The following is a 55,589-nucleotide window of genomic DNA, read 5'->3' on the forward strand; positions in this document are numbered from 1 at the left end:
CAGCTCGTCGGCAGCAGCACCTTCAGCACCCTTCTTCTTCACCGGCTGGGCGATGTCGAAGGCGTACTTCTCCTGGCCGAAGTCGGTGGTGATGATGCGGAACGGGCCGGCGGCTTCAAGGCCATTGGCCTCCATCACGCGCTTGATCCACTCCTGGTTGTCCTTGATGGACTTGGTGATGGTGTCCTGACCGCGGTCCACGTTGCCGGCGTTGACCACCAGCAGGTTCTCGGCCGGCACTTCAACGATGGCCAGGTCGGTCAGCGGGGCTTCCGGCGTGCGGTAGTCCACGTTCGGCACGGTTGCGAGCATGTTGGCGATGCGCGACAGGCCCAGCTTGATGTCGTCGCCGATCTGGCGGCTGACATACAGGCCGGCGTAGCGGCCGAACAGGTCGAAGCCGTACTTCACCGAGTAGTCCTGGGTGATCTTGACGTTGCGACCGCCCTTGCCGGTCGGCTCCAGGTTGAAGGTGGTGACCTTGTCGTGACCCTTGGTGGCGTCTTCGATGGCGATCACAACACGCTTGTTCTCTTCGGCTTCGGTGATCTTCCAGGAACCGGTGCCCAGGTCCTTGGAGGTGAAGTCGAGGGTGGCACCGGTACCGGAGGCCGGGCCGGACAGCTTCAGTTCAACGGCGGGATCGCGCAGTACCAGCGGGTTCCAGTCCTTGAAGCGGCGCAGGCTGCTGACCGTGTCGTACACGATCGTCATCTTGCGGTTGGTCTCGATGCTTTCGGTGATGTGACGCTCGCCCGGCAGACATACGCCAATGATGACGAACAGGCCAGCCACGATCCCCAAGGCGATCAGGAACTCGATAATACGGGTCATTCAGAGAGTCTCCGGGGCCGATCCCACGGCCGGGTTGATTGAAGCGAAGCGCCAATCCTAGCAGGCTTCGCGGGCATTGTTTATCGGGATTGGCGCACCGGTTTCCCTGCCGGCTGCGTATTTGTATGGACAAAGAATTCGAAGGGTAACGCATACCGCTACCCGGCAAGTAGGGGGCAACCTTGGCAGGAACCCGTAACTACGACCCAAGTCTTTGTACTTGAACGATTTTCTTCAGACCAGCTGGAGTTCGAACGCCTTCAGTACGGCACGCGTACGGTCGCGCACGCCCAGCTTGGACAGGATGTTGGACACGTGGTTCTTGATGGTGCCTTCGGCCACGCCCAGCGAATTGGCGATCTCCTTGTTGGAGAAGCCGCTGGCCATCAGCCGCAGGATCTCGGTCTCGCGGTCGGTCAGCGGGTCCGGGCGGTCCAGGCTGACGAACTCGTTGCGCATGTGCTCCAGGCCGGACAGCAGGCGCTGGGTCACCGCCGGCTGCACCAGCGAACCGCCGTCGGCCACGGTACGGATGGCACCGACCAGCTGCGCCAGGGTGACATCCTTGAGCAGGTAGCCCTTGGCACCGGCCTTGAGCCCGGCCAGCACCAGCTGGTCATCGTCGAACGTGGTGAGGATGATGGTCGGCGGCAGCTGTTCCTGCCGCGACAGCACCTGCAGTGCCTCCAGACCGGACATCACCGGCATGCGCATGTCCATCAGCACCACGTCGGGGCGCACCTGCGGTATCAGCTCGACCGCCTGCCGGCCGTCGCCGGCCTCGGCCACCACCTCGATGCCGTCGTCGAGCGCCAGCAGGGAGCGGATTCCCTGCCGCACCAGGGTTTGGTCGTCGACCAGGCAGACGCGAATCATCAACGCACTCCTTCAGGAACCTTGGTAAGGGCCGCCACCAGCACCGTTGCCGGCACCGTCGCCCGCAGCCGGAAGCCTTCTCCGGGACGGGTTTCGATCTGCAGCTGGCCACCACATTGTTGCAGGCGCTCGCGCATGCCGCGCAAGCCATTGCCTACATTGACCATATCCGCGCCGACGCCGTCGTCGCGGGCCTCCACCACCACCCGGTCGGGGGCTTCACGGTACACCTTGATCCACAGGTGGCGGGCGCCGGCGTGGCGCACCGCGTTGGTAATGATCTCCTGGGTACAGCGCAGCAGCACGTGGGCCCGCTGCGGGTCTTCCACGTTCAACGGATCCTCGATCTCCAGCTGGATGTCCAGCGAGGGCACGTTCTCGGTCAGCGGGCGCAGCGCCGCGGCCAGATCGATCGCGCCGGTCTCGCGCAGCTGGCTGACCACCTCGCGCACATTGCCCAGCAGCAGCTTGGCCAGCGCGTGCGAGCGCTTCACGTGGTCCAGCGCCTGGCCCTCGGCCAGGTGGCCGGCGACCTCCAGGTTCAGGGTCAGCGCGGTCAGCTGGTGGCCCAGCAGGTCGTGCAGCTCGCGCGAAATGCGGGTGCGCTCGTTGACCCGCGCGCTCTCGGCCAGCAGGGCGCGGGTGGCACGCAGCTCCGAATTGAGCCGGCGCTGCTCGTCGCGGGCCTCGGTCTGCTGCCGTGCAACCAGGCTGGTCACGAAGATGAACATGGAGAAGCCGCCATACAGCAGCGACTGCATCACCGCTTCGAACAGCGGGAAGCGCAGCAGCAGGTAATAGACCGGCGCCACCGCCAGCTGGCTGACCAGCAGCCACAGCACCCCCAGCCGAACCGACAGCATCCACGGAATGACCCCGGCGGCGACCATCATCAGGATGCTGCCCAGGCCCGAACCGCTGAGGAAACTGACCCCCAGCGCCGAGACCGTCAGCAACAGCAGCAGGCCGCGGTCCAGCCAGCTGGTGTGGCTGTCGCTGCGCAGGATGCGGGTCAACCAGTAGTAGGCCGTGCCGAAGGACAGGTAGGCGACGAACAACAGGATCGCCCAGCCGCCCATGTCACCGCGGCTGTGCAGGTTCTCGAACTGCGAGTACGCCAGGGGCAGGCCGACCATGACCCAGGTGAACAGGCCGGCCAGGCGGAGGACGCGGGTATGGCTGAGGACTCCCAACATGCCAGCACTCTACGGGCCGCGCCTGCGCACCGCACCCCACGGAAGTCATGCCTGCCCGGTCGCCTGTTCATGCCGCAGCCCACCCCGGGCATGCAATAATCGTGCGCAGGGTCCCTTGATGGACCAACCGCGTTACCCCACGGAGTCACAATGTCGATTGTCATCCGCGACGTGCGCGAGCACGAGCTCGATTCCGTCCTGGCTTTGAACAACAACGCTGGCCTGGCCATCCTTCCCCTGGATGCGGCCCGCCTGCGCCTGTTCTATGAAACCGCTGAGTATTTCCGCGTCGCCGAGCGCGACGGCAACCTGGCCGGCTTCCTGATCGGCTTCGGCAGCGACAGCCAGCACGACAGCAGCAATTTCGCCTGGTTCAAGCAGCAGCTGGACACCCCGTTCTTCTATATCGACCGCATCGTGGTCGCCAGCCGCCGTCGTGGCGGTGGCGTCGGGCGTGCGTTCTACGCCGACGCGCAGAGCTTCGCCGAGCTGCGCTACCCGCAGATGACCTGCGAGGTCTTCCTCGACCATGGCGCCGATGCCGCCCTGCTCTTCCACGGCAGCTTCGGCTTCCGCGAGCTGGGCCAGAACACCATGCCGCAGGTCGATGTGCGCGCCAGCATGCTGGCCAAGGAACTGTGCAGCTACCCGTGGGTCCAGGAGACCTACGGCGACAAGCTGCCGGATGTGGCATGGACACGCGCCCGGCAGCTGCCGGCGCAGGCACAGCGGCCGACGGGGACCTGAGCGTGGCGGTGAATTTCGATTACGAACAGGCCGGTGAACTGAAGATCGGCCAGGTGGGCATCGCCAACCTGCGCATCCGTACCCTTGATGTCGAACGTCTCGTGCAGGAAATGCGCGAGCGCGTGACCCGCGCCCCGAAGCTGTTCGGCCGCGCCGCGGTGATCCTCGACTTCGGCGGCCTGAGCCAGGTGCCGGACGTGGCCACCGCGCAGGCGCTGGTCGACGGCCTGCGCAGCGCCGGGGTGCTGCCGGTGGCGCTGGCCTACGGCACCAGCGCGGTCGACCTGCTCTCCCAGCAGCTCGGCCTGCCGCTGCTGGCCAAGTTCCGCGCGCAGTACGAGCGTGCCGAGGGCGAACCGGCCCCGCCGCCGCCCGCACCGGAACCGCGCCGGACAGCCCGTGCCGAACCGAAGCCAGCCCCAGCGACGCCGGTGGCCAAGGTGGCCGACGCCGCTGCACCGCAGCCGGGCCGCATGCAGCTGGGCAACGTGCGTTCGGGCCAGCAGCTGTACGCGGAAAACTGCGACCTGACCGTGATGGCCACTGTCGGCGCCGGCGCCGAGGTCATCGCCGATGGCAGCATCCATATCTACGGCACCCTGCGCGGCCGCGCGCTGGCAGGGGCCCAGGGCAACACCGCGGCACGCATCTTCTGCCGTGATTTCCATGCGGAACTGGTGGCCATTGCCGGCCACTACAAGGTACTGGACGATGTTCCGGACAACCTGCGCGGCAAGGCCGTCCAGGTGTGGCTGGAACAGGACCAGATCAAGATCGCTGCGCTGGACTGACGCAGCACCAAACTCATGCAGAACCAGGAGAAGTCCTTTGGCTGAAATCATCGTAGTCACCTCCGGCAAGGGCGGCGTCGGCAAGACCACTTCCAGCGCGAGCCTGGCCTGCGGCCTGGCGCGGCGCGGCAAGAAGGTGGCGGTGATCGACTTCGACGTCGGCCTGCGCAACCTCGACCTGATCATGGGCTGCGAACGCCGCGTGGTGTACGACTTCGTCAACGTCGTGCACGGCGAAGCCACCCTCAAGCAGGCCCTGATCAAGGACAAGCGCTTCGACAACCTGTACGTGCTGGCGGCCTCGCAGACCCGCGACAAGGACGCACTGACCCAGGAAGGCGTGGGCAAGGTCCTGAAGGACCTGGCCGCCGACGGCTTCGACTACATCATCTGCGACTCCCCGGCCGGCATCGAGAAGGGCGCCTTCCTGGCGATGTACTTCGCCGACCGCGCGGTGGTGGTGGTGAACCCGGAAGTGTCGTCGGTGCGCGACTCCGACCGCATCATCGGCCTGCTCGATTCGAAGACCCACAAGGCCGAATCCGGCCAGGACGTGCCGGCCTTCCTGCTGCTGACCCGCTACACCCCGCTGCGCGTGGAAAGCGGCGAGATGCTGAGCATCGCCGACGTCGAGGAAGTCCTCGGCCTGAAGGCGATCGGCGTGATTCCGGAATCGGGCGACGTGCTCAACGCCTCCAACAAGGGCGAGCCGGTCATCCTGGATGTCGAATCCGCTGCCGGCCAGGCCTATGAAGACGCCGTCGCGCGCATCCTCGGCGAAGAACGCCCGATGCGCTTCACCAACGTCGAGAAGAAGGGCTTCTTCAGCAAGCTGTTCGGAGGGTAAGCATGGGCCTGTTTGATTTCCTCAAAGCGAAGAAGACCACCGCCGAAACCGCCAAGAACCGCCTGCAGATCATCATCGCGCAGGAACGCAGCCACCGTGGTGGCCCGGACTACCTGCCGCTGCTGCAGCGCGAGCTGCTGGAAGTGATCAGGAAGTACGTGAACATCGACGTCGATGCGGTGAAGGTCGACCTGGTGAAGGATGGCCAGCACGATGTGCTGGACATCTCCGTGGCGCTGCCGGAAGGCCCGGACAAACCCTGATCCCCTGCCCCGCCCGTGCCTGCATGGGCGGGGCTGCCTGACCCGCATGACCGATACGACAACCGCCGTGGACATCACCTGCGTGGGCGACATCGCCTTCGCCGATGCGCAGTGCCTGCTCGCCGCGCATGGCCTGCGGCTGCACCACGTGGCCGCCGGCGAGCCGATTCCCGGCAGCTACTGGGGCGAGCCCGAGGCGGGCATCATCGCCAGCAACGTCTACGTGCGCGATGACACGCCCGTGCACTCGATGCTGCATGAGGCCTGCCACCTGATCGTACTGCCGCCGGAGCGGCGGGCGCAGGTGCATACCGATGCCACCGACTCGGTGGCCGAGGAAGACGCGACCTGCTACCTGCAGATCGTGCTGGCCGGGCAGCTGCCCGGCGTCGGCAGCCAGCGGCTGATGGCCGACATGGATGCCTGGGGGTATACGTATCGGCTGGGATCTACGAAAGCGTGGTTCGAGCAGGACGCCGAAGACGCGAAGGCATGGTTGATCGAACGCGGGTTGCCAGTGGCGTGATTCACCGGGAACCGGGGTCAGATCCCTTTTGCGTCGCAAAAGGGATCTGACCCCATCACCCCGTCGCCGTATCAGCCCTGCCCGGCCAGTGCGCGCAGGGTGATGCCGACGATGTAGGCCAGGTAGGTGCCGGTGGCATAGCCCATCGTGCCCAGCAGCACGCCCACCGGCGCCAGGGCCGGATGGAACGCGGCCGCCACCACCGGCGCCGAGGCCGGGCCACCGATGTTCGACTGCGAACCGACGGCGAAATAGAAGAACGGCACCTTCAGCAGCTTGCCCAGGCACCACAGCAGCACGATGTGCACGGCAATCCAGATCAGGCCAAGCAGGAACAGCCACGGGCGATCCAGCAGCGCCAGCAGATCCATCTGCATGCCGATGCAGGCGATCAGGAAGTACAGCAGCAACGAACCCAGCCGCGATGCACCCGCCCCTTCCAGGTTGCGTGCGCGGGTGAAACTCAGGCTCAGGCCCAGCGTGGTCGACAGCACCACCACCCACACGAACGGCGCGTCCAGGCTGAACTGCGACGCCCAGCTGACGTTGGCCTTGAACCAGGCCGCCAGCGGCGCACCGATCGCATGCGACAGGCCGACGCCGCCGAAGGCCACCGCCACGATCAGCATCAGATCGGTCAGGCTGGGAATGCGTTCGTGCTCGGCCTGGAAGCGCGCGATGCGTTCCTTCAGTTCATCGATGGCCGAGGTATCAGCGCCACTGCGTGCATCGATCTTCGCTGCACGTCCTGCCAGGAAGATCAGCGCGGCCATCCACACGTAACCGACACCGACATCGACCACCGCGAACTGGCCAAAGGTGGTCGCGTTGACGTCGAACACTTCGCGCATCGCCAGCATGTTGGCACCACCACCGATCCAGCTGCCGGCCAGTGCCGCCATGCCGGCCCAGGTATCGCCGGCCACGGTGTCGGGATGGATCGCGCGCATCACCAGGAACGCCACCACCGCACCGAGCATGATGCTGGCCGAGGCGCCCAGGTACATCAGTACCAGCTTCGGGCCGAGCCGCAGGATGCCCTTGATATCCACTGCCAGGGTCAGCAGGATCAGCGCCGCCGGCAACAGGATGTCGCGCGCGATCGGGTTGTAGAGCTTGGTGTTCTGGCCGTCGATCAGGCCGACGGTGTTGTAGATGCCGGGAATCAGGTAGCACAGCAGCAGCGCTGGCACGAACGTATAGAAGCGCTTCCACAGCCCCTGCTCGCGCGAGGCGGTCCAGAACACGGCGCCAAGAGTGGCGGCGATCAAACCGAAGACGACGATGTCGTTCTGGATCAGGGCAGTCGAAGGCATGCAGGCGCTCTGGTAGAGCCGGCCGCTGGCCGGCTGCTGGTGGCGGCAGATCAGGAAGGTGTGCCGACCAACGGTCGGCACCCACCGGTAAAGCAGATGGTGAAACAGAAGCGCCGCCCCGGAGGGCGGCGCCGCAACCATCAGTTGCCGATGTGCTGCTTCAGCCAGGCATTGACGGTGTCATGCCACAGGATGCTGTTGTTCGGCTTCAGCACCCAGTGGTTTTCATCCGGGAAGTACAGGAACTTCGATTCGATGCCCTGGCGCTGGGCAGCGGTGAACGCGGCCAGGCCCTGCTCGACCGGGATGCGGAAGTCCTGCTGGCCGTGGATGACCAGGATCGGCTTCTTCCAGTCCGCCACGTGGTTGACCGGGTTGAACTTCTCGTAGTTCGCCGCCTTCTGGTACGGCGTACCGCCCTGCTCCCACTCGGTGAACCACAGTTCTTCGGTGGCGTAGCCCATCATGCGCTGGTCGAACACGCCGTCATGGTTGACCAGGCACTTGAACGGGCTGTTCCAGTTGCCGGCAATCCAGTTGACCATGAAGCCGCCGTAGCTGGCGCCCAGCGCACAGGCCTTGTCACCATTGAGGAAGGAATACTTCTTCAGCGCCGCATCCCAGCCCTTCTGCAGGTCTTCCAGCGGGCGGTCGCCCCAGTGCTGGCTGATCGCATCGGTGAACGCCTGGCCGTAGCCGGTGGAGCCGTGGAAGTCGATCATCACCACCGCATAGCCCTGGCCCGCGTAGGTCTGCGGATTCCAGCGGTAGCTCCAGCCATTGCCGAAGCTGCCCTGCGGGCCGCCGTGGATCAGGAACGCGACCGGGTACGACTTGCCTTCCTGGTAGTTGTGCGGCTTGACCACGTAGCCATGCACGGTGTCGTTGTTCCAGCCCTTGAACTCGAACTGCTCGTAGTCGCCGAAGCTGACATCCTTGAGCACCTCACCAGCGGCCGGGGTCAGCGCGCGCAGCTCGCCGATCGGCTCACCGTCAGCCGGCAGCAGGCCGACCAGCACCTGGTCGTTGCTCTTCAGGCTGTTGCGGGTGATCGCCACGCTGTTGCCGGCCACATCGACCGAGGTCACGCTGCCGTCGCCGATCAGCTTGGTGGCCTTGCCGCTGGCCACGTCGATCTGGAACAGCGGGTGTTCGCCGAGGTCATCGGCCGTGGTGTAGATGCTGGCGCCGTCGGCGGACAGGGTGATGCCGCCAGCCGAACGATCCCACTGCGGGGCGATCTCTCGGGTCTTGCCACTGGCCAGGTCCATCGCCATCAGGCCGAAGCGGTCAGCCTCGAAGCCCGGGCGCTTCATCGCGCGGTAGAACAGGGTCTTGCCGTCGGCACTGAACACCGGGCCGGCATCCCAGGCCGGGTTGGAGGCGGTCAGGTTGACCGGCGCCTGCTTGCCCGCCGCGTCGAAGCGGTACAGGTCGAAGTTGGTCGACCACGGCTCCTGCTTGCCGGCCACGCGGATGCTGGCGACCACGCTGGCGCCATCCGGCGACCACGCGAAATCATCATTGCCGCCGAACGGCTTGGACGGGGCATCACCGTCGATGGTGGCGCTCAGCGCGGAAGCGCCCTTGACCGGACCGGCCTTGGCTGCCGGCAGCGGCGCGACGAACAGGGTGTTGCGGCGGCCGTCGTTCCAGGTATCCCAGTGGCGCACGAACAGCGAATCGAAGACCTTGCCACTGGCCTTGGCGCCGGCGACGTCCTTGAGCTTCTTCTCGGTGCAGGTCAGGTCCGAGGCACAGGCCTGGAACACGCCGGCGCTGAACAGCACGCGGTCGTCCTGCGGCGACACGTGGTAGCTGTCCACGTCGACCGGGAAGTCGGTCAGCTGGCGCGGGGCGCCGCCGCTGACCGGCTGCGCGTACAACTGCTGGCTGCCGTTCCTGGCGCTGAGGAAATACACGGTCTGGCCATCGGCCGACAGCGAAGCGGAATTGACGTTCCAGCCGGCCGGGGTGATCTGCTTCGGCGGCGCTGCGTCGCGGGTACGCAGGTTGCGCGCGTACAGCGCGGTGGAGGCCTTCAGGTTGGCATCCACGCTGCGCTTGGCGAACACCACGGTGCCGCCGTCAGCGGTCAGTACCGGTGCGGAGACGCGGTCCATGGCCACCATGTCGCGGACTTCCAGGCCACGGGCAGCGGCGACGCTGGGCAGGGCGGCCAGCAGGCTCAGTGGCAGCAGGGCATGACGCAGTTTCATCGGGGTCTCCGCAGGACGGCAAAAAACCGATGGTAGGCCCGTGCGGCCGGGGCTGCCAAGGCCATCGGTCATGGCTGCCGGTGGGGCGCGGCCCCGCCGCCAGAAAAAGCAAACCGCGCCGTGGCGCGGTTTGTGGGGACACCGGGGTCGGATCCGATTCCGACGGAATCGGCTCTGACCCCAGACGCTGTCAACCCGGGGTCAGAGCCCTTCCCTGCGGGAAGGGATCCGACCCCAACCCTTACGCCATGGCGCGCTTGCCGGTGCGGTAGATCAGCCAGCCGACCAGGAACAGCACGGCCAGGCCGATCCACTGTGCGCCCGGCAGGTGGAACGGCACGGCCAGCACGTCGGCGCGACTGCTCACCACGATCGGAATCGCGATGGCGATGCCCATCAGTGCCTCACCGGTGATCAGGCCGGCGGCGAACAGCACGCCCGGCTTGTGCACGCGGTCGCGACCTTCTTCGTCATCGGCACGCACCTTGTGGAAGCGCTCGACGAGGTAGGCGATCAGGCCGCCGAGGAAGATCGGCACCATCAGTTCCAGCGGCAGGTAGATGCCGATGGCGGCGGCCAGCACAGGCACGCGGAAGCGGGCGTTGCGCGACTTCAGCCAGCTGTCGAACGCGATGATGGCGGCACCGACCACGGCACCGATGCCGATGAAGGTCCACGGCAGTTCACCACCGAACAGGCCCTTGGCCACCGAGGCCATCAGGTTGGCCTGCGGCGCGGCCAGCGCGTTCGGGTGCAGCTCCGACTTCACGCCGATGCCGTAGGCGGTGGCCAGCAGGTTCAGCACCGGGGCCATGATCAGCGCGCAGGAGAACGCACCGATGCCCAGCATCAGCTGCTGCTTCCACGGGGTGGCACCGACGATGTAACCGGCCTTGAGGTCCTGCAGGTTGTCACCGCCGACCGCTGCAGCACAGCACACCACCGCACCGATCATGATCGCGGCCACCGCGCCCAGCGGCGCGCCGAAGGCGCCGACCGGCTGCAGGCCATCCTTGCCCAGCAGCACGACCAGCACGGCCGATGCGAACAGGATGGTGGAGATGGTGATGCCCGAGACCGGGTTGTTGGACGAACCGATCAGGCCGGCCAGGTAGGCCGAGACCGAGACGAACAGGAAGCCGGCGACGATCATGATGAGGGTCATCGGGATGGACACGTGCCACTGGCCGACGATGGCCTGGTACAGGGCCAGCAGCGGCAGCACGAACACCACCAGGGCGACCAGCATCCACTTCATCGGCAGGTCGCGCTCGGTGTGCGCCAGCACCGGGCCACCGCTCTTGCGGGCGGCGGCAAAGCCGCTCTTGACGCCGTTGAGCAGCGACTTGCGCAGCGAGATCAGGGTCCAGATGCCACCGATCAGCATCGCACCGACGCCCAGGTAGCGCATCTTCGCGCCCCAGATAGCGAACGCGGCCTCGGTGGACGAGGCAGCGGCAACCGACGCGGCCAGCGCCGGGTCGGTGTTCATGAAGAACGCCTGGTAGATCGGGATGGCAATGTGCCAGGTCAGGATCGAGCCGGACACCACCACGATGCCGACGTTGAGGCCGACGATGTAGCCCACGCCCAGCAGTGCCGGCGACAGGTTGGTGCCGATGAAGGCGGTGACCTTGGAACTGCCGACGTAGGCCGAGGTGGCCCAGGCATCGGGAATCAGGCGCATGCCGCTTTCCGCGGCCAGCTTGACGAAGGCACCGATCACCGCCGACAGGCCGAGGATCTTCAGGCCCGGGCCCGGGTTCTCACCGGCCTTGAGCACTTCGGCCGCAGCCTTGCCTTCCGGGAACGGCAGCGGGTCTTCGACAATCATCGAACGGCGCAGCGGCACCGAGAACAGCACGCCCAACAGGCCACCGAGGCCGGCGATGCCCAGCACCCACCAGTACTTGAAGTCCGGCCAGTAGCCCATGATCACCAGCGCCGGGATGGTGAAGATCACACCGGCGGCGATCGATGAACCGGCCGAGGCGCCGGTCTGCACGATGTTGTTCTCGAGGATGGAGCCACCGCCCAGCAGGCGCAGCACGCCCATTGAAATCACCGCGGCGGGAATGGCGGTGGCGATGGTCAGGCCTGCGAACAGACCGAGGTAGGCGTTTGCGGCCGACAGCACCACCGCCAGCACGATGGCCAGGGCCACTGCGCGGAAGGTGAGCTGCTTGGGCGCAGCGTCGTGGTTCATGGGAGCCCCTGCTGGCAAAAAATCCCCTGCACGCTAGCGTTCAGGAGGCGGCAAGTCCAGTGCGGTTCGGGAGGGTTGCGGCCAGGTCGGCAGTGAGATAGTCGTTTCTGGCCAAACTCGGCCAACGCATCAAGCGCGTGAGGCACATCCCGGAGGGCTGCCGGGCCTCGCGGTCTCTTTGTCCTGCAGGGGCCAGGCCAACCAGTACTGCAGCATTCCAGCCATCATCGTTTGAAGTGCCTCAACGCCCCGTGCATCGTGTTCATGATCTGAACCGATGACGCTGAGCCGCCCGATGAACAACCCACTGCGGATCCGCCCGATCAAATCACCGGTCGTAGCTGTCGTGACCCTGACCTGCCTGATGCCGCTTTGCGATTACGCATCTGCCTGGAGCCGCATTGGCGCAGTCGAGATCACCGACCACGCCGGCAAACCTTGTTTCGGACTACCCAAGAAGGAGCGCAAGCGTATCGGTAAAACTCCAGAGGTGTTTGGTGTGGAGGTGCATGACGCAATTACTCCACCGCTGCGGCGGCAATGGTCTTTCTACTTTGCCCATCCCGCATCAATCCCACTTCCCCCCGGAGCCTGCGTGGTCTACGGAGAAGTGCCAGCCAACGCCATTACAAGGCAGACGGCGATGCCGCTGCAGCCCGGACGCCTGTACGACGTATCGCTGTCGGCCACCAGGACCGGCGCCACGCAACACCACAGCGCCCGATTCTGCTTGAAGGCCAACCCCGACGGGAGCCTGCGAGCGATCCAGGTCCACTACGACGAGGCGCTGGGCTGGAGCCCCTCGGTTTGCCTGCCCTGAGCCGACGCGCGCGCTCGTCGGAACAGCTCAGCACGCGCTGGAAAGACGCAATTGTTATGTTATATCCTGCCACGCCGACCGAACTTCGTACGTGGCCCCTTCCCCCACTACCCGCCTGGCCTCCATCGACCAGCTGCGCGGCACCGTGATGCTGTTGATGCTGCTGGACCACGTGCGCGAGACCTTCTTCCTGCAGCACCAGGTGAGCGACCCGATGGACGCAGCGACGGTCTCCCCTGCGCTGTTCGCCTGCCGTCTGCTGGCCCACCTGTGCGCCCCCGTGTTCGTGCTGCTGACCGGGCTGTCGGCCTGGCTGTACGGCCAGCGCCAGGCGGATCCGCGCGGGGCCACAGCTGCGTTCCTGCTCAAGCGCGGGCTGTTCCTGGTGGTGCTGGAACTGACCCTGGTGAATTTCGCCTGGACCTTCCAGCTGCCGCCGGAAACGCTGTACCTGCAGGTGATCTGGGCCATCGGGCTGAGCATGATCGCGCTGGCCGGGCTGCTATGGCTGCCACGCCCCGTCCTGCTGGCGGTCGCGGTCGCGGTGGTGGCCGGGCACAACCTGCTGGATGGTGTGCGGGTGGAAGGAAGCGGCCTGCTGGCGGTCGCGGTCGCGGTGGTGGCCGGGCACAACCTGCTGGATGGTGTGCGGGTGGAAGGAAGCGGCCTGCTGGCGGTGCCGTGGAAAGTGCTGCACCAGCGCGACTGGATCGAGGCCGGCGCGCTGCGCCTGCGCACCTCCTACCCGGTACTGCCGTGGATCGGGGTGATTGCGCTGGGTTATCTGATGGGGCTCTGGTTCGGCCGCGCGCGCGCGCCGGAGCAGCGCCAGCGCTGGCTGCTGTGGGCAGGCGTCAGCGCGCTGGCCCTGTTCGCGCTGCTGCGGTTCGCCAACCAGTATGGGGATGCTCCCTGGTCGTACCAGACCACTACGCTGCGCACGTGGTTGAGCATCTTCAACGTCACCAAGTACCCGCCGTCATTGCAGTTCCTGTTGCTGACCCTGGGCGTGGGGCTGTTGCTGCTGCGCTTGTACGAATGGCCGCCCCTCGCGCTTGCGCTGCGCCCGCTGTCCGATATCGGCGCCGCGCCGATGTTCTTCTACCTGCTGCACCTGTACGTACTGAAGGGGCTGTACCTGGCCGCGTTGGCGGCCTGGGGGCCGACCCATGGCGAACTGTATGCCCTGGATTCGGTCAGCGGCCTGCTGCTGGTGGCCTGTGCGCTGGCGGTGGTGCTGTACCCCCCGACGCGGGCCTTCGCGCGGTTCAAAGCGCGAAGGCGCGATCTGCCTTGGTTGCGATACCTGTGAGCGGTGGCCGCCGGGGGAGCGCCATCCCTGCATGGCGTGGATCCACCGGCGGCTGCCTGCCCAGGCCCAGAGGCCTATAATCGCGCCCTTTCCGCTGTCCCCGCCGTCGATGACCGTTGCCGCCTCTGCTTCCGACGACTTCCTGGGCCACCCCAAGGGCGTCTACGTCTGCTTCTTCACTGAAATGTGGGAGCGCTTCTCCTTCTACGGCATGAAGGCGCTGTTGCTGCTGTACCTGACCAAATACCACCTGTTCGGCGACAAGGCCGGCCTGGACCTGCTCGGTGCCTACGGTGGCCTGGTGTACTGCATCCCGGTGTTCGGCGGCATGCTGGCCGACCGCTGGCTGGGCATGCGCCGGGCAGTGCTGTTCGGCGGCATCCTGCTGGTACTCGGCCACCTCGGCATGGCCTTCGAGGGCCACGCCGCGTACCGGGTGAACGGCGAAGTGGTGCGCGACACCTCGGCGCTGGCGGTGACCTACCTGTCGCTGGCGCTGATCATCATGGGCGTCGGCTTCCTGAAGCCGAACATCTCCACCATTGTCGGCAAGCTGTACGCCAAGGACGACCCGCGTCGCGACTCGGGCTTTTCGCTGTTCTACGCCGGCATCAACCTCGGCGCGCTGTTCTCGTCCCTGGTGTGTGGCTTCCTCGGTGAGGCCTACGGCTGGAAGTACGGTTTCGGTGCGGCCGGCATCGGCATGCTGGCCGGCCTGGCGATGTTCCTGTGGGGTCAGAAGTACCTGCAGGGCCATGCCGAACCGCCGCAACCGGCGGCGCTGAAGCAGAAGGTGCTGGGCCTGCCACGCGAATGGCTCATCTATCTGTGCGCGGTGCTCGGCGTGCTGCCGGTGGCATGGCTGATGTGGGCCGCCGGCAACGGCGCATTCGCGCTGGGCGGTGAAATCAGCCTGGCGCTGATGCTGATGCTGGTGGTGTTGGGCGGCGTGCTGGTCTGGTTCGCCTGGTTCACCGGCACGAAATGCACGCCGGTGCAGCGCCAGCAGATGATCGCGCTGATGGTGCTGATCTTCATGGCGCTGGTGTTCTTCACGATGTACGAGCAGTCCTACGGCTCGTGGGTGACCTTCACCGACCGCCTGCTGACCAAGGACATCGTGCCCTCGCTGGTGATCACCGGCGGCACGCCGCTGCCGTGGTCGATCCTCTCGCTGCTGCTGGCACCGCTCGGCTTCGTGGTCAGCGCGCGCCTGTCGGAACGGCGCCCGGGCTCGGCCGCGCCGCGCACGTTCTTCGCCGCCATCGTCGTACTGATGCTGGTGCTGCTGGTGCGCGACTGCCTGGTGATTCCGCAGACCGCCGGCTCGCTGACCTACCTCGGCGGCCTGTTCCTGGTGCTGCTCGCTCCGGCCTTCGCCGCGCTGTGGACGTGGATGGACCGCCGCGGCTGGGAACCGGGCAAGCCGGTGAAGTCGGCCTGGGGCCTGGTGATCGGCGCGCTGTCGTTCGTGCCGCTGGCGCTGGCCGCACAGCAGGTGGGCGCCACCGGCGAGATGGCCAGCGTGTGGTGGCTGGTGCTGGCCTACTTCCTGCTGGCCAGCGGCGAGATGTGCCTCTCGCCGGTCGGCCTGTCGGCGGTGACCCAGCTGGCCGTGCCGCGGGTGATGAGCCTGATGATGGGCACCTGGTTCCTGGCCACCGCATTCTCGGAAACGCTGGCCGCGCTGTTCGGCAAGCTGGCCGCGATCGAGGTGCCGGAAGGCGAATCGCTGGACATGGTGGCTGCCGCCGGTGCCTACGCGCACCTGTTCTGGCTGCTGATGTGGATCGGCCTGGGTTGCGCGTTGGTGGCCTTCATCGCCGCGCCGCTGCTGAAGAAGATGATGCACGGGGTGAAGTAAGTCCCGCGTGCCGAAGACCAGGGCGGCGGAAAATTCATCCGCCGCCCTGTCAGCTCAGGGCGCCTTGTCCTTGCCGGCCACGGGCGCGGTCGTCGCGGTCTTGCCCCCCAGGCTGCGCGCCAGGAACGCCAGCAGCTTGTCGTAGTACTCGCTGCGATGCGCCTCGGTGTAGAAGCCGTGGCCTTCGGTCTTGTAGTACAGGCTTTCCACCGGTGTGCCGGTGCGCTTGAGCGCCGCTTCCATGCGCTCGGTATGCTGGATCGGCGCACGCTTGTCTTCGCCACCGGCGGCGAGGAACACCGGCACCTTGATCCGTTCGGCCAGGTTCACCGGCGACACCGCGCCCAGCTTGGCCGGATCACCCAGCCATTCGCGCAGGTAGGTCACGCCTGAGCCGCGGTCCTGGATATCGCCACGGGTGTACATCATCGGCAGGTCGTAGACCCCCACATAGCCGGCCGCGCACTGATACAGCCCGGGTTCGCGGGCGGCCCCCATCATCGCCGCGTAGGCCCCGTAGCTGGCGCCATAGATGCAGATGCGACGAGCATCGGCGATGCCTTCGCTGATTGCCCAGCGGGTGGCATCGGTGACATCGTCCTGCATCGCCGCGCCCCACTGCTGCGCACCGGCCTGGGTGTGGGCCCGGCCGTAATTGCCCGACCCACGGAAGTTGACCTGCAGCACGGCATACCCGGCGGCGGCCAGCATCTGGGTTTCGCGGTCGTACTGGCCGGAATCGAAGATGTCGAACGGACCGCCATGCGGCATCACCACCATCGGCAGGTTGCGGCCGTTGCTGCCGGCCGGCAGGGTCAGGAAGCCATGCAACGGCAGCCCGTCCCGCGCCTTCAGTGCAATCGGCTTCACGCTGGCACTGCGGTCCACGTCAATCCAGTCGCTGCGGCTGATCAGGTGGTCAGCCTTGCGCGCCACCGTGTCGTAGACGTAGAAATCGCCCGGGTTCGAGCCCGACCAGGTTTCCACCAGCACGACACGGCCATCGCGGGTGCTGGAGGTGATGTAGACCGGCCCTCCGAAGGCGGCTTCCAGGCTGCGGTACAGGCGCGCCTCCGGCGACTTCTCGTCGAAGAACCGGGTACGCGGCGTATCGCCCAGATAGAGCGCGCCCACCGGCACGTGGGTGCCGGGCCGATGGATGATGCGATACGGATTGACCACCTCGTCGCGCAGCAGCGTGGCACGCTCGCCGGTCTGCGGGTTCCAGCTGACGATCGCGTCCGGGCCCTGGGTCTGCTCGACGTTGAGGTAGGCCAGGCTGTCATCGGCCGAGAAGCCGAGGGCGGTTTCGATGCGCTTGCTGACGGCCTCGTCGTTGATCAGCTTCCAGCTGTCGCCACTGCGTTCGCGGAAGTACAGCTTGTTGATGTTGTCGCTGCCCGAGCCATGCACGAAGCGCACTTCGCCGGCGCCGTCGGTGGTGAACTCGCCGCGCCGTACCGGCGAGGACGCCACCCGCGAGCGACGACCCGTAGTCACATCCATGCGATCTACGCGGGTGTACGGATCCTCGGCCAGCGGCCATACGGTCACCAGCACGTTGCGCTCGTCGCCCGGCAGGTCGTCGGCCAGGAAGGCGGCCACTGCTTCGACCTTCTTCGGCTGGATGCGGGTCCCCGGGCCCTTGCTTTCGACGCGATAGCCGACCAGCAGCTCGCCACGGTTGCCGTTGGCGTCGATGGCATAGAGTTCGCCGGTGGGATTGGGTTGGTCGAGCGAGCCCCACTTCTGGGCCAGGCCGATCAACAGGCGCTCGTTGCTGACCCAATCGAATTCCTGCGCGTGGTTGCGGCTGGGCGGCCAGAAACTGCCGACCACCTCCTTGTCCTTCAGGCGCAGGATCGCGATCGCGGTGCTGTCCTCCCTCGGCACCGTTGCCGCTACGTACTCGCCCCCCGGCGAGATCTTGATGTCGGTGAAGGTCTCCCGCCGCAGGTACTGCGTCAGATCCAACGCCCCCGCGCTGCCTGCGGCAACGCCCCCGATGACGGCCAGTGCGGCCGCCAGAATCGTCCTGTGCATCCTTCCCCTGCTCCTGTGGACACCTTGTCCTGGTCTCCGATTCTAGGCAGGGCAATGGGTTTCCCGCCAGAGCCGGAAAAGACGACGGCACCGTTGCCGGTGCCGTCGTTGCCACTACCTTGGAGAGAGAGTCAGGACGTGGGTTCGGGGGGCGTGCGCCGGGTCAGTGGACCCCGCGCACCGCCAACATGAGGGCCAGGATGCTGAGGATCACGGCGATGGTGCCGTCGAGCACGCGCCAGGTGCTGGGCTTGGTGAACAGCGGCGCCAGCAGGCGTGCGCCAAGGCCCTGCGCGGTCAGCCACAGGCAGCTGGCCGTGACCACGCCCGCAGCGAAGGCCATGCGGGCATTGCCGAAGTTCTCGGCGATGGAGCCGATCACCATCATGTCCAGCCAGAAGTGCGGGTTGATCAGCGAGAAGCCGACCGCGGCCATCAGCACCGCGCGGCGGCTGCCGTCGTCGCTGTCGGCCTCGCCCATGCCACCGCCGCCGGCGATCGCACGGCGTGCCGACTTCATCGCATACCAGGCCAGGAACGCGACACCGGTCCACAGCACGGCGGTGGTCAGCCACGGCAGCGCTGAAGTGAGCGTGCGCAGGCCGGCCACGCTGGCAAAGATGAAGATGGCATCGATGGCCGCGCAGGTGGCGACCACCGGCACGATGTGCTTGCGCAGGATGCCCTGGCGCAGAATGAAGGCGCTCTGGGCCCCGACCACGGCGAACAGGCCGATGCCGGTGGCTGCACCAGAGAACCAGGCACCGAGGCCGGTGCTGGCGGAGATGACCGAGAACATGGGATTCACTGCCTTGTATTGCTTGGGGGACGGTGCCTCGCGAAGGCGGACAGCACCGGAACGGGCGCCATTGTCGCGCCGCAACATGGAAAAGACGAGCTAAACTTCCTAAACCAACATTAGCGGAGCTTAATTCGATGCGCATCGATCACGCCCAGCTGCGCGCCCTGGCCGCGGTGATCCGCGAAGGCAGCTTCGACCGCGCCGCGCAATCGCTGAATGTCACGCCCTCGGCCATCTCGCAGCGGGTCAAGGCACTGGAGGACCGGATCGGCCGCCTGCTGGTCAAGCGTGGCACCCCGGCCACCGCGACCGCCGAGGGCCAGTTGCTGGTGCAGCTGGCCGAGCAGACCGCCCTGCTGGAACACGATGCGCTGCACCGCATGGGCCTGGCGGATGAGGACCTGCCCCAGGCCAGCATCCCGGTGGCGGTGAACCACGACAGCCTGGAAACCTGGTTTCCGCAGGCCGCGGCGCAGTTCGCGCAGGGTACCGGGACCACTCTGGACCTGCGCGTGGAGGACCAGGACCACACCGTCGAACTGCTGCGCCAGGGCACGGTGCTGGGTGCGGTGACCACGCTGGACGAGCCGGTGCAGGGCTGCCAGATCCACGCGCTGGGCAGCATCCGCTATGCAGCGACCTGCACCCCCGAATTCCGCGAACGCCACTTCGCCAAGGGCGTGACCGCGCAGGCGCTGGCACAGGCGCCGGTACTGGTGTTCAACCGCAAGGACGACATGCAGTCGCGCTTCGCCCGGCGCATGGCCGGCGATGACCTGCCCAGCACCGCACCGACCTGGTGGATTCCGTCCACGCGCGCCTTTGTGCAGGCCAACCTGGGCGGCATGGGCTGGACGATGAACCCATTGCCGCTGGTCAAGCGGCACCTGGATGCCGGCCGCCTGGTCTACGTACGCCAGCGCGCGTGGGAAGACGTGCCGCTGTACTGGCAGCACTGGAAGGGCGACGTGCAGACCATGGCCCTGCTGACCCGCGCCGTGCTGGATGCATCCTCGGCATTGATCCGGCGCAAGCGCTGACGCACAGCGCAAAAAGGGGACGGAGGGGATTAAGTCGCTTAAGGCCAATACGACATCCAAGGCAAATACGGCTTAATCCCCTCCGTCCCCTTTTTCGGGGCTCCATCGGATCTCCATCAAGCCTACACACCGGGTCCATGCGCGATGCGGATACTGGCGGGCCGACCATTACAAGGATGTCCGGCATGCCCGTGTACCTGCGCGATGCCCGCCCCGAGGATGCCGCTGCCTGCATCGATCTGCGTGGGCGCACCCGCGAGAACGCCTTCAGCGCCGAGCAGCTGGCCCAGCTGGGCATCACTGTGGACAGCTGGGCGGCCGGCATCGCCCAGGGCGATTCGATCGGCCGCGTCGCCTGGGAGGGCGAGCGCATGGCCGGCTACTGCTTCGCCGACCGCGACAGCGGCGAGGTGCTGGTGCTGGCCCTGCTGCCGGACTACGAGGGCCGCGGCATCGGCCGCCAGCTGCTGCAGGAAGTGGTCAGCCTGACCCGCGATGCCGGCCACCGGCGGCTGTTCCTGGCCTGCTCGGCCGACCCGCGTTCGCGCTCGCACGGCCTCTACCGCCGCCTGGGCTGGCGCCCGACCGGCGGGGTCGATGAGGCTGGCGACGAGATCCTTGAGCTGGTCTGATCCCACCGTCGCCGGGCATCGCCTGCCGCCCATGTGGCAGCGCCGCGAAACGTCGGATGCTGCGTTGCATCAAAAAAGGACCGGATCCGGTTAGAATCACCGGTGGATGATGCAAGGCGTTGTTTCTTCACGCCCTTTCCCTGCCCCACGCGCATCCTGACCCCTTCCCCTCCGCCAACGATCCCGCCCCCATGAAGAAATTTGGCAAGGCTCTTCTCGCCCTGCTCGTGCTGCTGTTGCTGGCCGCCGCGCTGTTCCTGTACTGGCCGCTGACCCAGCGCTCGGTGCCTGCCGCCAGCAACGACAAGCCCGTCGATGTTGTGCTGGTCGGCGCCGGCATCATGAGCATCACCCTGGCCACCTACCTGCAGGAGCTGCAGCCGGACTGGAACATCCAGGTCTACGAACGCCTCGACGGCGTCGCCGGTGAAAGCTCCGATGGCTGGAACAACGCCGGCACCGGCCACTCGGCGTTCGCCGAACTGAACTACACCCCGGAACTGCCCGACGGCAGCATCGAGACCAAGCGCGCGGTCGGCATCGCCGAATCGTTCGAGGTCTCGCGCCAGTTCTGGTCGCACCAGGTGAAGGAGGGCCGGCTGAGCCAGCCCAGCGACTTCATCAATCCGACCCCGCACATGAGCTTCGTCTGGGGCGATGACAACATCGCCTACCTGCACAAGCGCCAGCAGGCCCTGGTCAAGAATCCGCTGTTCTACGGCATGCAGTACTCCGAGGATCCGGCCCAGATCAAGCAGTGGGCCCCGCTGCTGATGGAAGGCCGTGACCCGAAGCAGAAGGTTGCCGCGACCTGGATGCCGCTGGGCACCGACGTCAACTTCGGCGTGATCACCCGCCAGCTGACCGCCGGCCTGCAGCGCAGCCCGAACTTCAGCCTGCACCTGAACCATGAAGTGAGCGCGCTGCGGCAGAACGCCGACAAGAGCTGGAACGTGACGGTGAAGGACCTCAAGGCCGGCACCGAATCCACCACCCACGCCCGCTTCGTGTTCATCGGTGCCGGTGGCGCCGCACTGAAGCTGCTGCAGATGTCGGGCATTCCGGAATCGAAGGACTACGCCGGCTTCCCGGTCGGCGGCCAGTTCCTCGCCTTCCAGGGCCAGGACGTGACCTCGCGCCATGGGGTGAAGGCCTACGGCATGGCCGAAACCGGTTCGCCGCCGATGTCGGTGCCGCACCTGGATGCACGCAAGCTGGACGGCAAGCCGGTGGTCCTGTTCGGGCCGTTCGCGCTGTACAGCACCAAGTTCCTCAAGCACGGCTCGTGGTGGGACCTGTATTCCTCGGTCACCCACAACAACGTTGGCCCGATGCTGGAAGTGGGCAAGGACAACCTGGACCTGGTGCAGTACCTGATGGGACAGGCGCGCCTGAACGATGCCGACCGCCAGGCCGAACTGGTCAAGTACTTCCCCAATGCCAAGCCGGGTGACTGGAAGCTGGTCACCGCCGGCCAGCGCGTGCAGATCATCAAGCGCGATCCGCTGAAGGGCCCGGTGCTGCAGTTCGGTACCGAGATCGTGACCGACAAGGACCACACCCTCGCCGCCCTGCTCGGCGCGTCGCCGGGCGCGTCGACCTCGCCGCCGATCATGCTTGACCTGATGGCCAAGGCCTTCCCGGAGCAGATGAAGGCCGGCTGGGAAACCCGCCTGCGCGAGATCGTGCCGTCGTACGGGCGCAAGCTCAACGACAGCGCCGCGCTGGTCAACGAGATCCGCACGCTGACCAGCCAGACCCTGCAGCTGCCCTACCTGGAGGTGCCGGTGGACGCGAACGCGGCATCGCCCGCTCCGGCGGCGGTTCCGGCGCCGGCCAAGGAAAAGCGCAACGCCAACGAGGAACTGCAGGCGCTGTAAGCCCGCAGGTTCCCTTCGATGCAGACGGACGGCCACCTTCGGGTGGCCGTTTGCGTTTGTGCAGGTTACGCCTGTAGAGCCGAGCCCATGCTCGGCTCCGGCAAAAAGCAGCCGAGCATGGCTCGGCTCTACAGAAAGCGATGCCCCGTGCCGGGAACCCTGCGCACAATGACGCGAATTGTAATGTTGTTAAGAATTATTTACATTTGCGTCCTGCGCAGTGACCGCGCCTCGCCCCAGACGGACCTGACCGTGCCCGAAGCCGCCGCCCCGGGTGCTGGACGACTGTTGCCGCCCCTCCCCGCCTCCACGCTTCGAGCCCACCATGTGCCTGACCTTCGATAACCGCCTGCCCCGCCGCGCGCTGCTGCCGGCTGCCCTGCTTTCGTCTTTGACCCTGCTGGCCGCGCCCAGCGCGTTCGCCGCCACTGATGGCGCTGCCGACGCCAAGACCCTGGACCGGGTGAGCGTGCGTGCCGAACAGTCGGCGCCGCCGGCCAGTACCACGCGCCTGCCGATCACCCTGCAGGAAACCCCGCAGTCGGCCACCGCGATCAGCCTGCAGCGCCTGCAGGACGAATCGCTGTTCAGCATCAACGATGTGATGCGCAACGTGACCGGCGTCAGCGTGTCCTTCTATGACACGCAACGCCCGCTGTACTACGCGCGCGGCTTCGCCATCACCGACTTCCAGGTCGACGGCATTCCCACCTACAGCGGCTCGACCAACCAGGAGTACGACACCGCCTTCTACGACCGCATCGAAGTGATCCGCGGTGCCAACGGCCTGCTCAGTGGCGCCGGCGTGCCGTCGGCCACGGTCAACCTGCTGCGCAAGCGCCCCGGCAAGGAATTCGACGCGTCGTTCGCGGTCAGCGCCGGTAGCTGGGACTACCGCCGCATGGAAGCCGACGTAACCGCGCCGCTGACCGCCGACGGCCGCTTCCGCAGCCGCGTGGTCGCCGCCTACACCGATCGTGGCCTGTATTACGACCGCTACAAGGAAAACAAGATGGCCGGCATGGCGGTGCTGGAAGGCGATGTCACCGACAGCACCACGGTTACCGTCGGCTACCAGACCCAGGACAACAACCCGACCGGTTCGACCTGGGGCACCGTGGCGTTCTTCGACAACCAGGGCAACTTCGCCCATCTGGCGCGCTCGACCAACCTGTCGCCGAAGTGGAGCTACTGGAAGCGCGAAAGCAATACCGCCTTCGCCAACCTGGAACAGCGTTTCGGCGACCACTGGCTGCTGAAGATCAACACCGCCTACACCCGCGGCAACGTGCAGAACGTGCGCCTGTACGGCACCGGCAACCCGGACCCGGTGACCGGCGCGGGCATCTACCTGCGCGCGGCCGCCGGTGATTCGAAGGACACCCGCCGCAATGTCGATGCCTACCTGACCGGCAGCTTCCCGCTGTTCGGCCGCGACCACGACCTCACCGTCGGCGCGCAGTGGTCGGACCTGGAAGGCACCACCAATACCGTGGCGCTGAACTTCCCGGGCGACTGGGCGACCTGCGGGCGTGAGCGCTGCTACTACATCCCCAACGTGTTCAACTGGAACGGCGACATCTCCGAAGTGACCTACACCCGCACCGGCGCACGCCGCGTGGCCAAGACCACGCAGAGCGGCGTCTACCTGGCCACCCGCCTGCGCCTGGCCGAGCCGCTGTCGCTGATTGCCGGTGCGCGCCTGAGCCGCTGGGAAACGCTCAGCCGCTCGTACAACGCTGCCGGCGCCTATACCGGCACCAGCGGTGCATACAAGGTGAGCGATGAGGTCACTCCGTACGTGGGCCTGGTCTACGAGATCACCCCGAACGTGTCGGCCTATGCCAGCTACACCGAGATCTTCAATCCGCAGAACTACAAGGACCGCAACGAGAACCTGCTGGCACCGGTGCAGGGCTCGAACCTGGAAGCGGGCATCAAGACGCAGTGGTTCGATGGCCGCCTGACCGCCAATGCGGCGGTGTTCGAGGCCAAGCAGGACAACTACGCGGTGCGTGACATGAGCGTGCCGGAAGGTACGCTGAGCGACGGCAGCTCGGCCTATATCGGCATCAACGGCACCAAGGCGCGCGGTTGGGAGATGGACGTCAACGGCGAGATCCTGCCGGGCTGGACGGTCAATGCCGGCTACACCCGCGTCAAGGTGACCCGCGCCGCCACCGACCTGCTGTACGCCAATCCGCCCAAGGACCTGCTGCAGCTCAACACCCAGCTGCAGCTGCGCGGCGCGCTGGAGCGACTGAGCATCGGCGGTGGCCTGCAGTGGCAGAGCCGGGTGCAGGGCTACAACATCGCCTACCCGCTCGGCGGCACGGTGACGGTGAACCAGCCGGCGTATTCGCTGGTGCAGTTCAACGCCAACTACCGCATCAGCGACAACTGGACCGCGACGCTGAGCGTGCGCAACGCGCTGGACAAGACCTACTGGGCCAACCTGGACTACAACAACTTCGGCGAGCCGCGCTTCGTGTCGGCCAGCCTGCGCTGGAAGTTCTGAGCAAACGACGGGTGCAAGGTGGGTGCCGACCGTTGGTCGGCACGCCCTCCGCCACGACCACGGTCGTGGGCTACCTGAATGGGCCCGTCTCCGTGCGGGCCTTTCCTTTTGCTGCACTGCAGGTTGCACCCTACGCCGTAATTATGCCGTAATTATTCCAACACCCGTCGGAAGCCGGTCAATGAACCCGAGCTGGGATACGTTGGAACGCAGTCGCCAGGCCCGCCTGGAACGTGCCGCGCCGTGGGCCCGGGAACGCGAGGTCGCCGCCGGCGACGTAGGCGAGCTGCTGCATGCACTGCTGGAGCCCGGCGACAAGGTCTGCCTGGAGGGCAACAACCAGAAGCAGGCCGATTTCCTCGCCCAGGCCCTGGCCGATCTTGATCCGGCCCGCGTGCACGACCTGCACATGGTGCAGTCGGTGCTGTCGCTGCCCTCGCATCTGGATGTATTCGAGCGTGGTATCGCTTCGAAACTGGACTTCTCGTTCTCCGGCCCGCAGTCGGTGCGCCTGGCCAACCTGGTGGCTGAAGGGCGCATCCAGATCGGTGCCATCCACACCTACCTGGAACTGTTCGGCCGCTACTTCATCGACCTGACCCCGCGCGTGGCCCTGGTCGCCGCGCAGGCCGCAGACCGGCACGGCAACCTGTACACCGGCCCGAACACCGAAGACACGCCGGTGATCGTCGAAGCCACTGCCTTCGGTGGCGGCATCGTCATCGCCCAGGTCAACGAGATCGTCGACACCCTCCCCCGCGTCGACATTCCCGCTGACTGGGTCAACTTCGTGGTGCAGGCGCCGAAGCCGAACCACATCGAGCCGCTGTTCACCCGCGACCCGGCGCAGATCTCCGAGATCCAGGTGTTGATGGCGATGATGGCGATCAAGGGCATCTACGCCGAGTACGGCGTGAACCGCCTCAACCATGGCATCGGCTTCGATACGGCGGCCATCGAACTGCTGCTCCCCACCTACGCCGAATCGCTCGGGCTGAAGGGAAAGATCTGCCAGCACTGGGCGTTGAACCCCCACCCGGCACTGATTCCGGCGATCGAATCGGGCTTCGTCAGATCGGTGCATTCGTTCGGTTCGGAACTGGGCATGGAGAAATACATCGCCGCGCGAGGTGATGTGTTCTTCACCGGCGCCGATGGCTCGATGCGTTCCAACCGCGCGTTCTCGCAGACCGCCGGCCTGTATGCCTGTGACATGTTCATCGGCTCCACCCTGCAGATCGACCTACAGGGCAACAGTTCCACTGCCACCCGTGACCGCATCGCCGGCTTCGGCGGTGCACCGAACATGGGCTCGGACGCACGCGGCCGCCGCCATGCCAGCGAGGCCTGGATCAAGGCCGGGCAACAGGCTGCGCGCCCGGGCGAAATGCCACGCGGGCGCAAGCTGGTGGTGCAGGTGGTGGAAACCTTCCGCGAGCACATGGCACCGGCCTTCGTCGAACGGCTCGATGCCTGGGAACTGGCCGAGCGCGCGCAGATGCCGCTGCCGCCGGTGATGATCTATGGCGACGACGTCAGCCATGTGCTGACCGAAGAAGGCATCGCCAACCTGCTTTTGTGCCGCACCCCTGAGGAACGCGAACAGGCGATCCGCGGCGTGGCCGGCTATACCGCCGTGGGCATGGGGCGCGACCGCGCGATGGTGGAGAACCTGCGCGACCGCGGCGTGATCCGCCGTCCCGATGACCTCGGCATCTCCGTGCGCGATGCCAGCCGTGACCTGCTGGCGGCGCGTTCGGTGAAGGACCTGGTGCGCTGGTCCGGCGGCCTGTACGACCCGCCCAAGCGCTTCCGCAACTGGTAAGGGGCTGAGCATGGAAACCCTCGACTATCGATTCGAAGGGCACACTGCGGTGCAGTTTCCGCGCGACGCGGTGCTGGTCGGCGTGCTGGCCTCGGGCAACCTGGAAATCCTGCTGGAGCCGGCCGCACTGGACGGCGCGATGACGGTGCGCATCATCACCGCCGCGAAGGGTTTCGGCAGCGTGTGGCAAGCGGTGATCAGCGACTTCGCACAGCGTCATCCGCTGCGCGATGTACGCATCTCGATCAACGATGCCGGTGCGACCCCGGCGGTAGTCAGCCTGCGCCTGGACCAGGCCGTGGAAACCCTGCGTGCTGGAGATCCACGATGAACCGGAGGCAGCGCTACAGCTACTACGAAGCCGATGCGCGCGAGCGTATCGCCAGCCTGGTCGATGCCGGTTCCTTCAGGGAATTCCTCGGCCCGGCGCGGCGGATGATGAGCCCGCACCTGGCACAGCTCGACCAGCCCGCGGCGTTCGACGACGGCATCGTTGTCGGCGAAGCCACGCTGCGTGGCCGACGCGTGCTGCTGGCCGCGCAGCAGGGTGAATTCATGGGCGGCGGCGTGGGCGAAGTGCACGGTGCCAAACTGACCGGGCTGCTGCGCCGCGCAGCCGAAACACATCCCGAAGGCGTGCTTCTGCTGCTGGACACCGGTGGTGTGCGCCTGCACGAAGCCAATGCAGGGCTCATCGCCATTTCCGAGATCATGCGCGCCACCCTGGACGCGCGTGCAGCGGGTGTGCCGGTGATCGCGCTGATCGGCAGCGGCAACGGCGCCTTCGGCGGCATGGGCATCGTCGCCCGCTGCTGCAGCACGGTCATCATGTCCGAAGAGGGGCGCCTGTCGCTGTCCGGCCCGGAAGTGATCGAAACCGTGCGCGGCGTGGAAGAGTTCGATTCCCGCGATCGCGCGCTGGTCTGGCGCGTAACGGGAGGCAAGCACCGCTACCTGATCGACCAGGCACAGGTGCTGGTGCCCGATGCCATCGAGGCCTTCGCGCAGGCGGCCAGCAACGCGCTGCAGCCTGATACCAGTAGCACCGATCCGGATACTGCACTGGCTGCGCTGCAGGAACGCCATGCGGCATTGAAGGCGCGCGTGCAGGCCTGGGGCGATTGCCGCGATGGCCTGGAGATCTGGGCCCGCCAAGGCATCGCAGCCCCCGAGCGACTACCGCTGCTCGACACCGATGAGTTCCTCATCGCCACCGCCGACCGGAGCCTGCCATGAGCATGCCGTTGCAGAACCTGCTCGATGCCCTGTTCCCGCATGGGCATGCCATTGCGGTGAACGATTCGGTGCTGACCGGCAGCGCCACCACCGAGGATGGCGAGGTGACCGTGATCGGTACCGCCGACAAACTTGAAGTCGGCGTGGACCACGCACTGGCACTGGCCGAAACCGTGCTTGCCAGCACCGGCGCACATCCACAGCGACCGATCGTGATGCTGGTGGATACCGCCGGACAGCGCCTGGCGCGGCGCGACGAACTGTTGGGCATCAATGGTTACTTTGCGCATCTCGCGCAGACGCTCGATCTGGCACGCCGCCGTGGTGCGCGCCTGGTCACCCTGGTCTACGGCGAATCGGTCAGCGGTGGCTTCCTGTCATTCGGCCTGATGGCCGACCACATCCACGCCCTGCCCGACGCACAGGTGCGGGTGATGGACCTGCGCGCGATGGCACGGGTTACCAAGCAACCGCTGGAGAAGCTGCAGGCGCTCAGCCAGAGCTCGCCGGTATTCGCGCCGGGCGTGGCCAACTACGTGGCGATGGGTGCGGTGGACTCGTTGTGGGAAGGCGATCTTTCCCAGCACCTGCTGCAGGCCCTGCGCACACCCGCCGAAGGCGACCGACGTGCCGCACGCGGCGCACAGCGCGGCGGTCGCGCCCTGGCGGCAGCGGTTTCGACTGCGGTGGCCCACGGCGATGCCTGAGCGGCCCGCCCGCCACACGCTGGCCTGGCTGTCGGCCGATGCCGACTGGCGGGCTGACGTGACTGGACACGAACCGCGCCTGGCAGCATGGTTCGCACAGGGCCTGCCAGCCATGGTGGCACGCAGTGCGGCGGGTGATCCCGACCCGCGGCTTCGCCTGGGGGTGCCGCTGCCGCCAGGCGAAGGCAAGCAACGGCTGGCGCTGCGCGTGGCCCTGCAGGACATCCAGCACCTGCAGCCTCCCCCTGCCCTGGATCAGATTCTCGCCGGCGGCGTTCCGGCTGATTGGCAGGCGGCACTGCAGGCAATGCTGCGGCTTGCACCGGCCCGCGTGTTCGGCGCCTTCGCCTGGCAGCACCTCAGCGGTCTGCCCTATGTGCACGCACGCTCGGACATCGACCTGCTGTGGCAGGTGGGCGACGCGCGCCAAGCCGACCTGCTGGTCGAGCGCCTGCAGCACTGGGAAAGCGCCTTCGGGCATCGGGTCGATGGCGAACTGTGCCTGGTGGATGGTGGCGCGGTGAACTGGCGCGAATACGCCGGGCGCAGCCGCGAGGTACTGGTCAAGCGCCTCGATGGTGCCGCACTGGAACTACGTGATGCGTTGTTCGCCTCCACCGGGGTGAGCGCGTGAACGCCCTCGTGCAACCGGCGGTCAGGCCAGCTGCCGTGGACAGCGCGCGTCTGGGGCGCCTCGCCATCGCCAGCCTGCACGCCGAACTGGCCCTTGCACCCAAGCCAGGGTTGGTCACCCCCTTCGACAGCGGCAGCCACCACGACATGGACGCCGGCACGTTCCTGCGCAGCCTGTTCACGCTGCGCCACTACTTCATCGCCGTGGCCTGCCTCGGTGCAGCCGAGGCGGACTTCAATGCCTTGCGCCGGTGTGGCATCTCCGCCGAAATCGCGATGCTGCGCGCGACCGCCGGCATCAACACTCATCGCGGCGCGGTCTTCAGCCTTGGCCTGCTGGTCGCGGCTTCCGCTGCCTGTCGGGGCCGCGCGGGCGGTGCCATCGCAGCCGAGCAGGTCTGCCAGGAAGTGCGCCGCTGGGCTGCCGAGCTCGCCGGCGCACCACTTGATGCGAACAGCCCTGGCCAGCGCGCGCGCGCACGGCACGGCGTGCAGGGTGTGCGCGAACAAGCGGCCGCCGGCTACCCGCTGCTGCGCGAGGTGGCACTGCCTACACTGCGCCACGCGCTGGCCAGCGACCTGCCACGCGAGGCCGCGATGTGCCAGACCCTGGTGCAGCTGATCGCGTGCGTGGATGACCTCAACCTGCTGCACCGTGGCGGCGCCAACGGCCTGCGCTGGGCCCAGCAACAGGCGCGAGGCTTCCTCGATGCCGGTGGCGCCTTCGTACCCGGCTGGCAGGCACGCCTGCACAGCATCGGTGATGGATTCGTCGCACGCCGGCTGAGCCCCGGCGGCAGTGCCGACCTGCTGGCCTGTGCCTGGTTCCTGCTGCAGCAGGAGGTCGCATGAGCCTTGCCCTGCTCTGCCCCGGCCAAGGCGTCCAGCACGCGGAGATGTTCGAACGCGTGCGCGATCTTCCGGCCGCACGCCACATCCTTGATCTGGCCAGCACGGTGCTCGGACGCGATGTATTTTCCGCCGCTGGGGCCGAAGACCGCTTCGACAATGCGCAGGCGCAACCGCTGCTGTGCGCGGCCAGCCTGGCGCAGTGGCAAGGACTGCGCGACTGCGTGCCAGCGCCGACGCTGATCGCTGGCTACAGCATCGGCGAGCTCGCCGCGCACGCCATTGCCGGCAGCTTCGATGCGGCCACCTGCCTTGCCCTTGCGGCGCAGCGCGCGCGATTGATGGACAGCGCCAGCCCCGCCGATGCATGCCTGCAGGCGGTGCTTGGCCTGGAACGCCATGTACTGCAGCCGCTGTGCGATCTGCACGGTGCGCACGTGGCCATCGCCAACGGGCAGGACCATTTCATCGTGGGCGGCACGCACGCCTCGTTGCAGCGGCTGGCCGATGCAGCGCGGGCGCAGGGCGCGGACATCCGTCTGCTGCCGGTGCGCGTGCCCGCACACACACCATTGCTGGCGGCGGCGGTCGCACCGTTCGCTGCCGCACTCGATGCATCGCCACTGCAGGCCCCACGCCTGCCGCTGCTGGCCGGCATCGATGCGCGACCGGTGCGGGACCGCGCAACGGCAGTCAACACGCTTTCGTTGCAACTGGCGCAGACCATCGAATGGGCGCAGGTGATGCGCCAGGCCTTCGAGCGCGGCGCGCGGGTATTCCTGCAGTTGGGCCCGGGCAACGCGCTGGCGCGCATGGTCGCGCCGGCCTATCCGTGCTGCGAGGTGCGCGCGGTGGAAGAGTTCCAGAGCCTTGAAGGCGCGGCGGCATGGGTCCGCAGCGCGCTGGAACGGCTGCAGTAACGGGTTCGAGCAGTACGTATCACGCAACACGCCGTACGTCGCCTTACCCCGGGATGGCGGGTCTCCATCCGCGCTGTACGTGAGTCACGTGTCTGGGAGGGCGCATGAGTCCACAAATCGCAACGATCATCGGTCTGGTGATCATGTTCATCGTCGCCACCGCGATGCCAATCAACATGGGTGCCGTCGCTTTCGCGCTGGCCTTCATCATCGGCGGGCTGTGGGTCGACATGGGCGGCAAGGAGGTCCTGGCCGGCTTTCCCGGCGATCTGTTCCTGACCCTGGTCGGCATCACCTACCTGTTCGCCATCGCGCAGAAGAACGGCACCATCGACCTGCTGGTGCACTGGGCAGTGAAAGCGGTGCGCGGCCATATCGTGGCCATTCCGTGGGTGATGTTCGTGATCACCGCGGTCCTCACCGCGTTCGGCGCGCTGGGCCCGGCCGCGGTCGCGATCATCGGCCCGGTCGCCCTGCGCTTTGCCAAGCAGTACAACATCAATCCACTGATGATGGGCCTGCTGGTCATCCATGGTGCGCAGGCCGGCGGCTTCTCGCCCATCAGCGTGTACGGCAGCATCACCAATGGCGTGGTGCAGAAAGCCGGGCTGGAAGTGACCGAGATGGCGGTGTTCCTGACCAGCCTGGGCTTCAACTTCATGATGGCGACGATCTGCTTCTTCGCCTTCGGTGGCATCGCCCTGCTGCGTCGCGGTTCGATCACGGCAGCGGGAACGATCGGCAATGCCGAGCTGGCGATGGCCGGTGGCCCGCAGGCATCCTCGCGCCAGTTCGCGATCGAAGGCCATGGCGCGCTGGTCGCGGCGGGCGGCGGCACCCTGTCCAACGATCCGGCGGCACTGGATGAGGTCAGCCTGACCCGCGAGCGGTTGTTCACCCTGATCGGCCTGCTCGGCCTGGGCGTGGCCGCGCTGATCTACAACCTCAACGTCGGCCTGGTCTCGATCACCGTGGCTGTCGCGCTGGCACTGCTGTCGCCACAAAGCCAGAAGGGCGCGGTCGATGGCATCAGCTGGTCCACCGTGCTGCTGATCTGCGGTGTGGTGACCTACATCGGCGTGCTGGAACATGCCGGCGCGGTGGACTTCATCGGCAATGGCGTGTCCGACATCGGCATCCCGCTGCTCGGCGCGCTTTTGGTCTGCTACGTCGGCGGCATCGTCTCCGCATTCGCCTCGTCGGCCGCGGTGCTCGGCGCAACGATTCCATTGGCCGTGCCGTTCCTGATGCAGGGTCACCTCAGCGCCGCTGGCGTGATCTGCGCGCTGGCGGTGTCGTCCACCATCGTCGATGTCAGCCCGTTCTCCACCAATGGCGCACTGGTGGTGGCTTCGGCAGCCAAGGAAGAGCGCGAGAGCCTGTTCCGTCGCTTCCTGGTGTACAGCGGTCTGGTGGTGGCGCTGGGGCCGTTGCTGGCCTGGCTGGTGTTCGTGGTGCCGGGCTGGATGTAACCGCCGTCGGGTCGTGCCGGCCGCTGGCCGGCGCGACCTGGCGTTACACTCTGCGCATGGCCATTGCCCCTGCCCCGCGGTCACCGAAGAAGCGCGCGCCTCTGTACGAAGAGGTGGCCGAACACGTGCGCGAGCGCATCTATGACTACCGGTTGCCGCCGGGCGAGTGGATCGACGAGCCCGCGCTGTGCGAGGAACTGGGTATCAGCCGTACGCCCCTGCGCGAGGCGTTGAAGCTGCTGGCAGCCGAAGGCCTGGTGCAGATCGATGCCGGTCGTGGCAGCCGGGTCACCCGGCTGACGCTGGAAGACCTCAACCAGCTGTTCCCGGTGATGGCCATGCTGGAAGGCCGTTGCGCACACGAGGCAGTGAGGCACATCGACGATGCCGGCGTGCAACAGCTGGAGGCCCTGCATGCGGCGATGGAAGCGGCGGCGGCCGAGGGCAACATCGCCGAGTACTACCGCAACAACTACCTGATCCACGAAACCGTGCAGCATTACGCCGGCAACCCGTGGCTGATCCGCATCACCCACGACCTGCACCGCATCCTGAAGATGCATCGCGGCCGCCAGCTGCTGACCCCAGGGCGCACCGCGCAATCGCTGGCCGAGCACCGCGAGCTGATGGAGTGCTTCCGCCGCCGCGACGCGCAGGCCGCCGAACGCACCATGGAACGCCATCTGCTCAGCCAGGGCCAGGCCCTGGCCGCCTATGTGGCGGCAGGCGGGCTGTTGAACGTGCCGGCGCCCTTGCCGACCGAAGGCGGCGGCTGAGCGGATGTGGTTGCCGGCCAGCGGCCGGCACTACCGGGACGTGCCCTTGGTTGGACTGTTGAACGTGCCGTGGGCGCTTGCCCGCCGAAGGCGGCGGCTGAGCGGATTTGGTTGCCGGCCAGCGGCCGGCACTACCGGGACGTGACCTTGGTTGGGCTGCTGAACGTGCCGTGGCCGCTTGCCCGCCGAAGGCGGCGGCTGAGGGGAAGAGGTTGCCGGCCAGTGGCCGGCACTACCGGGACGTGACCTCGGCGGGTTAGTGCCGGCCGCTGGCCGGCATCCCGAAACGTCTGATCAATCGCCACCGCAGCTGCCGCCGTCCCCCCCACCACCATCACTGCTGCAGTCGGAGCTGCTGTAGCTGTGATGGCTGTGGCTGTCACCGGAATAGCCAACGGAGGTGTCATGGCTTGCACCGCCATCCCCCCGGCTGCCTGAGCCATCGGCCGTGGCCACTGCCAGGCACAGGATGGCGCCGACCAGCGGCAGCAGCCAGACCAGCAGCAGCTGCACCGCGCGGCCACCCGCCGACAGGCCATCACGCCTGACGATCACCACGGTAGCCGCCACGTTCAGGCCCAGCACCAGCAGGACCAGCAGAAGGGCAACGATCAACATTCGGCGGCTCCATGCCTGGACTGGAGGGCATTATGGGCCTGCCAGCCCGGCAATGGCCCTGCCCGTCATGAAGATGGGACAATGCAGGGCGCGCCTGCCTGCTTCCAGGCCGCCGGCGCCCCCCGCACCACACGGAAGAAGAAGAACAACAACATGCTGAAAGTCATTTTCGATACCGACCCGGGCGTCGACGACGCCCTGGCCCTGCTGTACCTGCACAAGCACGCCCAGATTGACCTGATCGGCGTCACCACCACCTTCGGCAATGCCTCGGTGGAGTCGACCACGCACAACGCGCTGTACCTGAAGCAGGCCTGGGGCTTCGCCGCCCCGGTCGCGCGCGGTGCCGGTGGCCCGCTGCAGCCGGAAGCCACCCCGGAAGCCTGGCCGGTGCACATCCACGGCCACAACGGCCTGGGCAACCACCCGGTGCCGACCGAACTGGACGTGGCCGCCGACGCGCGCCCCGCTCACCAGCTGATCATCGACCTGGTCCGCGCCCATCCGGGCGAAGTGACCCTGGTCGCGGTCGGCCGCATGACCAACCTCGCGCTGGCCCTGCAGCAGGCCCCGGACATCGCCGGCCTGGTGCGCGGCGTGGTGATCATGGGCGGCGCGTTCCACGTCAACGGCAACATCACCCCGGCCGCCGAGGCCAACATCTGGGGCGATGCCGAAGCGGCCGACGTGGTGTTCACTGCCAGCTGGCCGGTCACCGCCATCGGCCTGGACGTGACCACCCGCGTGGAAATGGACCGCGACGGTCTGGACAAGCTGGCCGCCATCGGCGGTGCCGATGCCGAACTGGTGCGTGCGCTGTCGCAGGATTACGTGGACTTCTACCTGCAGGCCGGCCACAAGGGCATGGTCGTGCACGACTGCTGCGCCTGCATCGCGCTGACCCGTCCGGAGCTGTTCCAGTTCGAGCGCGCCAGCGTGCGCGTGGCCACCGACGGCGTCGCCCGCGGCATGACCATTCCCAAGCCGGAAGGCCTGGCGTTCGGCCCCAGCGTGTGGGACGGCCACGTGGTGCAGTCGATCGCCATCGGCGTCGATGCGGCCGCCGTGCTGGCCGACATCGAGCAGACCCTGAAGGTCTGACCTGCTAGCGCTTGGCCCTGCCCGGGACCGTCTCGGGCAGGGTCCACAGCACCGGCAGCACCAGCACCGCCACCAGCGCGATCATCGCGCCCGGCGCCGCCGCCCAGCCGCTGCGTTCCACCCACCATTGCGCCAGCCATGGCGTTGCCCCGCCGAAGAAGGCCGTGGCCATGGTCACGCCCAGTGCCAGCCCACTCACCCGCCCTTCGCCGGGGAACTGCTCGGCCGTGGCCGGGGCCGCCACCGCGCTCACGCCGCCGGCCACGCAGGCCAGCAGCACCGCCGCCAGCGCAATGCCCAACGGCGGCGCCTGTGCCATCCAGGCGAACAGGGACAGCGGCAACAACGCTGCCAGCAGGGTCAGGCCCAGCAGCATCGGCCGCCGCCCGACGCGGTCGGACAATGCGCCACACAGCGGCGTGATCGCAATCACTGCGACCGCCGCAATTGTCGAAAGCCACAGTGCATCGCCCTCATCGTGGCCCTGCGCGTGCAGGAACGCAGGCACATAGGTGATGCCCACGTAGTAGGTGATCGATCCCAAGGCCGAGATCGCGAAGGTGCGCGCCACCGCCAGCGGGTGGTGCTGCAGCACATGCCGCAGCGGCGTGGCAGGAATGCTGCCTTCGCGGCGCTGGCGTTCGAACTCAGGCGATTCGTGCATGCCCGAGCGCGCGACCAGGATCACCAGTGCCAGCGCAGCGCCGACGAAGAACGGAATACGCCAGCCCCAGCTGTCCAGCTGCGCGGGCGCGAGCAGCGCCACGGTGACCGCCGAGATCGCTACCGCCAGCAGTGCGCCTACTTCACTGGCGGCCGAGGCCAGCGAGGTCACCAGGCCACGCCGCCGCGCCGGTGCGCTTTCCAGCAGGTACGCCACCACGCCGGTGTACTCACCGCCCACCGAAAACGCCATCACGCAGCGCAATACCAGCAGTAGCACGCCCGCCGTGGTACCTGCGGTGGCCGCGGTCGGCAGCAACGCAGTGGCCAGCATCGCCGCCGCCATCAACGCCATCGAAGCCAGCAGCATCCAGCGCCGGCCCAGGCGGTCGCCCAGGTGGCCGAAGCACAGCGCGCCCAGCGGGCGCATCAGGTAGGACACCGCGAAGCCTGCCAGCGTGACCAGCAGCGCCTGTTCGCCGCCGCCGAAAAACACCCGCGACAGCACCGTGGCGAAATACAGGTACAGGGTGAAGTCGTACCACTCCACTACCGTGGACAGGCCCGCCACCCACATCGAGCGCTGCCGCGCCGCGGTCATTGCGTGTTCGCCTTCAACAGCCTCGGTCCCGGTTGCGCAGGTTCGGGGCAGGATGTCATGGCCCGGGTGAAATACCGGTCATCGGCCATCCGCTGCCTGCATGTACTGGGTTTCATGGCCGGTGAAGCGCTCACCGTCAAAACCGAAGCAGAAGCGCCCTTCCTCGAACACGCGGTAGACCAGCAACGCGCCATCGAGGCAGAACTGCTGCCGGTCCACGCCCGTCTCCAGTGTCCCGTAGCCGGTAGCATCACCGCCCTTTCCCGCCGGCCCGGTGAAGGCATCGAACGGCAGTGGCGTCGCCCTGCCCGTGCGGGTATCGACCAGCACCAGCGTGCGCTGGAAATACTCCGGACGATCATCGACCTGTACCAGCAGGTAGTGCCGGTTGAAATTGGGTTTCTGATGCTGGAGGGCATCTTCGATGGCTGCGCGGTGCCGCGCATCGCAGAAGTCGACCGGGCTGTAGCGGTAACTGCAACCGTCGTGGTCGTAGGGCAGGTTCATGCCGGAATAGCTGATGCTTCCCTCGCTGTCCACGTCGTGGCCCAGTTCCGGGGTGCTGCACAGCAGCCACGAACGCTGCGCATCTTCGGGATCGGCCATCAGCTTCGGCTCGCGGCCCTCCTCGTAAGCCGCACCACCCGGGAAGTCCTGGCCGAAACGCTGGCGGACGATGGGACGTGCCTTCTCCAGCGGCAGGCCGATCCTGGCCCCACGGAACGAAACGAATGTCATCGTCGGCAGGATCACCTCTTCCACCGGCAGCCCCTTCCACTGCCCCTGCACGCAGAACGTGGCGATCTCGTTCTCCACGTCTTCCTTGCAGGGCTTCGGCGCGTTCGCCGCCAACCAGGGATGGGCCGGGCGCCCGGTCTGCTGATCGATGTACCAGCCGTCCAGCGCGCAGGTCGGCAAGGCGTCGAGCAGCGGAGAGAGATCTGTTGCGGTGGCCGGGGCGGCAGGCGGTGTGCCCGCTGCGGGTGCGTCGGTCGGTGCGTCCGGTGTGCGCTGGCAGGCCGCCAGCGCGAGCAGACCGACCAGCAGCGCGACGTGGCGCGGGCGCTGGATTGAATGCTGCGTTCCCTGCATTGCGTGCTTCCTGGTTTCGACACTCCCTGCAGATGATCGCCGATCCCAAGGCCGTGCAGGAACGTCACAGATCCCACATCGGGGTCAGAGCCCTTCGCTCCCGCAAAGGGATCCGACCCCGCCCGTTACCCCGGCAGCTGCAGCTCAGCCATCAGCCCGCCACCCTCGCGGTTGCGCAACCGCAGCGAGCCGCCCAGCGACTGCGCCAGTTGCACCGCGATGGCCAGTCCCAGGCCAGTGCCACCGGTATCGCGATTGCGCGAGCTTTCCAGCCGATGGAACGGCGCCAGCACTGCCTGCAGCTGGTCCTCGGGGATGCCCGGGCCACGGTCGGAAATTCCGATCCATACCCTTCCGGCCTCGTCACGGCCGGCCTCGATCTCGGCAGCGCCGGCGTAGCGGAGTGCATTATCGACCAGATTGCCGACCACCCGTCGCAGCAGCTGCGGCCAAGTCTGCACGACCAGTCCAGCGGGCGCACCGCCACTGACCGGCTTGCCCATGTCCTCGTAATCGCCGACCACACTGGCCAGGAACGCGCCCAGGTCCATCGACACCGGCGCGCCACTGGCGACGTGGCTGCTGCGCGCATAGGCCACACCCTCGCGCACCAGTTGCCCAAGGTGATCGAGGTCGGCCAGCAGCCGCTGCTGGGTGCTGTCTTCAGGCAGGGTCTCCACCCGGAGCTTCATGCGCGTGATGGGGGTCTGCAGGTCATGCGAGATCGCGGCCAGGATCTGCAGGCGTTCACTGACATGGCCACGAATGCGTGCCTGCAGTGCGTTGAGTGCGGCTGCTGCGCCGCCTACTTCCGCCGGGCCATCTTCAGGCAGTGCAGGCCCGTCCTTGCCCGGCTGCAGATGCTCCACCGCATGCGACAACTGCTGCAGCGGGCGCATGGCCAGGCGCACCGCCAGCCACGCGCACACCAGCAGCAGCGCCAGCTGCACCAGCAGCACGGCGGGCAGCCAGCGCGCCAGCGGCAGGCCCGACGGGGTGACTTCAATGGTCAAGGGAGTGCCGTCGTGCAGGCGCAGTTCCACCTCGAACCGCTCCGGCAGGCGAGCCACCTGGCGCGCCTGCAACGGATAGCGGTGCTGCAGGCTGTCATCGATGATCGCCGTGACCTGGCGTGCACGATCGGTCTGCAGCCCCGGTCCGGCCGCGGCCGGGCGCAGCAGGTAACGGTAGGTGCGCCGCTCCAGCCGCGGCACCCAGGCATCGCGCTGGTCCGCGGGCAGGTGCTCCAGCAGCGCGACACTCACGGCCACGTCTTCGTCCAGGTTGCGCAGCATCATGCTGCGGGTGGACTGGTAGCGTTCGAAGAACAGCAGGCCGAAGGACAGTGCGTGGGCCAGCGCCAGTCCGCCCAGCAGCACCAGCAGCAGCCGCGCCGACAGCGTGCGCGGCCAGCGTGGGCGGCGTGCGGTGGCGTTCATTCGTCCGGCCCCAGCAACTGCACCGGCACGCTGAACACATAGCCTTCGCTGCGCACGGTCTTGATGTAGGTCGGCTCGCGTGCGTCGTCACCCAGGCGCTGCCGCACGCGGCTGACCAGCAGGTCGATCGAGCGGTCAAACAGTTCGGCATCGCGGCCCTGCGTGAGGCTGAGCAGCTGGTCGCGGCTGAGCACCCGATTGGCGTGATCGAGGAATACGCGCAACAGGCGGAATTCGGCGCCACTGAGTGGATACGCGGTGTCCTGTGCATCCAGCAGATGGCGTGCGGTGGTGTCCAGGCGCCACTCGCCGAAGGCCAGCTGGCGACCGGCTTCGCTCACCTGCAGATTCGGCGGCAACATCCGGGTGCGGCGGATCACCGCATTGATGCGTGCCAGCAGTTCGCGCGAAGAGAAGGGCTTGGTCACGTAGTCATCAGCGCCCATTTCCAGGCCGATGATGCGGTCGGTTTCGTCGTCGCGGGCGGTCAGCAGCACCACCGGCACCGCACGATGCTTGCCGGCGCGCAGGTTGCGGCACAGGCTCAGTCCGTCCTCGCCCGGCATCATCACGTCCAGCACGACCAGATCCACGGCATGGGTATCCATCAGCGCGCGCATGGCCCGGCCACCGTCGGCCTGGCTCACGCGCAGGCCGTTGCGTTGCAGGTAATCGGCCAGCATCTGGCGGATCTCGCTGTCATCGTCGACGACCAGGATGTGCGGTACGTGGTTCATTGCGTTCTCGATGAGGACGAAGGTCAAGGCCGCGCGGTGCGGCCATGGTAGCGCGGCTCAGGGGTTGGCCAGCAGGCGCTGGATCTCGCTTTCGGTACGTGCGTAGTCGCCCTCGCCGTAATGGCGGTAGACCACCCGCCCCTGCCGGTCGAGCAGGTACAGTGCGGGCCAGAAGCGGTTGCCCCAGGCGTTCCAGATCCGGTACTGGTTGTCCTGCACCACCGGCCAGGCGATGTCCAACCGTGCGATGGCCTTGCGCACGTTGCCAGGCAGCCCTTCATAGGCGAACTCCGGCGTATGCACGCCGATCACCCTCAGGCCCTGCGACGCGTAGCGCGCATGCCACTGGTGGACATACGGCGCCACGTTGAGGCAGTTGCTGCAGGTGTAGGTCCAGAACTCGACCAGCACCACCTTCCCCCGCAACTGCTCCAGTGTGAGCGGCGGGCTGTTGTGCCAGGGCCCGCCACCGTCGAACCCGGCGGCGGGAACGGCCTGTGCCGGCTGCGCATCGGCCTCCGGGCTGGGCCAGGCCATCAACAGCGCAGCCCCACCCAGCACGCCCATCAGCAACGGCAGCACGTACGCACGCAGGCCGGCCATCGCTCAGCCCCCCTGCTCGGCCAGTGGCAGTTCCGCCGGCTTCACCCCCGCCGCTTCCAGGATACTGTCGGCCACCTGCGCCGGATGCGAAAGCAGCGACACATGGCTGCTGCCGATCGATTGCAGCTGCGCGCCAATGCGCTTTGCGGTGGCGGCCTGCAGCTGCGGCGACAGCATGCGATCGTCACGGCTGAGCACGTACCAGCTCGGCTTGCTGCGCCACGCCGCAACGTTCACTACTTCGCCCAGCGCGCTGGCCTTCAACGGGACCTGCGTGCTGTACAGCAGTGCGGCCGACTTCTTCATCACGTCCGGCGCGAAGTCCTGGGCGACAGCGTCAGCCGGCAACGTCAGGTAGCCGTCCCTTTCCTGCAGGCGGGCCAGGCCCGGACCGACCGGGAAGCCTTCGCCCTGTTGCGCCGATGATTGCCCTGCATCCGGTGCGAACGCCGCCACATACACCAGCGCCTGCACCTTCGGGTCATTGCCCGCTTCGGTGATGACCGTGCCACCCCAGCTGTGGCCGACCAGCACCACCTTGCCAGGCGCAGCGGCAATCGCACGACGGGTGGCGGCGACGTCGTCGGCCAACGAGGTGAGCGGATTCTGGACGGCCACCGCCGGCAGCTTCCAGTCATGCAGGGTGCTGATGACCTTGCTCCAGCTGGAGCCATCAGCGAACGCGCCGTGCACCAGGATGACGGTGGGCGGTGCAGCGGTATCGGCCCGGGCAGCGAAGGCAGGGGCGGCGGCGGCAAGGGCGAGAGCGGCGGCCAGCAAGCAGGTACGGATCATGGGGGCACTCCGGAGTTGGGAGTGGCCATTTCCGCCTGCCGGTGTATCGGCGCTGTTTCTCCGCAGCGCGGAGTTGTACCGGACTGTAGGGCGCAGGCGGGTTTCTACAGTGGGATACATTCGCGCGCCGGTCCTGGCCGGGCGCTTTCGGGTGGATATCGCTGCCCGCACGCGGGCGCGCAACGCCCCGATGCGCATCCGCGCATCGTCTTTGTATCTGACTGTACGAAACCCCGGCCGCGGCCACAGTCGCTGACAAAACCCCGGGCAACGGCACACGTTGCCGATACCTGCGCCGCCTGGAATGGCTTCCATCGACCACTGGCCCGCAGGACACCACCATGATCAGCACCGCTTCTTCCGTGTATACGCCCCGCCTGGACGCCGTCGGCCGCTGGCTCTCGCCGTTGGCGCTGCGCACCCTGCTGGCCTGGGAGTTCTTTGAATCCGGCCGCGAGAAGCTGGGCGGCCAGAACTGGTTCGCCGACCTGGAAGGCCGCTTCCCGTTCCCGTTCTCCACACTGCCCGCGTCGCTGAACTGGCAGCTGGCCACGTGGCTGGAACTGGTGGGTGCGGTGATGCTGCTGCTCGGCCTGGCCACGCGCTCGGTGGCCTACGTCTTCTGGGTACTCACCATCGTTGCCATCGCCGCCGTGCACTGGCCCGACCAATGGAACGGCCTGGGTGAACTCTGGCAGGGCTATGCGATCACCGACCAGGGCTACGGCAACTTCAAGCTGCCGTTGCTGTTCCTGGCCATGCTGCTGCCACTGATCCTCAACGGCGGTGGCGCACTCAGCGTGGACCGGCTGCTGGCCGGGTCCGGCCGTGCCACGGCACGCAATGACGGCCTGGGTTGGGGCGTCAGCCTGATCGCCCTGCTGCTGCCGGTTGCCGCGCTGTTGCCCGGCATCGGCTTCGGCGGTGCCCTGCTCGGCGGTGTGCTGCTGCTGGGCCATCTGCTGCGCTGTCGCCGCGCCGCCTGAGCCGACTCCCCTGTTCCCGCGCGTTTCGCTTTCCGTCGCCTCTTCGGCGGCGTCCATCCCGCACGCCCCGCGTGCTTTCCCAAGGAGTCACCACCATGTCCATCTCGACCAAGAACACCTCTTCCTCCCGCCTGCCGCGCATCGGTGCCATCGGCATCGCCCTGGCCGGTGGCCTGCTGCTGGCCGGCCAGGCCGCGGCGATCCAGCCGCTGGCGATCAGCGCGGTGGCCATGAGCGCCGCCGCCGAAGGCAAGTGCGGTGAAGGCAAGTGCGGGGCCAACAAGGCCACCACCGGCACGCCCGCCGGCAAGGCCAAGGTGGCCGAGGGCCAGTGTGGCGAAGGCAAGTGCGGCGACGCCTCGTTTGCCCGCACTGATCGCGACCACGACGGCAAGGTCTCGCGTGCCGAATTCAACGCTGTGGCCGCCAAGCGTGCCGCCGAGTTCGACCGCATCGACACCGACCACGACGGTTACATCAGCGAGCAGGAAGCGCACGACTACCTGCGCAGCGTCTACACCGCCAACGGCAAGCCGATGCCGAAGGGCCTGTTCTCCCGCGTTGCCGATTGATCGACGTTCACCCGGCGCCGCCTTCAAGGCGGCGCTCTCTGTGGAGCATCCGCCATGTCCCTGCCCCTGCCCACCCATGCCGCCGGTCTTGGCCTGCGCCGTGGCCTGATCGACGAACTGCTGGCCATGCCGGCCGGTGCCATCGACTTCCTCGAAGTCTCCCCCGACAACTGGATCGGCGTCGGCGGTGCACACGGCAACGCGCTGCGCCAACTCAGCGAGCGCCACCCCTTGACCTGCCACGGCCTGTCGCTGTCGCTGGGCGGTCCTGATCCGCTGGACCGCACCCTGCTGGCACAGACCCGTGCCTTCCTCGACCTGCACCAGGTGCAGCTGTACAGCGAACACCTGAGCTACTGCGCCGCCGGTGGCCATGTCTACGACCTGCTGCCACTGCCGTTCACCGCCGAGGCCGTTCACCATGTCGCCGGCCGTATCGCCCAGGTGCAGGACATGCTGGGCCGACGCATCGCCGTGGAGAACATTTCCTACTACGCCGTTGCCGGCGCGGACATGAGCGAGATCGACTTCATCAACGCCGTGCTCGCCGAAGCCGACTGCGACCTGCTGCTGGACGTCAACAACGTCTTCGTCAATGCCTGCAACAACGGTTACGACGCCTTCGAATTCCTGGCCCACGTGCCGTCCCACCGTGTCGCCTCGCTGCACGTAGCGGGCCACTTCGATGAAGACGACGGCTTCAAGATCGATACCCATGGTGCGCCGGTGAAAGGCGTGGTCTGGGCCCTGTTGCGCGAGGCCTACATGCGGGTGGGCGTGCGTCCCACGCTGCTCGAACGCGACTTCAACTTCCCGCCGCTGGCCGGGTTGCTGGCCGAGATCGCGCAGATCCGCCAGGCGCAGGCTGAGGCACGTTGGCCGGAGGTGGCCCATGGCTGAGCCGCTGGCTACCCTGCAACGGCGCTGGGCCGATCATGTTCGGGATCCTGCAAAGACCGCACCCGAAGGCGTGGAAGCGCGCAGGCTGGCGGTATACCGCCGCCTGTGCATCGACAGCCTGGAGACCCTGCTGGCCGGCAGCCTGCCGCGCCTGCAACAGCAGTTGGGCACGTCGCGCTGGCGCGACACCGTGGCGCACTATTACGCCCGCCACACCTGCCAGACCCCGTTGTTCCCACGGATCGCCGGCGAGTTCGCGGCCTGGCTGGCAGTGCAGGACACGCTGGCACTGCCGGGCTGGGCGGCGGAACTGGCGCACTACGAGAGCACGCAGCAGTCGCTGCACATTGAAGCGCGTGGCACTGGGTGTCTGCTGCAGCGCGTACCCGAGGACAGTGATGTGCTGGCGGTTTCGCCGCTGGTGCGGGTGCTTGGGTACCGGTGGCCGGTGCATGAGGACGAGGGCCTGGAGCCGGTGCTGGGCGCAGCTCCCACGCTGCTGGTGATCCAGCGCCGCGCCGATTTCAGCCTGAAGGTCGAGCAACCGTCACCGCTGGCCTACGCGCTGCTTTCGGTCTTCGGTGACGACGGCGCGCGTGTGGATGAGGCACTGCAGGCGCTGTCCGAAACACATGACGTGGCAACGGACGCATTGCGTGCTGCCTGCGTGCCCGTTCTGGGCGAGCTGTGCACGGCGGGGGTGCTGGTTGCATTGCCTGCTTTCTGAGGTGCCGGCCAGCGGCCGGCACTACCCGTTCATTGACCGGCAAGCGGCCGGCACTACCCGCCCCCTACTTCGAGGTCTCATCATGGCTGCTTCCAACATTTCCTTCCTGCACGGCTGGCGCCTGTTCGTAGCCATCGCTGTGGTCCTGATCGCGTTCGCACTGACCGCCTTCGCCCTGAATCCCGATGCAGCCGAAGGCAGCCGCGCGGCGATCCGGCTCACCGCCCGCACATCGTTCCTGCTGTTCCTGGCGGCATTCACGGCATCCTCCTTCGCCACCCTGCTGCCCGGCCCGTTCACCCGGTTCCTGCTGCGTGAACGGCGCATCATCGGCCTGTCCTTCGCGTTCTCGCACCTGCTGCACGCAGTCGCCATCACCAGTTTCGGCATCCTCAACCCGGCGTTCTGGCCAGCACGCTCCGCGCTGGCCAACCTCCCGGGTACGGTGGGCTACATCGCCATCCTGGCGCTGGCCATCACCTCGCACCGGGGGCTCGCCAGGCGCATGGGACCCACCGCCTGGCGTCGCCTGCACGTCACCGGCATGTGGATCATCGCGGCGGTGTTCACCTACTCGTACTTCAAGCGCGTGCCCGGCAACTTCTGGTATGCGGTGCCGTCGGCGCTGCTGTTCACCGCCTTCGTGGTGCGCTGGATCGCCAAGCGGGCGCAGGCCCTGCGTCGAAGTGCGCATGCGCGGCCGCCGCTGCGGGCGGCCTGACGGGCCGGGGTCAGATCCCTTTGCCAAAGGCAAAGGGATCTGACCCCACATCAGGTCAAGGCGCGCGGCGCAGCGTGATCAGGGTGATCTCCGAAGGCACGCCGATGCGCGCCGGGAAACCGGCCCAGAGGCCCGCGCCGTTGCCCACGTACAGCGTCATCCCCTCCACGTCGTAGCGGCCGGAGACAAAGCCACCATTGGCCCGCTTCACCAGCTGGTCCATGCCGATGATCTGCCCGCCGTGGGTATGCCCGGACAGCTGCAGCTTCACCCCACGCGCCGCCGCCTCGCGTGCATTGCGCGGGCGATGGTCGAGCAGGATCACCGGTGCGGACGGATCGGCACCGGCCAGCGCAGCATCCAGATCCGGCAACGGCAGGCCATAGCGCGCCGCCACCGGATCGGTGACACCGGCGATGGTCAGCGCCGCGTCGCCGCGCCGCACCTGCATGTGGCTGTTCTCAAGCACCTGCATGCGCAGTGCGCGGAATGCCTGCATCCAGTCCTGGTACTGCGCGTAGTACTCGTGGTTGCCGGTGATGGCGATGACACCGTCCGGCGCTCGCAGATCGGCCAGAGGACGCGCGTCGTCACGGCGGGCCTCGACGCTGCCGTCGATCAGGTCGCCAGTGATCACGATCAGGTCCGGCTTCAGCGCGTTGCTCTCGTCCACCACCCTGCGCACCCAGTCGCCGGTCAGCAGGCGGCTGGCGTGGATGTCGGTCAGCTGCAGCACGCGATAGCCGTCGAACGCAGCAGGCAGATCCTTGATCGCCACGTCGATCTGCCTGGGCTGGGGCACGGCCATGCCCTGGCTGATGCCATAGCCACTCACAAGCAGCGCCAGCAGGCCGGCCAACGGCCGCAGCTTCGAGGCGCGCAGGGCCGATAAGATGCGCGGCCAACGCAGCAGGCGCGACAGCAGCAGGCCCACATCCAGCACCAGCATCAGCAACGCCAGCAGCAGCACCGCCGTGGAGCCGGTGGCCAGGACGGCGATGGCCATCTTCGGGATTTCCGGCGATGCCATCGTGCCCCAGAAGGTGGCCACGATGCGCAGCTGCACGGCCATGGCCACCACCAGCAGCGACAGCACGACCTTCAACCCGATGGGCATGCGCAGCGGCCAGAACAGGCGGCAGGCCACATACAGGCCCATCAACAAACCGATCGTACTCAGCACTGCAACCATCCATGACAGAAAGCGGGCCCGCCATGGTGACGGCTGCGGGTCGTGTTGTGTAGAGCCGCGCCCATGCTCGGCTTCTCGACACGCAGCCGGGCATGGGCCCGGCTCTACAACAACAGGCGGTCAGGCCATTCCGTCGAGGCGCTCCACCCGCAGGCGGGCGATACGGCGCTTCTCCATTGCCAGCACGGTGATGCGCACGCCGGCCACCTCCACCGCGTCGCCGACGTCCGGCAGGCGGCCCAGCTGCTCCAGCACCAGACCCGAGATGGTCATGTAGTCGGCACTGCGGGGCAGCGACACGCCCGCCAAACGCTGCAGGTCGTCCAGGGTCAGCGCACCATCGGCCTCCCATTGATCCTCGCCCTGCGCCACCACGCCATAGCGCTCGTCCTGGGTATCGACCAGGTCACCGGCAATCGCCGCCAGCAGGTCGTTGGCGGTCACCAGGCCCTCCACGCTGCCGTACTCGTCCACCGCCACCGCCAGCGGCACCGGATGCTGGCGGATCAGTTCCAGCGCCTGCAGCGCACTGGCAGTGGACAGAACGTACTGCGGTTCGCGCAGGTTGCCCTCCAGCTGCAGTGGCTTGCCCTGCAGCAGGTCGGCCAGCACGTCCCGGCTCTGCACCACGCCACGCAGGCTGTCCAGGTCACCGTCGCCGACCAGCAGGCGCGTATGCGGCGAGGCCACCAGGCGCGCCACCACATCCTCCTGACCACGCGCCAGGTCGATCCATTGCACGTCGGCACGCACAGTCATCACGCTGGACACCGGACGATCGGCCAGGCCCAGCACGCTGCGGATCATTTCGTGCTCCGCCGGCTGCAGGCGCTCGTCGGCGTCCACCTGCTCGTCCACGCCTTCGTCGTCGTGGCCGTTCGCTGGACGCGCGCCCAGCATCCTCAGCACGGCATCGGCGGTGCGCTGGCGGAACGGCTGGCGGCGCTCGTTGCGCTCACGGTTGAAACGCACCCACTGGTTGAACGCCTCGACCAGGATCGAGAAAGCGATCGCTGCGTACAGGTAGCCCTTCGGGATCTTGTAGCCCAGGCCTTCAGCCACCAGGCTGAAGCCGATCATCAGCAGGAAGCCCAGGCACAGCACCACCACGGTGGGATGCTTGTTGACGAAGCGGGTCAGCGGCTTGCTGGCCAGCAGCATCAGCGCCATGGCGATGGTCACGGCCGCATACATCACGCCCAGGTTGTCGACCATGCCGACGGCGGTGATCACCGAGTCCAGCGAGAACACCGCGTCGAGCACCACGATCTGTGCCACCACCATCGCGAAGCTGGCATAGACCTTCTTGCCATCCTCGTGATGCGCGCGGCCTTCCAGCCGTTCGTGCAGTTCCATGGTGCCCTTGAACAGCAGGAACAGGCCACCGCCCAGCAGGATCAGGTCGCGCCCGGAGAAGCTGTGGTCGAACAAGGTCACCAGCGGCTCGGTCAACTTCATGATCCAGGCCAGCGCCGCCAGCAGCACCAGCCGCATCAGCAGTGCCAGCGCCAGGCCGATCACCCGCGCGCGGTCGCGCTGGTGCGGCGGCAGCTTGTCGGCAAGGATCGCAATGAACACCAGGTTGTCGATGCCGAGAACGATCTCCAGCACGACCAGGGTTGCAAGGCCCATCCATATCGAGGGGTCAGCCAACCATTCCATTTCAGGTCCGTTTCGTCAGTGGGTAAGGGAAGAGGGCGTCCACTCAGTCGGCATCCTGCGCCTGCGCCGGGTCATGCCCAAGCAGGTCGCCGGGCGTGCACTGCAGCTCGCGGCAGATCGCATCCAGCGTGGAAAAGCGGATGGCTCGCGCCTTGCCGGTCTTCAGGATCGACAGGTTCGCCAGGGTGATGTCGATGCGCCCGGCCAGCTCGGACAGGGTCATGCCCCGAGCCTGCAGCATGCGGTCCAGGGTGATGACGATCGCCATCAGATGACACCATCGAGGTCATCGCGCATCGCCGCGCCCACGGCGAACACGCGTGCGAGCACGAACAGCATCAGCACCGCCACCAGCCCGGTGATCGACATGCCGCCGCCCACCTCCATCCAGGTGAAATCCGGGCCCATCCAAGCCGCGTAGGCACCGATCAGGATCGACAGCAGTTCCATTGCCAGCATCAGCCAGGCCATGCGCTGCAGGCGCTGTGCATTGGCATGGGTGAACGGCCGCTCGCGCGCCGCCGACTTCAGCAGCCTCAGCAGATGGCGCAGGAACAGCAGGCACAGCACCAGCAGCGCGACGATCGCGCCCAGGCCCAGGCAGAAGTGCAGGAACAGGTCGTTGCCATGCGCAGCGGCGGCCTCGGCGTCATGCACGCTGTCGAGCAGCCAGCGGCGGTCATGGGCGACCAGGGGCACCGCCAGCAGTGCGGCCAGGATGCCCAGCCAGCACATCGCCCGGACGGCCTGTACGGCGGCCTGGGCCAGGGTGAACAAGCCTCGCGCGGGTCTGGCGCGGGCGGGACGAGCGGTCAAGCGGCCTCCGGCATTGGGGTGGCCTCGCCGCCCCAGGGTGGATTTATCGATAAACGATATACCACATCCTGCGTGAAAGGCTGAATCGCGGGCATGGTCCACCGGCTGGGCGCGGGCCCCGGCAGGCGTTATCGGGTGGGAGCCGCGGGTTCGAGCATCGCGTCCCCCGGCGTCACCGAGGCCATCGCCTGTACGCCGGCCTCGGCCGCCTGCCGCGTCACCAGCCGGAAGCGCACCTGCAGCTTGGCCTGCCCCGGCGTGGCCCAGCCGTATTGGATCGCCACCTGGTCGGCCGACAGCGGACCACGGCCCGGCAGCGAGCGCGCCTGCAATGGCTTCGGTGCCGCCTGCACCAGCCGTGCGAAGCCCTTCTGCACCACCGCCGCTTCGGCCTTTTCCGCATACACCGAGCAGGTGCCGTCGTCGGCCCAGCTGACCGCATAACGGCCGCTGGCCAGCGGCACCATCCAGGCCACGCCCGACTGCCCCTGCAGCAACGTTGCCGCTTCGGCAGGCTGCAGCGGTGACAGCCCGTTGGATTCCATCAGCGACTGCAACCGCGCCGGCGCACCGATGTGCTGCATGCAGGCGGTATCGAACAACTCGCTGAAGGGATCCTGCGCCGGGGCCTTGGCCTTGGGAGTACGCGCGGGTTGCGCCACCGCCAGGGTGGGCAGCAGGGCCAAAGCCAGCCAGAACGCAGGACGCATCGGGATTCCACGCTACGGAAAACAGCAGGGAGGATGGCAAAGCCCGGGCGCGCCGCGCAATGGGTTCATGGCTTGACAGTCCTAAGCGGCGGGAGCAACATGAATTAACGAATTAGTTAACTAGCTCTCCATGGACCGCATCTTCGAAGCCCTTGCCTCCACCGCCCGCCGGCAGATCCTGGCCTATCTCAGCGCCGGCGAGCTCAGCGCGGGCGAGCTGGCCGAGCGCTTCGACTTCAGCAAGCCGGCGTTGTCCAGCCACCTGCGCATCCTCGAGGAAGCCGGACTGATCGAACGCGAGAAACGCGGCCAGTTCGTGTACTTCAGGCAGGTACCCGACCGTTTGGCCAACACGTTGTTCTCGTGGGCGGCCGAAGTCTGCCCGGTCGGCGGCCCGCTCAAGCGTGAAGCCCGCGCCCGCCGCAAGTCCCCCGCCCGCTGATCCGCCCCGCCAAGGAGCATGACCATGCCTGGTTCGACCCGCGATCGCCGTTCGTTTCCAGCAGTGCAGCTTCCGGCACAGGACGGCGGCAGTCCGACCGAAGTCACCCTGATCGCGCAGCTCGGCATCGGTGCGGGTGACGCGCTGGTGAGTGACGCCGGCCAGCGTCAGCGCCACCACCCGGCCTTCATCGATGCGTTGGATGAACCTTCGGCGCGACTGGGTGGCATGCACCTGCAGCACGGGGATGCCTCCTCGCTGTACAGCTTCACCGTCGGTGCCGGTGGCCACCCGTTTCATCGCCATGCAGGCCCGCGCATGTTCACCGCCATCGCCGGCAGCGCGGGAGCCGAGCTGCGTTTCGCTACCGCCTCCGACGCGCAGCTGGCAGCAGGTCCTGGTGCCTTCGCGCGCACGCTTCGGCGCGTCCGCATCCCACCGGACTGCCTGTTTACCGTGCGCTTCGGCGGCGGCACCTGGCACCAGTTCGCGTCGAACCATCCTGCACATCCGGCGCTGTTTGCGCTGTCCTGCCACAGCGATGAACTGGCAGGCCGAATGAGCGAGCAGACCCGTGCGCAGGTGGAGCGCAATGCCGCCGATATCCCCAGCCTGACCGAGGTGCTTCCGGAATCGTACTGGCCTTCGTGCACCTCGCTTGCGGCGGCACCGCTGTTGCAGCTGTCGCTGCAGGCGGCACCTCCCAGCGTGTGCGCGCACCTGTGCGCGCGTACCCGTGCCCTGCTCGGCCCGCTGCGCCGCATCCCCATGCGGCCGCTGCGCGGGTTCGTCGAACGTGCCACACCGGCCTATCCCATCCATTCGCGGCCCGCGCCCACCGATGGCCTGCTGACCACAGCGCTGCCGCACAGCCACTACCAGGACCTGACCACCCTGTGCCTGGAACCCTCGCAGGTGGTCCACCGTTCCGCGTCGGCGCTGCTGGCCGACGTACTGGAGGGCTTCCTGCGCAATCCACCCAGCGGCGTAGGCCAGCTGATGGCGCTGCGAAACCGACTGGTGGCACCGTTGCGGTTGCGCACGTCGCCGCTGGGATGCCCGGTGTCGTCATTGCTGTCGACCGATCGCAGCCGGTTGTTCGCTGGTCGATTCCCGGTGCTGGATTCGCACATCGATACGCAGGACAACGACGCCGAAGTCCTGCTCGGCGCCGACGATCGGCACCTGCGTTTCCGCAGCAGCGTGCGCGTGCAGCGGCATCGCGATGGACATGTCGAGATCAGCCTGGGCTCACGCGTGCAGACCCTCAATGCGTTCGGCGGCATGTACATGGCCCTGATCGACGCCGGGCACCGGCACTATGTCGCACCGGCACTGCTGCGGCGTGCGGTGGAGCACGCCTTGGCACCTGAACTGGCCAACCTTGAGGATCCGGCAGCACACCCTGCGCGCTGCTGACCCTGGAACGCGATGCGCCGGGCGCTGCGCGGTTCCGGTCAGATCACGATTTCGCCCTCGTCCTCGCCATCCCAGTAGTGGATGCGGCTGGCGCGCACGTGAATCAGCACCAGTCCCGGTGTATCCACGCCCTGTTCGAACCAGCGCTCCAGGTCCTTCACCCAGTGCTGGCTCATCGTGGCCCGGTCGCGCACCAGCACAGCCCTGCCCTGCACGTGCACGAACAGCGGCGGCTTGCCCAGCAGCGACTTGCTGCCGGAAAAACCCAGCGCAACGGCGGGGTCAGCTTCAATCTCGCGCACCATGTCGGTGTCTTCGGTGGTGAAGAACCAGCTGTCACCGTCATAGTCCACGTCGCCATTGTTGCTCATCGGACGGCCGGCAATCTCTCCACCGGCGTGGGTCTGCAGCAGGCTGAAATCAATGCCGGCCATTTTCCTGGCCAGTTCGGGCAGGGTGAGCTGGGTCATGGCGTCGTCCTTCATGGAATGGAATCCCAGCGTCTGCGCAGCGCGGTGACCTGGGCGTGGAGGGGTAGTTGCGGCCTCTTCACAGGAAACGAGATAGAGCGCATGGCGCGTACGTGACGCATTCCTCACCACCGCACTGGCGTTAACGGCAGATGGAGGAACGGCCCTGCAAGCCGCGACACGCCCCTAACGGCGTGCTGCCCCAGAATCGCGCAACCCCGTGGCGCGACCGGCATGGCTGCCGGTACAAACGCGGCCTTTCCTCCGCAACCGCATGGCCTCCACATGGACCTGTCCGCCTGGCTCGCGTTCGGCTGCTACCTGTTGGCGTTCTTCATTGTCTGCCTGTTTGCTGCGGCCTATCTGAAACGCTCCGACTTCATGCCCTACCACGGCCAGGCCGTGGACAGGCCGTGGGCACAGATCGACCCCCGCATGCAGGTGCTGCTGATGGCACTCATCCGCGTGGTCGGCGCTGCCTGGATCGCACTGGCCGGTGCCGGCGTGATGCTGGCCTGGTTGATCTTCTTCGGAGGCCACTTCGCACTGCCGCAGCTGCTGGCGTTCCAGCTGTTCTGCCTGGTCGCCACCCTGCCGCCGGTCCTGGTCGCTTCCGGCGTGCGGCGACGCACCGGTGCGCGTACACCGGTGCCCGCCGGCGCCGCGGTGGTGCTGCTGTCGGTCATCGGATTCGTGCTGGCCCTGTTGTCGCTACCGCAGTGAGTTCTTTTTCTCCCCTCTCCCCCGCGAGGCTCCACGATGAATCCCGAATCGATCTTCTACAGCGTGGTCAACGGTGATCTTCCACGCTCCCAGGCCGGCACCCTGCTCGGCTGGCGCTTCGTCGGTTACGACGATGCACTGCGCCGCATCCAGGTCGAGTTCGAGGCCGGGCCGGTGCTCACCAACCCGATGGGCAACGTGCAGGGCGGTTTCCTGTCAGCGATGCTGGACGACTGCATGGGGCCAGCGATCTACGCCACCCTGCCTGCCAACCGCATCGCGGTCACGGTCGAATCCAAGACCAGTTTCGTCAGCCCCGCACGGCCCGGGCGGATCATCGGCTGGGGCGAAGTCGAGCACAGCAAGGGCAGCATCGCCTTCACCCGCGGCTGGCTGACCGACCCGGCCGGCAAGGTGCTGGCCACTGCCAGCGCCACCTTCCGCGTGGGTGCGCTGCGCTGGCGTGGACTCTCGGTGCCGCGTCCCATCGCGCGCCGGATGATTGCGCGCACGCTGCGGCGCGTGCATGCGCAGATCGGCTGATGGGTGCCGTCAACGTGCGTTGCGGCCGCCGCCGGCCACGCGCACGCGGTCGCGGCCCTGCGCCTTGGCCTGGTACATGGCCGCGTCGGCGGCACGCAGCAGGGTGCGCCAGCCCAGCGCATCGGTGCCGCCCTCGGCCACACCGAAGCTGGCGGTGACGCGCAGCACCTTGCCACCGACCAGGGCGATGTCCAGCCGCTGCAGCGCCACCCGCAGCGACTCGGCCAGCTGGCGGCCACCGGCCAGATCACCGTCGGCCAGCAACACGAGAAACTCCTCGCCACCATAGCGGGCAATGCTGTCGCTGCGGCGCAGGTGGCGCTGCAGCAGCTGCGCCACCTGCACCAGCACTTCGTCACCGGCATCATGCCCGTGGCCATCGTTGATCGCCTTGAAGCGGTCCACGTCCAGCAGGATCACCACCGCGCTGTTGCCACCGTCGGCATGACGCTGCTGCACCAACTCGTCCAGCGCGCGCCGGTTCAACAGCCCGGTCAGCTCATCGGTGCCGGCCAGCTGGCGCAGCTCGCTGGTCAATGCCGAGCGCTCGCGCGACTTCTCGCGCAGCACTTCGATGGCATCGAACAGGCGCTGCATCTCGGCCAGCGGGTGGGTCACATGCTGCTCCGGGCCGGGCGCTTCCGAGGCGATCTGGATGACCTGCTTCTGCGCCTGCAGCAGCGGCCGCAGGATCTGAAGATGCGCGATGCGCAGCGCCACGCCCAGCACCACCAGCGTGCCCAGCACCGTCGCCACCAGCACCACCAGGCGCGTCGCTTCGCGATTGCGGGTGCGCTCGAAACGGGCGATGGACACGCTCAGGTAGCCGTCCCGCAGCGCTTCCAGCGACCGCAGGGTCGGCACGTAGCGGGTGGTGAATTCGGCGGAGGTCCACGGCGGCGGCACGCCGCGCCGGCCATCCTCGATCAACTGTTCGATCATCGGCAGCGATTCGCCGAAGAACTGCCGGCGCGCCATGTCCCAATGCCAGGACAGCGCCGGATCACTGCGGAACACCGCTTCATGGCTGCCTGCCAGCCGCCACAGCTCCAGCAGGCGGCCTTCGGTCTGCAATGCCGCCCGCACCTGTTCGTCACGCCAGGCCCCCGGTACCGCCACCGGCGCCATCACGTTCGAGGCCAGGCGGCCGCCATGCTCGCGCAGGTCGATCAGCACCTGGCCCTGCATCGCCGGAATCGCTGCTTCGCGGTCGGCGCTGACCAGCACGTTGATCTGCGCCGAGCTCAGCACGTGCAGGCGATCAACCACGGCGAACATGCTGCTGATCGCGCGCTCCACGTCCTCCACCTGGCGCGCGCCATGCGGCTGTGCCGCCACCCGGTCCACCGCGGCCCGCGCCGATTGCAGGCGACGTTGCGCATCGGCCAGCAGCCCGTGTTCGTCGACCACGCCCGGGTCAGCGTTGAACACGGTGTCCAGGCGTTGCAGGGCGGTATCGACCCGCTTGCGCGCGACTGCCAGCTCCGCCGCCAGCCGGGCCTGTTCGCCCGCATCGGCCGTGTTGGCCCCGAGCAGGCTGTTGGCGGGGCCGCGCTCGGCCGACACCAGGTTGGCCAGGTCGAAGGTCTGCCGCAACTGGCGCAGGCTGACCAGGTTGTCCTCGGCGGCAGTGAAGCGCAGCGTGCCCTGCACCAGCGCGATGGCCATCAATGGCAGCGTACAGACTACGAACAGCCCGGCCAGGATCCAGACCCAGGTCCGCAATCCGATGGGCGACGCCTTGCGGGCCATGCACATTTCCCCTGTAGTGCACAACACTGTAGCGGCCGCCTGCACAGGCGCCAAGCCGCTACCGGATCAATCGTTGCCATGGGTATACCGCGCCCGCCGCGAACGCACCGACAAAGGCCGCACGGGTTGTCGAATCGGGGCAAATTACGTCATGCCCCGCCGCGTCAGATCCAGCGCTGGTCGACCAGTTCGCGCTTCACGTAGGCATAGAACACCGGTGCGGCGACCAGGCCCGGCAGGCCGAAGGCCGCCTCCATCACCAGCATGGCCAGCAGCAGCTCCCAGGCACGCGCCTGGATCTCGCCACCGACGATGCGCGCGTTGAGGAAGTACTCCAGCTTGTGGATCACGATCAGGTACAGCAGCGCCGCCACCGCCACATAGAACGAGACCGACAGCGCGACGATGGCGATGATCGTGTTGGAAATGATGTTGCCCACCACCGGCAGCAGGCCGGCCAGGAAGGTGATCAGCACCAAGGTCTTGGACAGCGGCAGGTGCACGCCGAACAACGGCAGCACGCCCAGCAGGAAGATGGCGGTGAACACGGTGTTGAGCAGCGAGATCTTCACCTGCGCGAACACCACCTGGCGGAACGCGGTGGCCAGGCGGCTGGTGCGCCCGACCAGCTCCTGCGCCAGCGGGCCCATCTTCGGCAGCGGCAGTTCGTCATACAGCGCGATCATCGCGCCCAGCACCATACCGATCAGTACGCGCACACCGACCTGTACCACCGAGGTACCGGCCACGCCCAGCTGCCGCTGGTGCTCGGCGGCCCAGTCGTTCAGCGCCGCGCGCAACGCCGGCATGTCTTCGGGAATGTAGGGTTGCAGCAGCGCCGGCACCTGGTGCCGCGAAGTGTTGAGGATCTCCATCAGGCGCGCCAGCAATGCGTCCGGGCCGCCGGTCTCGTTGCGGAAGAACGAGGCCACGCCGATGCCGGCCAGTACCAGCCCGCTGATGATGATCGCCGACAGCACGATCACTGCGATCGCCCGTGCCCGCCCCGGCGGCAGCTTGCCCTCCACGGTGGAGGCCAGCACGTGCGTCAGCTGGAACACCAGCAGGCCGGACAGCAGGGTCACTACCAGGCCGAGCTTCAGCGCCAGCCACATGCCAAGCAGCATCATCAGCCACGCCGCGATCCTTGGAATG

Annotated in this window: 54 protein-coding genes (2 of these 54 cut by a window edge); 31 read left to right on the forward strand and 23 right to left on the reverse strand. The window is 67.2% G+C overall.

The window, feature by feature from the left end; translation table 11 throughout:
* The 3 genes from AC5P53_RS11580 to AC5P53_RS11590 form a co-directional block, all read right to left on the reverse strand.
* On the reverse strand, positions 1-834 hold the 5' portion of the coding sequence (locus AC5P53_RS11580) for a polyketide cyclase (RefSeq protein WP_014646355.1). Its footprint begins 240 nt before the window's first position; the window shows 834 of its 1,074 coding nt (coding positions 1-834); it begins with the start codon at positions 832-834; the stop codon falls past the left edge of the window.
* A gap of 234 nt (positions 835-1,068) precedes the next feature.
* On the reverse strand, positions 1,069-1,710 hold the full coding sequence (locus tag AC5P53_RS11585) for a response regulator (RefSeq protein WP_006424175.1): 642 nt from the start codon (positions 1,708-1,710) through the stop codon (positions 1,069-1,071).
* Positions 1,710-2,906 carry a sensor histidine kinase gene (locus AC5P53_RS11590; protein WP_032961359.1) on the reverse strand — a complete coding sequence of 399 codons (1,197 nt, stop codon included), beginning with the start codon at positions 2,904-2,906 and terminating at the stop codon, positions 1,710-1,712. Before AC5P53_RS11590 ends, AC5P53_RS11585 begins: the two co-directional genes overlap by 1 nt.
* Positions 2,907-3,056: 150 nt before the next feature.
* On the opposite strand from AC5P53_RS11590, the gene AC5P53_RS11595 reads away from it, so the two are divergent.
* From AC5P53_RS11595 to AC5P53_RS11615, 5 genes are read left to right on the forward strand one after another with little or no spacing between them, the layout of a single operon-like run.
* The gene (locus AC5P53_RS11595) at positions 3,057-3,653 is read left to right on the forward strand and encodes a GNAT family N-acetyltransferase (protein WP_014036357.1); all 597 of its coding nucleotides are present in this window, start codon (positions 3,057-3,059) and stop codon (positions 3,651-3,653) included.
* Positions 3,599-4,444 (forward strand): septum site-determining protein MinC, encoded by an 846-nt coding sequence (minC, locus tag AC5P53_RS11600; RefSeq protein ID WP_241887233.1) that lies wholly within the window; start codon positions 3,599-3,601, stop codon positions 4,442-4,444. The genes AC5P53_RS11595 and minC overlap by 55 nt, the downstream gene beginning before the upstream one ends.
* 37 nt (positions 4,445-4,481) lie before the next feature.
* Positions 4,482-5,291, forward strand: coding sequence for a septum site-determining protein MinD (minD, locus tag AC5P53_RS11605; protein WP_005415682.1), 810 nt, complete (start codon positions 4,482-4,484; stop codon positions 5,289-5,291).
* A 2-nt stretch (positions 5,292-5,293) separates the two neighbouring features.
* Entirely contained in the window at positions 5,294-5,554 is a 261-nt protein-coding gene (gene minE / locus AC5P53_RS11610; RefSeq protein WP_495227376.1) for a cell division topological specificity factor MinE, read from the forward strand.
* A 46-nt stretch (positions 5,555-5,600) separates the two neighbouring features.
* Positions 5,601-6,080, forward strand: coding sequence for a hypothetical protein (locus tag AC5P53_RS11615; protein WP_014646351.1), 480 nt, complete (start codon positions 5,601-5,603; stop codon positions 6,078-6,080).
* Positions 6,081-6,151: 71 nt separating this feature from the next.
* Here the strand turns inward: AC5P53_RS11615 and AC5P53_RS11620 are convergent, their stop codons facing one another.
* The 3 genes from AC5P53_RS11620 to AC5P53_RS11630 form a co-directional block, all read right to left on the reverse strand.
* Positions 6,152-7,396 carry a DUF819 family protein gene (locus tag AC5P53_RS11620; RefSeq protein ID WP_046429580.1) on the reverse strand — a complete coding sequence of 415 codons (1,245 nt, stop codon included), beginning with the start codon at positions 7,394-7,396 and terminating at the stop codon, positions 6,152-6,154.
* Positions 7,397-7,536: 140 nt separating this feature from the next.
* Positions 7,537-9,615, reverse strand: coding sequence for an alpha/beta hydrolase family protein (locus AC5P53_RS11625; protein ID WP_197606268.1), 2,079 nt, complete (start codon positions 9,613-9,615; stop codon positions 7,537-7,539).
* Between the two features lie 241 nt (positions 9,616-9,856).
* The gene (locus AC5P53_RS11630) at positions 9,857-11,821 is read right to left on the reverse strand and encodes an OPT family oligopeptide transporter (RefSeq protein ID WP_014646348.1); all 1,965 of its coding nucleotides are present in this window, start codon (positions 11,819-11,821) and stop codon (positions 9,857-9,859) included.
* Positions 11,822-12,098: 277 nt separating this feature from the next.
* On the opposite strand from AC5P53_RS11630, the gene AC5P53_RS11635 reads away from it, so the two are divergent.
* The 3 genes from AC5P53_RS11635 to AC5P53_RS11645 all read left to right on the forward strand — a co-directional run bounded on the left by AC5P53_RS11635 (position 12,099) and on the right by AC5P53_RS11645 (position 15,817).
* Positions 12,099-12,641, forward strand: a complete 543-nt coding sequence (locus AC5P53_RS11635) for a hypothetical protein (protein WP_227863628.1) — start codon at positions 12,099-12,101, stop codon at positions 12,639-12,641.
* A gap of 91 nt (positions 12,642-12,732) precedes the next feature.
* On the forward strand, positions 12,733-13,953 hold the full coding sequence (locus AC5P53_RS11640) for an acetyltransferase domain-containing protein (protein WP_495227378.1): 1,221 nt from the start codon (positions 12,733-12,735) through the stop codon (positions 13,951-13,953).
* A 109-nt stretch (positions 13,954-14,062) separates the two neighbouring features.
* Positions 14,063-15,817: a peptide MFS transporter gene (locus AC5P53_RS11645; protein ID WP_049441185.1), complete on the forward strand. Its 1,755-nt coding sequence runs from the start codon at positions 14,063-14,065 to the stop codon at positions 15,815-15,817.
* 54 nt (positions 15,818-15,871) lie between these two features.
* Here the strand turns inward: AC5P53_RS11645 and AC5P53_RS11650 are convergent, their stop codons facing one another.
* Together AC5P53_RS11650 and AC5P53_RS11655 are read right to left on the reverse strand one after the other, a co-directional pair.
* The gene (locus tag AC5P53_RS11650) at positions 15,872-17,860 is read right to left on the reverse strand and encodes a prolyl oligopeptidase family serine peptidase (RefSeq protein WP_241887231.1); all 1,989 of its coding nucleotides are present in this window, start codon (positions 17,858-17,860) and stop codon (positions 15,872-15,874) included.
* Positions 17,861-18,023: 163 nt separating this feature from the next.
* Complete coding sequence (locus AC5P53_RS11655; protein ID WP_005415673.1) at positions 18,024-18,659, reverse strand: LysE/ArgO family amino acid transporter; 636 nt, start codon at positions 18,657-18,659, stop codon at positions 18,024-18,026.
* 137 nt (positions 18,660-18,796) lie between these two features.
* On the opposite strand from AC5P53_RS11655, the gene AC5P53_RS11660 reads away from it, so the two are divergent.
* The 13 genes from AC5P53_RS11660 to AC5P53_RS11720 all read left to right on the forward strand — a co-directional run bounded on the left by AC5P53_RS11660 (position 18,797) and on the right by AC5P53_RS11720 (position 33,150).
* Positions 18,797-19,702 (forward strand): LysR family transcriptional regulator ArgP, encoded by a 906-nt coding sequence (locus AC5P53_RS11660; RefSeq protein ID WP_049441179.1) that lies wholly within the window; start codon positions 18,797-18,799, stop codon positions 19,700-19,702.
* 185 nt (positions 19,703-19,887) lie between these two features.
* Positions 19,888-20,334 (forward strand): GNAT family N-acetyltransferase, encoded by a 447-nt coding sequence (locus AC5P53_RS11665; RefSeq protein WP_241887230.1) that lies wholly within the window; start codon positions 19,888-19,890, stop codon positions 20,332-20,334.
* A 191-nt stretch (positions 20,335-20,525) separates the two neighbouring features.
* On the forward strand, positions 20,526-22,214 hold the full coding sequence (mqo, locus tag AC5P53_RS11670) for a malate dehydrogenase (quinone) (RefSeq protein WP_046429482.1): 1,689 nt from the start codon (positions 20,526-20,528) through the stop codon (positions 22,212-22,214).
* A 325-nt stretch (positions 22,215-22,539) separates the two neighbouring features.
* Positions 22,540-24,732, forward strand: a complete 2,193-nt coding sequence (locus AC5P53_RS11675) for a TonB-dependent siderophore receptor (RefSeq protein ID WP_075076127.1) — start codon at positions 22,540-22,542, stop codon at positions 24,730-24,732.
* Positions 24,733-24,913: 181 nt separating this feature from the next.
* Positions 24,914-26,557: a malonate decarboxylase subunit alpha gene (gene mdcA / locus AC5P53_RS11680; RefSeq protein ID WP_495227379.1), complete on the forward strand. Its 1,644-nt coding sequence runs from the start codon at positions 24,914-24,916 to the stop codon at positions 26,555-26,557.
* A 10-nt stretch (positions 26,558-26,567) separates the two neighbouring features.
* The gene (gene mdcC, locus AC5P53_RS11685; RefSeq protein ID WP_014646339.1) at positions 26,568-26,888 is read left to right on the forward strand and encodes a malonate decarboxylase acyl carrier protein; all 321 of its coding nucleotides are present in this window, start codon (positions 26,568-26,570) and stop codon (positions 26,886-26,888) included.
* On the forward strand, positions 26,885-27,793 hold the full coding sequence (locus tag AC5P53_RS11690) for a biotin-independent malonate decarboxylase subunit beta (RefSeq protein WP_495227380.1): 909 nt from the start codon (positions 26,885-26,887) through the stop codon (positions 27,791-27,793). The genes mdcC and AC5P53_RS11690 overlap by 4 nt, the downstream gene beginning before the upstream one ends.
* Positions 27,794-27,795: 2 nt before the next feature.
* Positions 27,796-28,500, forward strand: coding sequence for a biotin-independent malonate decarboxylase subunit gamma (mdcE, locus tag AC5P53_RS11695; RefSeq protein WP_495227403.1), 705 nt, complete (start codon positions 27,796-27,798; stop codon positions 28,498-28,500).
* Entirely contained in the window at positions 28,493-29,134 is a 642-nt protein-coding gene (gene mdcG, locus AC5P53_RS11700) for a malonate decarboxylase holo-[acyl-carrier-protein] synthase (RefSeq protein WP_262224968.1), read from the forward strand. The genes mdcE and mdcG overlap by 8 nt, the downstream gene beginning before the upstream one ends.
* Positions 29,135-29,169: 35 nt before the next feature.
* Positions 29,170-29,985, forward strand: coding sequence for a triphosphoribosyl-dephospho-CoA synthase MdcB (mdcB, locus tag AC5P53_RS11705; RefSeq protein WP_080355777.1), 816 nt, complete (start codon positions 29,170-29,172; stop codon positions 29,983-29,985).
* The gene (gene mdcH / locus AC5P53_RS11710) at positions 29,982-30,902 is read left to right on the forward strand and encodes a malonate decarboxylase subunit epsilon (protein ID WP_495227382.1); all 921 of its coding nucleotides are present in this window, start codon (positions 29,982-29,984) and stop codon (positions 30,900-30,902) included. Before mdcB ends, mdcH begins: the two co-directional genes overlap by 4 nt.
* Positions 30,903-31,006: 104 nt before the next feature.
* Positions 31,007-32,374 carry an SLC13 family permease gene (locus AC5P53_RS11715; RefSeq protein ID WP_014646333.1) on the forward strand — a complete coding sequence of 456 codons (1,368 nt, stop codon included), beginning with the start codon at positions 31,007-31,009 and terminating at the stop codon, positions 32,372-32,374.
* A gap of 56 nt (positions 32,375-32,430) precedes the next feature.
* Complete coding sequence (locus AC5P53_RS11720; protein WP_049441166.1) at positions 32,431-33,150, forward strand: GntR family transcriptional regulator; 720 nt, start codon at positions 32,431-32,433, stop codon at positions 33,148-33,150.
* A gap of 294 nt (positions 33,151-33,444) precedes the next feature.
* Here the strand turns inward: AC5P53_RS11720 and AC5P53_RS11725 are convergent, their stop codons facing one another.
* Positions 33,445-33,768 (reverse strand): hypothetical protein, encoded by a 324-nt coding sequence (locus AC5P53_RS11725; RefSeq protein ID WP_049441165.1) that lies wholly within the window; start codon positions 33,766-33,768, stop codon positions 33,445-33,447.
* 153 nt (positions 33,769-33,921) lie between these two features.
* Here AC5P53_RS11725 and AC5P53_RS11730 point away from each other — a divergent pair, with 153 nt between their 5' ends.
* Positions 33,922-34,869, forward strand: a complete 948-nt coding sequence (locus AC5P53_RS11730; protein WP_049441242.1) for a nucleoside hydrolase — start codon at positions 33,922-33,924, stop codon at positions 34,867-34,869.
* A 4-nt stretch (positions 34,870-34,873) separates the two neighbouring features.
* Here the strand turns inward: AC5P53_RS11730 and AC5P53_RS11735 are convergent, their stop codons facing one another.
* The 6 genes from AC5P53_RS11735 to AC5P53_RS11760 all read right to left on the reverse strand — a co-directional run bounded on the left by AC5P53_RS11735 (position 34,874) and on the right by AC5P53_RS11760 (position 40,799).
* Positions 34,874-36,133 carry an MFS transporter gene (locus AC5P53_RS11735; RefSeq protein WP_075076132.1) on the reverse strand — a complete coding sequence of 420 codons (1,260 nt, stop codon included), beginning with the start codon at positions 36,131-36,133 and terminating at the stop codon, positions 34,874-34,876.
* Positions 36,134-36,211: 78 nt separating this feature from the next.
* Positions 36,212-37,225, reverse strand: coding sequence for a hypothetical protein (locus tag AC5P53_RS11740; RefSeq protein ID WP_495227384.1), 1,014 nt, complete (start codon positions 37,223-37,225; stop codon positions 36,212-36,214).
* Between the two features lie 125 nt (positions 37,226-37,350).
* Positions 37,351-38,664 (reverse strand): sensor histidine kinase, encoded by a 1,314-nt coding sequence (locus AC5P53_RS11745; protein WP_032960782.1) that lies wholly within the window; start codon positions 38,662-38,664, stop codon positions 37,351-37,353.
* Complete coding sequence (locus tag AC5P53_RS11750; RefSeq protein ID WP_032960784.1) at positions 38,661-39,401, reverse strand: response regulator; 741 nt, start codon at positions 39,399-39,401, stop codon at positions 38,661-38,663. Before AC5P53_RS11750 ends, AC5P53_RS11745 begins: the two co-directional genes overlap by 4 nt.
* Positions 39,402-39,458: 57 nt before the next feature.
* The gene (locus AC5P53_RS11755) at positions 39,459-40,004 is read right to left on the reverse strand and encodes a redoxin family protein (RefSeq protein WP_014646325.1); all 546 of its coding nucleotides are present in this window, start codon (positions 40,002-40,004) and stop codon (positions 39,459-39,461) included.
* Positions 40,005-40,007: 3 nt separating this feature from the next.
* Positions 40,008-40,799 (reverse strand): alpha/beta fold hydrolase, encoded by a 792-nt coding sequence (locus tag AC5P53_RS11760; protein ID WP_014646324.1) that lies wholly within the window; start codon positions 40,797-40,799, stop codon positions 40,008-40,010.
* 341 nt (positions 40,800-41,140) lie between these two features.
* On the opposite strand from AC5P53_RS11760, the gene AC5P53_RS11765 reads away from it, so the two are divergent.
* From AC5P53_RS11765 to AC5P53_RS11785, 5 genes are all read left to right on the forward strand, one after another.
* Positions 41,141-41,785: an HvfX family Cu-binding RiPP maturation protein gene (locus AC5P53_RS11765; protein WP_046429441.1), complete on the forward strand. Its 645-nt coding sequence runs from the start codon at positions 41,141-41,143 to the stop codon at positions 41,783-41,785.
* Between the two features lie 95 nt (positions 41,786-41,880).
* A complete protein-coding gene (locus AC5P53_RS11770) occupies positions 41,881-42,357 on the forward strand; it encodes an HvfA family oxazolone/thioamide-modified RiPP metallophore (RefSeq protein ID WP_142234403.1) in 477 nt (158 codons plus the stop codon).
* 54 nt (positions 42,358-42,411) lie between these two features.
* A complete protein-coding gene (locus AC5P53_RS11775; protein ID WP_288495080.1) occupies positions 42,412-43,257 on the forward strand; it encodes an HvfB family MNIO-type RiPP peptide maturase in 846 nt (281 codons plus the stop codon).
* A complete protein-coding gene (locus tag AC5P53_RS11780) occupies positions 43,250-43,984 on the forward strand; it encodes an HvfC family RiPP maturation protein (protein ID WP_142234402.1) in 735 nt (244 codons plus the stop codon). The genes AC5P53_RS11775 and AC5P53_RS11780 overlap by 8 nt, the downstream gene beginning before the upstream one ends.
* 82 nt (positions 43,985-44,066) lie before the next feature.
* Complete coding sequence (locus tag AC5P53_RS11785; RefSeq protein ID WP_049441148.1) at positions 44,067-44,705, forward strand: ferric reductase-like transmembrane domain-containing protein; 639 nt, start codon at positions 44,067-44,069, stop codon at positions 44,703-44,705.
* A 55-nt stretch (positions 44,706-44,760) separates the two neighbouring features.
* On the opposite strand, the gene AC5P53_RS11790 is transcribed toward AC5P53_RS11785, so the two are convergent.
* The 5 genes from AC5P53_RS11790 to AC5P53_RS11810 all read right to left on the reverse strand — a co-directional run bounded on the left by AC5P53_RS11790 (position 44,761) and on the right by AC5P53_RS11810 (position 49,085).
* Positions 44,761-45,897: a metallophosphoesterase gene (locus AC5P53_RS11790; RefSeq protein ID WP_241887222.1), complete on the reverse strand. Its 1,137-nt coding sequence runs from the start codon at positions 45,895-45,897 to the stop codon at positions 44,761-44,763.
* Positions 45,898-46,017: 120 nt separating this feature from the next.
* A complete protein-coding gene (locus AC5P53_RS11795) occupies positions 46,018-47,559 on the reverse strand; it encodes a TerC family protein (RefSeq protein ID WP_041863153.1) in 1,542 nt (513 codons plus the stop codon).
* A gap of 43 nt (positions 47,560-47,602) precedes the next feature.
* On the reverse strand, positions 47,603-47,827 hold the full coding sequence (locus AC5P53_RS11800; protein ID WP_012479411.1) for a helix-turn-helix domain-containing protein: 225 nt from the start codon (positions 47,825-47,827) through the stop codon (positions 47,603-47,605).
* Positions 47,827-48,294 (reverse strand): DUF2975 domain-containing protein, encoded by a 468-nt coding sequence (locus AC5P53_RS11805; RefSeq protein WP_041864087.1) that lies wholly within the window; start codon positions 48,292-48,294, stop codon positions 47,827-47,829. The genes AC5P53_RS11800 and AC5P53_RS11805 overlap by 1 nt, the downstream gene beginning before the upstream one ends.
* 209 nt (positions 48,295-48,503) lie before the next feature.
* Positions 48,504-49,085, reverse strand: coding sequence for an NMCC_0638 family (lipo)protein (locus AC5P53_RS11810; RefSeq protein WP_032960801.1), 582 nt, complete (start codon positions 49,083-49,085; stop codon positions 48,504-48,506).
* A 130-nt stretch (positions 49,086-49,215) separates the two neighbouring features.
* Here AC5P53_RS11810 and AC5P53_RS11815 point away from each other — a divergent pair, with 130 nt between their 5' ends.
* Together AC5P53_RS11815 and AC5P53_RS11820 are read left to right on the forward strand one after the other, a co-directional pair.
* Positions 49,216-49,527 carry a metalloregulator ArsR/SmtB family transcription factor gene (locus AC5P53_RS11815; protein WP_004147836.1) on the forward strand — a complete coding sequence of 104 codons (312 nt, stop codon included), beginning with the start codon at positions 49,216-49,218 and terminating at the stop codon, positions 49,525-49,527.
* Between the two features lie 24 nt (positions 49,528-49,551).
* The gene (locus AC5P53_RS11820) at positions 49,552-50,946 is read left to right on the forward strand and encodes a DUF2867 domain-containing protein (protein WP_134808602.1); all 1,395 of its coding nucleotides are present in this window, start codon (positions 49,552-49,554) and stop codon (positions 50,944-50,946) included.
* 38 nt (positions 50,947-50,984) lie between these two features.
* Here the strand turns inward: AC5P53_RS11820 and AC5P53_RS11825 are convergent, their stop codons facing one another.
* A complete protein-coding gene (locus AC5P53_RS11825; protein ID WP_046429427.1) occupies positions 50,985-51,416 on the reverse strand; it encodes a pyridoxamine 5'-phosphate oxidase family protein in 432 nt (143 codons plus the stop codon).
* A 285-nt stretch (positions 51,417-51,701) separates the two neighbouring features.
* Here AC5P53_RS11825 and AC5P53_RS11830 point away from each other — a divergent pair, with 285 nt between their 5' ends.
* Positions 51,702-52,139, forward strand: a complete 438-nt coding sequence (locus AC5P53_RS11830; protein ID WP_046429425.1) for a hypothetical protein — start codon at positions 51,702-51,704, stop codon at positions 52,137-52,139.
* Positions 52,140-52,175: 36 nt separating this feature from the next.
* The gene (locus AC5P53_RS11835) at positions 52,176-52,682 is read left to right on the forward strand and encodes a PaaI family thioesterase (RefSeq protein ID WP_046429424.1); all 507 of its coding nucleotides are present in this window, start codon (positions 52,176-52,178) and stop codon (positions 52,680-52,682) included.
* Between the two features lie 9 nt (positions 52,683-52,691).
* Here the strand turns inward: AC5P53_RS11835 and AC5P53_RS11840 are convergent, their stop codons facing one another.
* Positions 52,692-54,434, reverse strand: coding sequence for a GGDEF domain-containing protein (locus AC5P53_RS11840; protein ID WP_111205860.1), 1,743 nt, complete (start codon positions 54,432-54,434; stop codon positions 52,692-52,694).
* A 164-nt stretch (positions 54,435-54,598) separates the two neighbouring features.
* A protein-coding gene (locus tag AC5P53_RS11845) for an AI-2E family transporter (protein WP_032961540.1) crosses the window boundary here: on the reverse strand, positions 54,599-55,589 show its 3' portion. Its footprint extends 35 nt past the window's final position; 991 of the gene's 1,026 nt are visible here — the last part of the coding sequence; its start codon lies beyond the right edge, outside the window; its stop codon occupies positions 54,599-54,601.

This window comes from Stenotrophomonas sp. YJH_SMC_82, assembly GCF_059368875.1.

Excerpts from the sequence above, each read along its gene's own strand:
- mdcH (WP_495227382.1), top strand. The coding sequence starts at position 29,982 with ATGAGCCTTGCCCTGCTCTGCCCCGGCCAAGGCGTCCAGCACGCGGAG.
- mdcG (WP_262224968.1), top strand. The coding sequence starts at position 28,493 with ATGCCTGAGCGGCCCGCCCGCCACACGCTGGCCTGGCTGTCGGCCGAT.
- minC (WP_241887233.1), top strand. The coding sequence starts at position 3,599 with ATGGACACGCGCCCGGCAGCTGCCGGCGCAGGCACAGCGGCCGACGGG.
- AC5P53_RS11735 (WP_075076132.1), bottom strand. The coding sequence starts at position 36,133 with ATGACCGCGGCGCGGCAGCGCTCGATGTGGGTGGCGGGCCTGTCCACG.
- AC5P53_RS11765 (WP_046429441.1), top strand. The coding sequence starts at position 41,141 with ATGATCAGCACCGCTTCTTCCGTGTATACGCCCCGCCTGGACGCCGTC.
- AC5P53_RS11830 (WP_046429425.1), top strand. The coding sequence starts at position 51,702 with ATGGACCTGTCCGCCTGGCTCGCGTTCGGCTGCTACCTGTTGGCGTTC.
- AC5P53_RS11715 (WP_014646333.1), top strand. The coding sequence starts at position 31,007 with ATGAGTCCACAAATCGCAACGATCATCGGTCTGGTGATCATGTTCATC.
- AC5P53_RS11790 (WP_241887222.1), bottom strand. The coding sequence starts at position 45,897 with ATGGTTGCAGTGCTGAGTACGATCGGTTTGTTGATGGGCCTGTATGTG.
- AC5P53_RS11595 (WP_014036357.1), top strand. The coding sequence starts at position 3,057 with ATGTCGATTGTCATCCGCGACGTGCGCGAGCACGAGCTCGATTCCGTC.
- AC5P53_RS11690 (WP_495227380.1), top strand. The coding sequence starts at position 26,885 with ATGAACCGGAGGCAGCGCTACAGCTACTACGAAGCCGATGCGCGCGAG.
- AC5P53_RS11740 (WP_495227384.1), bottom strand. The coding sequence starts at position 37,225 with ATGCAGGGAACGCAGCATTCAATCCAGCGCCCGCGCCACGTCGCGCTG.
- minE (WP_495227376.1), top strand. The coding sequence starts at position 5,294 with ATGGGCCTGTTTGATTTCCTCAAAGCGAAGAAGACCACCGCCGAAACC.
- AC5P53_RS11815 (WP_004147836.1), top strand. The coding sequence starts at position 49,216 with ATGGACCGCATCTTCGAAGCCCTTGCCTCCACCGCCCGCCGGCAGATC.
- mdcA (WP_495227379.1), top strand. The coding sequence starts at position 24,914 with ATGAACCCGAGCTGGGATACGTTGGAACGCAGTCGCCAGGCCCGCCTG.
- AC5P53_RS11820 (WP_134808602.1), top strand. The coding sequence starts at position 49,552 with ATGCCTGGTTCGACCCGCGATCGCCGTTCGTTTCCAGCAGTGCAGCTT.
- AC5P53_RS11770 (WP_142234403.1), top strand. The coding sequence starts at position 41,881 with ATGTCCATCTCGACCAAGAACACCTCTTCCTCCCGCCTGCCGCGCATC.
- AC5P53_RS11650 (WP_241887231.1), bottom strand. The coding sequence starts at position 17,860 with ATGCACAGGACGATTCTGGCGGCCGCACTGGCCGTCATCGGGGGCGTT.
- AC5P53_RS11590 (WP_032961359.1), bottom strand. The coding sequence starts at position 2,906 with ATGTTGGGAGTCCTCAGCCATACCCGCGTCCTCCGCCTGGCCGGCCTG.
- mdcE (WP_495227403.1), top strand. The coding sequence starts at position 27,796 with ATGCCGTTGCAGAACCTGCTCGATGCCCTGTTCCCGCATGGGCATGCC.
- AC5P53_RS11825 (WP_046429427.1), bottom strand. The coding sequence starts at position 51,416 with ATGACCCAGCTCACCCTGCCCGAACTGGCCAGGAAAATGGCCGGCATT.
- AC5P53_RS11615 (WP_014646351.1), top strand. The coding sequence starts at position 5,601 with ATGACCGATACGACAACCGCCGTGGACATCACCTGCGTGGGCGACATC.
- AC5P53_RS11745 (WP_032960782.1), bottom strand. The coding sequence starts at position 38,664 with ATGAACGCCACCGCACGCCGCCCACGCTGGCCGCGCACGCTGTCGGCG.
- AC5P53_RS11780 (WP_142234402.1), top strand. The coding sequence starts at position 43,250 with ATGGCTGAGCCGCTGGCTACCCTGCAACGGCGCTGGGCCGATCATGTT.
- AC5P53_RS11620 (WP_046429580.1), bottom strand. The coding sequence starts at position 7,396 with ATGCCTTCGACTGCCCTGATCCAGAACGACATCGTCGTCTTCGGTTTG.
- AC5P53_RS11835 (WP_046429424.1), top strand. The coding sequence starts at position 52,176 with ATGAATCCCGAATCGATCTTCTACAGCGTGGTCAACGGTGATCTTCCA.
- mqo (WP_046429482.1), top strand. The coding sequence starts at position 20,526 with ATGAAGAAATTTGGCAAGGCTCTTCTCGCCCTGCTCGTGCTGCTGTTG.
- mdcC (WP_014646339.1), top strand. The coding sequence starts at position 26,568 with ATGGAAACCCTCGACTATCGATTCGAAGGGCACACTGCGGTGCAGTTT.
- AC5P53_RS11755 (WP_014646325.1), bottom strand. The coding sequence starts at position 40,004 with ATGGCCGGCCTGCGTGCGTACGTGCTGCCGTTGCTGATGGGCGTGCTG.
- AC5P53_RS11800 (WP_012479411.1), bottom strand. The coding sequence starts at position 47,827 with ATGGCGATCGTCATCACCCTGGACCGCATGCTGCAGGCTCGGGGCATG.
- AC5P53_RS11795 (WP_041863153.1), bottom strand. The coding sequence starts at position 47,559 with ATGGAATGGTTGGCTGACCCCTCGATATGGATGGGCCTTGCAACCCTG.
- AC5P53_RS11630 (WP_014646348.1), bottom strand. The coding sequence starts at position 11,821 with ATGAACCACGACGCTGCGCCCAAGCAGCTCACCTTCCGCGCAGTGGCC.
- AC5P53_RS11655 (WP_005415673.1), bottom strand. The coding sequence starts at position 18,659 with ATGTTCTCGGTCATCTCCGCCAGCACCGGCCTCGGTGCCTGGTTCTCT.
- AC5P53_RS11645 (WP_049441185.1), top strand. The coding sequence starts at position 14,063 with ATGACCGTTGCCGCCTCTGCTTCCGACGACTTCCTGGGCCACCCCAAG.
- AC5P53_RS11775 (WP_288495080.1), top strand. The coding sequence starts at position 42,412 with ATGTCCCTGCCCCTGCCCACCCATGCCGCCGGTCTTGGCCTGCGCCGT.
- AC5P53_RS11810 (WP_032960801.1), bottom strand. The coding sequence starts at position 49,085 with ATGCGTCCTGCGTTCTGGCTGGCTTTGGCCCTGCTGCCCACCCTGGCG.
- AC5P53_RS11665 (WP_241887230.1), top strand. The coding sequence starts at position 19,888 with ATGCCCGTGTACCTGCGCGATGCCCGCCCCGAGGATGCCGCTGCCTGC.
- AC5P53_RS11625 (WP_197606268.1), bottom strand. The coding sequence starts at position 9,615 with ATGAAACTGCGTCATGCCCTGCTGCCACTGAGCCTGCTGGCCGCCCTG.
- AC5P53_RS11750 (WP_032960784.1), bottom strand. The coding sequence starts at position 39,401 with ATGAACCACGTACCGCACATCCTGGTCGTCGACGATGACAGCGAGATC.
- AC5P53_RS11720 (WP_049441166.1), top strand. The coding sequence starts at position 32,431 with ATGGCCATTGCCCCTGCCCCGCGGTCACCGAAGAAGCGCGCGCCTCTG.
- AC5P53_RS11585 (WP_006424175.1), bottom strand. The coding sequence starts at position 1,710 with ATGATTCGCGTCTGCCTGGTCGACGACCAAACCCTGGTGCGGCAGGGA.
- AC5P53_RS11785 (WP_049441148.1), top strand. The coding sequence starts at position 44,067 with ATGGCTGCTTCCAACATTTCCTTCCTGCACGGCTGGCGCCTGTTCGTA.
- AC5P53_RS11730 (WP_049441242.1), top strand. The coding sequence starts at position 33,922 with ATGCTGAAAGTCATTTTCGATACCGACCCGGGCGTCGACGACGCCCTG.
- AC5P53_RS11805 (WP_041864087.1), bottom strand. The coding sequence starts at position 48,294 with ATGTGCTGGCTGGGCATCCTGGCCGCACTGCTGGCGGTGCCCCTGGTC.
- AC5P53_RS11840 (WP_111205860.1), bottom strand. The coding sequence starts at position 54,434 with ATGGCCCGCAAGGCGTCGCCCATCGGATTGCGGACCTGGGTCTGGATC.
- AC5P53_RS11760 (WP_014646324.1), bottom strand. The coding sequence starts at position 40,799 with ATGATCCGTACCTGCTTGCTGGCCGCCGCTCTCGCCCTTGCCGCCGCC.
- AC5P53_RS11660 (WP_049441179.1), top strand. The coding sequence starts at position 18,797 with ATGCGCATCGATCACGCCCAGCTGCGCGCCCTGGCCGCGGTGATCCGC.
- AC5P53_RS11635 (WP_227863628.1), top strand. The coding sequence starts at position 12,099 with ATGACGCTGAGCCGCCCGATGAACAACCCACTGCGGATCCGCCCGATC.
- AC5P53_RS11675 (WP_075076127.1), top strand. The coding sequence starts at position 22,540 with ATGTGCCTGACCTTCGATAACCGCCTGCCCCGCCGCGCGCTGCTGCCG.
- AC5P53_RS11725 (WP_049441165.1), bottom strand. The coding sequence starts at position 33,768 with ATGTTGATCGTTGCCCTTCTGCTGGTCCTGCTGGTGCTGGGCCTGAAC.